This is a genomic window from Mycobacterium sp. 1245801.1 (assembly GCF_001673055.1).
In the GTDB taxonomy this organism is placed as follows: domain Bacteria; phylum Actinomycetota; class Actinomycetes; order Mycobacteriales; family Mycobacteriaceae; genus Mycobacterium; species Mycobacterium europaeum_A.
In genome coordinates, this window is sequence record NZ_LZKY01000417.1 from 1 (window position 1) to 41,673 (window position 41,673).

Genomic DNA, 41,673 nt, shown 5'->3' on the forward strand with positions numbered 1-41,673 from the left:
CTGCACGAAATGCATTGCGGCCACTCGACACCCGTGCCCTATCTGCAGGCGTACTGGACATTCGGGTCGCGCGGCGAACCGCACGGCGTGACCGGCACGCGGGACCCTGGGTTGCGCGGTAGGGCCCGCCGCGAGTCGGCGTTGTTGCGATGGGGATTCACGGCGAAGCCGTTCTGAGGTGCTGTGGCGCCGATGGTGCTCGCCGCGCGACGGCGGCGGATCAGAGGCCTTGAGTGCGGACCCGGCTCGGGCTGCGGCGACTGGACACCGAGGGTGGCGGCGCGGTGGTCAAGCGCAAGGCCAGCACGATGGATTCTTCGGGAGCGGTCGCGGTGAGGCGCACGAAATCGTCTTGTAATCGTGCCAATTCGCCGGCGAAACCGGCCGACAACTCGTGCAGATCGGCAGCATTTCGCGCGTGCAGGAAGACCGGTGACAACGGCCGGACGGCGAGGCCTTCCCGCTGGGCAACGATCCATACCGCCTCGACGGCCGACCCGCCGCGGACGTAGTCACCAAGGCGACTTCCGGTCACGGTCAGCACCGCCAGCGCCGAGCTGCCGAGGACTTCGTCGCGCATGCCGTCGCCCAAGGCGCTGCCGGCGTTCCATTCGGCAAGGTAAGCCATGACGTCGGGGCGGCGCACGATATCCATCAGCGCCAGGTCGCTGGCTTCGAGTTCGAGGGAGCGTACGTCGATACCGGTGTCGGGGTCGGGATCCCCAGGCCAGCGCAGCTCCGAGACCATCTCGGTGTGCAGTTGCCGCGTCAGGTACCGGATGCGGTCGGCCGCACCGAAAATCGTTGCGGCCCGCGCCAGGTCGTCTCGCTCGGTGAGTAGGTGCAGACGCGCGCCCTCGCCCTCGGCGGTGACGGTGAGCAATTTGGCCGTCTGATCGTCGAGCGGTTGTGGGATTCCGCGATGACGATTGGTCTCGCGCGCGAGCATCGGTTCGTACAGATCGGCCAGGGCGGGGTCGTTACCGTTTCCGAAGTGCATCGTGGCCCGTACCGGAGACCCGGCTGCGTCTTCGGAAACGCTCACCGGTCCGAGCATCCCACGGGCGGCGGCGGCGATCCTGACGTTGTACAACGCGGCCCCCACCGCGACAGCGCTGCCGCGGAAGCCCACGTCCATCGTCGAAGTATGTTCCGGGGCAACGCTTATGGTGAGGCTGGTCGGTTGCGCGTCGATGCACCACGGCTGGCTGTTTCCCCCCGAGGGGGCGCGCATCGCGGCGGCGACAATTGTGTCGTCGAATGCGGATGCGGCCGGGTCGCTTCCCGGTTCGGTGTCTCGCGCGGGGTGAAGCTGGGCCGTCTCGACTTCGTCGAGTTCGTCGAGCGCCGCGCCGGTGTCGATGCGGCACCGGCCGGATCTCAGGTTCTCACCCAATCCGATTCTGCGCACAGCCTCGGCCATCGCCGCAGCGCCGACGATGACATCGGATGCCAACTGCGGCCACGTCGACAGCGATCGGTCGATCTCGATGAGCGACGCGGCGGTGCGGGGCGAGATGTGCTCGGCTTCGTCGTAACGCAGCATGTGCGGGAGCTTCTCGCGGGTGCTCATGCCGGCCACTTGCTCGATATCGAGCTGATCCAGCAGCCCGTGCATGACCGGGCGCCCAGGGTTTTGATCGAAGCGTTCGACGTCGACCCGCCCCCGGTCGCTGGTCGCCATCAACACGGGGATTCGCCTGTCACGGGCCGCCATCCGCAGGGCGATCTTCATGTCGAGCGAATCGCACTCCTCGATGACGATGTCCAGTCCGTCCAGAAAGGCATCGATGGTGTCCGCGGTGATCCCGGCATCGAACACGTCCACCGCCAGGTAGGGATCGAGCTCGGCGATCCTGCGCGCCGCGACCTGAGCTTTGTTCAATCCGAGGTCGAATACGGTGGCCGGCACCCGATTCAGATTCGACAGTTCCAAGTGATCGAAATCCGCCAGCCGCAGGCGGCCACACAAGCCCTGAACCGCCAAGGTATGCGCGATGACATGGCCGACGCTCAGACCGGCGACGCCGATCGTCAGTGAGCTGAGTTTGGTCTGTTCCGCCGCGGTGATGTTGTTTCTGTTGCGATCAAGTCGTAGCGCCCGAAACCCGCGCGGCCCCAGCACCGCAACGGCGGCGCGCCGCCACGGGTAGTACGCCCACCGGGCCCCTTCGTCGAGCAGCGTCGAATCCGGCGGTGGGCGCAGGCCGCGCAGATTGGCCAGTTGCGCGTCGAGCCGGTCGACGATCTCGACGGTGGGATCGGCTCGCAGCCGCTCCAGTATCAGACGGTCGCCGGGTTCATCGATGTCGAGAATCTGCGCGCTGTACGCGGTTACCGTGCGCTCGTCCATGGTGTTTCGTGTATAGCACCTGACCGGCGCGTCGGCCGCGGTAACGCGGCGGTTGGCCGCTCGTCAAGCGGTCACGCCCTCGTCCCGCGACTCCGTGTCCTCGAGGAACTGCCCGCGCCGAATCAGGCTCGTGACCGCGGCGTCCCAGCGTCGCAGCTGTGGCTCGCTGAAGAACGCCTCACCCAGATAGAGCTCGATATAGGGATGCAGAATGATCGCGCCGATGCGCAGGATGAGCGGATTGAGCGCCCCCCAGTCGGGATCGAGGTCTCCTCGCAGCTTGCCCTGCTGCCCGAATTGTTCGCCCTGGCCCGCGCTGATACCCACCAGCCCGGTGAAGATGACCGAACCCAGTGCGCCGCCCTCGGCGAGCGCACGCCCGAGATAGGTCATCACATCGGGACGTTCGACCATCAGTGCGGTCAGCCGGCGCCCCGCCTCGTTGAGGCTGTCGGCGGCCGGCTCGGACGGCGTATCGGCTGCCAATGCCTCGCTCACCGTCTGCAGGACGTACTGATCGACGGCGGCGCTCAGCGCGGCCTTGGTGCGAAAGTGGTGCTGTATCAGCCCAATCGACACGTCCGCGGTTTCGGCGACCGCGCGCAGCGTCGTGGCGGCGATGCCGCGAACGGCAAAGCAGCTCAGCGCGGCGTCGCGAATGCGCTCCTTGAGCGACGGCTCCGCTGGCGGGGGCGGGTCATAAGGAAACAGCCGGGTGGGTCCCACGGCCGGACAATACACCCGTATCGCATCCCGGTACGAAGGTATCGGACCACCATATCCGCGCATCGTCACCGCGCCTGCGTTCCGCCCGACCATGGGCGCGGCCACCCGCCTGCCCTCGTCGACGAACGGCGTTCCCGCGCACCAGGTCCCGCGACCCTACTGCGACCGCCGCTCGAGGTAGCGAACCATCTGTTCCCAGTACACCAGCGTCAACGTCATCTGCAGGGCCACGGCGATCAGCGCCGGTCGCAGCCGACGCCGGCGTGCGGCCAGCGCCGCGCCCACCGCGGCCGCCGACGACGCCACGCTGACCACCATCGCCGCGTCGCGGGGCCGGCGGGTGATCCACAGCTCCTCGCCCAGCATCGCCCGCGTCGACCAGGCGTGCTGTTGCGCCGGCTTGCCGAACACCACCGGATTCACCGCCAGCCACAACGTAATCCAGGCCGCATGGCGCCATCGTCGCGTCCATATCGGGACCAGGATCAGCGGCGTGCTCGCCCACCGGGTCCATGCGCTCAGCGGATGGCAGTGCCGCGCGAACACCGCACGCCGCACGCGCGCAACCGGATACACCGGCGCTATCGCTTGGAATGTTCGGCCGGAACGACCACCGGGGCGCCGGCGCCCGGCGCGGATGCGGCGGGCAACGGGGTGCGCGGAATTCCCGGCGTGCCCAGCTCCCCGGCCAGCCAGGGCAGCGAGGCCGCGAACACCCGGTCCGCGAACGGCCAGTCGTGCTTGCCGGGCTGCGGAACCACCGCACAGTCGATTCCGTTGGAGCGGCCGATCGCGCACAGCGAATAGGCGGCCGCCGTCTGATTGCCGGGATTGGCGGCCGCCTCGCGTCCGGCGAGGCGGATGGCGCCGCTGTCGGCCAGCTGCAGGTCGCGGCGCGGCGGCGGGCCGTCGGACGAGATCGCGAACCAGCCGGCCACGTCGCGGTATGGCCCATGCCGGGTGATCACCGTGGTCGGGTCGAAAGCCGCCCAGGCGTCGGCGTTTCCGCCGAACAGCCTGGCGATGGTCTGGGCCTTGCTGCCGGCGTTGGGGAAGAAGTCACCGGCGACGTCGACGAACGCGCTGAACAGCTCGGGGTGCATGACGGTCAGGTCGACGGCGCAGGTGCCGCCCATCGACCAGCCCGCGACGCCCCAGTTGGACCGGTGCTGGCTGACCCCGAAGGTCGAAATCATGAACGGCACAACGTCTTTCGTTAGGTGATCGGCGGCGTTGCCCCGAACCCCGTTGACGCATTCGGTGTCGTTGTTGAACGCGCCGCCGGAATCGACGAACACCAGCACCGGCGCCTTGCCGTCGTGTGCGGCCGCGAAGTCGTCGATCGTCTTGACCGCGTTGCCCGCCCTGGTCCAGTCGGCGGGTGTGTTGAATTGCCCGCCGATCATCATCACCGCCGGCAACGCCGGCGGCGGGGTGGTCGCGAACCATTCGGGCGGCAGGTAGACCAGCTCGCCGCGGTGTTTGAAGTGCGACCCGTCGGACGGGATCGCCACCGGCACCACGGTGCCGTGCGGCGGCCGGATTCGGCTGGCGGCCATCGCGGTAACGGTGGCCTGATCGGTCTGATCGGGCAGCGGCCCCGAGGTCAGCTGGCTCCACGCCGACTGCACGGTGGGGAAGTAGCCGACCCACAGGTTGAGCACCAGCGCCGCGCTGAGCAAGCACAACGGTACGGCCAGCACCGCGGCGCCGCGCCGCCAGCGGCGCGCGGTGCGCCAGCCCAGCACCAGCACGGCCGCCGCCATGCCGGTCAGGGCGATCCACAGCCACAGCGCCGCCGGTGCGGGGTCGTCGGAGAGCCCGCGGTCGACGATGTACCAGTGCGTCAGGTAGGCGGCGACCCCGCCGGCCAGCGCGGCGGCCGGCAGCCACACGGTGCGCCAGCGGCGCGACCGCCAGCCGACCGCCAGGAGCAGCACAATCGCGGCGAGCACCTGGATCGTCGCCGGCACCCAGCCATGCATCAGCGAGGTGTGGCTACTTGCCAGGACCTGCGCCGCGGCGCTGTCCGTCGGGCCTGTCACGTGAGTCATTGTGATCTAAAGTTAATCGGCCTGGAACAAATTCACCGAATGTTCGCGCTGGGCTCTACGGACGTTCGGGGCCGCCGCTAATGCGGCTTGGCCAGCGGAAATGGCAAGGTCTCCCGGATGCTGCGGCCCGTTATGAGCATGACGAGCCGATCGATGCCCATCCCGAGTCCGCCGGTGGGCGGCATCGCGTACTCCATCGCCTGCAGGAAGTCTTCGTCGAGCTCCATCGCCTCGGGATCCCCGCCGGCAGCTAACAACGACTGCTCCTGCAGGCGGCGGCGCTGTTCCACCGGGTCGGTGAGCTCGCTGTAGGCGGTGGCCAGCTCGACCCCCCAGGCCACCAGGTCCCACCGCTCGGCCACGCCCGGTTCGCTGCGGTGCGGCCGGGTCAGCGGCGACACCGACGTCGGGAAGTCGATATAGAACGTCGGCTCCTCGGTCCGGTCCTCGACCAGATGCTCGTACAGCTCCAGCACCACCGCGCCGGCATCCCAGTGCGCCCGATAGGGGATGTGCGCGGCGTCGGACAGCTTGCGCAGGGCGGACAGCGACGTGGCGGGGTCGACGCGCTCGCCGAGCGCTTCGGACACCGCGTCATAGACGGTCTTGACCGCCCACACCCCGGAGACGTCGACGGGCTCGAGCCGGCCGTCCCCCCCGTCGGTGCGGGGTCGCAGCACCACCTGCTCGCCGTGCGCGGCCTCGGCGGCGTTCTGGATGAGCTCGCGGCAGCCATCGATCCACACCGTGTAGTCGGCGTGGGCCTGGTAGGCCTCCAGCAGGGTGAACTCCGGGTTGTGGCTGAAGTCGACGCCCTCGTTGCGGAAGGCGCGGCCCAATTCGAAGACACGCTCCACGCCGCCGACGCACAACCGCTTCAGGTAGAGCTCGGGGGCGATGCGCAGGAACAGGTCCAGGTCGTAGGTGTTGATGTGCGTGACGAAGGGCCGCGCGGTCGCTCCACCGTGGATCTGCTGCAGGATCGGGGTCTCGACCTCGATGAAATCCTTGGCGAACAGCGTCTGCCGGACCGAACGCAACACGTCGCTGCGGGCCTTGATCAGCTCGCGCGAATCGGGATTGACGGCCAGGTCGACGTAGCGGGTCCGCACCCGCGCCTCCGGGTCGGTCAGCCCCTTCCACTTGTTCGGCAGGGGCCGCAGGCACTTGCCGATCATCCGCCAGTCGGTGACGATCAGCGAGCGGCTTCCCTTCTTGGAAAAGCCCATCTGCCCGGACACCTCGACCAGATCGCCCAGGTCGATGGCCGCGGTGAAGTCCGCGGTCCGCCCCCGCTGCAGCTGCGAATTGTCCAGCAGCACTTGCATTTCCCCCGACCAGTCGCGCAGGTCGGCGAACAGCACGCCGCCGTAGTCGCGGATCCGCAGGATCCGTCCCGCCACCGTCACACTTTCCTGGTCGTCGGCGACCAGGGCCCGGGCGATGGTGTGGGTGGGCGGGGTCCCCACCGGGTAAGCGTCAACGCCGTTGTGCTTCAGGGCTTTCAGCTTGGCCAGGCGCACTCGAACTTGTTCGGGCAGCCGTGACCTGGACTCCTCCTCGTCGGCGGACTCCCGGCGTTCCCGCAGCCCGCTGACGTCCGGGGCGCTGCCGTCGTGATGCAGCAGCCCGGACTCCGCCAACCGTGGCGGGACGGCGGGGTAGTGGCCGGTGTGCGTCTTGCGCCGCCCGAACGGCAACACCAAAAAGCCCTCGGCGAGTGCCGAAGCGACGCCGACCCGCGGGATCAGCCGGGCGTCCTCGTAGCAGGCGTAACGCGGCACCCAATCGGGTTGGTACTTCATGTTCGAGCGGTACAGGGTTTCCAGCTGCCACCACCGCGAGAAGAACAGCAACAGTCCTCGCCACAGCCGGGCGACCGGACCCGCGCCGAGCTGGGCGCCCTGTTCGAACGCCGAGCGGAACATCGCGAAGTTCAGCGAGATGCGGGTGATGCCAAGGGTTTCGCCATTGAGCGCCAGCTCGCTGACCATCAGCTCGATGGTGCCGTTGGGGGACTGCGGCGACCGGCGCATCAGGTCCAGGGAGACACCGGTGGTCCCCCAGGGAACCAGCGACAGCATCGCGACGACGCTGCCGTCGCGGTCCAGCGCCTCGACCAGCAGGCAGTCCCCGTCGGCGGGGTCGCCGAGTCGGCCCAGCGCCATCGAGAAGCCGCGCTCGGTCTGGGTGTCGCGCCAGGCGTCGGCGCGGGCGATGGTGTCGGCCATGGCCTCGGCGCTGATGTCGCGGTGGCGCCGGATCCGCACGGTCAGGCCAGCCCGACGGGCCCGGGTCACGGCCTGGCGGACGCCGCGCATGTCGGGGCCGGACAGCTTGAAATCGGCGGTCCGCAGGATGGCTTCGTCGCCGAGCTCGAGCGCGTTCAGACCGCCTTCGCGGTAGGCCCGCGCGCCCTGGGTGCTGGCGCCCATCACCCCGGGCGCCCAGCCGTAGGTCTGGCACAACCCCAGCCAGGCGTCCACGGCCTGCGGCCACGCCCGCGGATCGCCGATCGGGTCACCGCTGGCCAGGCAGACGCCGATCTCGACGCGATACGTGACCGCGGCGCGTCCGCTTTGGGCGAAGACCACCGACTTGTCGCGGCGGGTGGCGAAGTAGCCCAGGGAGTCGTTCTTGCCGTACAGCTCGAGCAGGCCGCGGATGGCCGATTCGTCCTCGCCGGTCAGCGCGTTCTCCGCGCGCTGGGACTGAAAGAGCACGATCGTCGCCAAGATCAGCGCCAGCGCGCCGAACAACCCGAAGATCGCGTTCAGGAAGACGTGCGGCCGGCCGGTGAACAGGTCGGGATCGGCGAGCGCGAATCCGACCACCCGGTTGGCCACGTACGGCAGCCGGTCCTGGCGGGCCAGCGTTCCCGGGAACAACTCGACCAGGCCCCAGGACACCAGGATGCCCACCACGTCGCCGGCGATGAGCACCGCGGCCGCCTTGACCAGCGCACCCTTGCGGACCTTGGCCCAGAACTCCCGGTAGGCCAGCACCAGCAGGACGATCGCCACGATGTGGACGGCGAAGCCGAGGTTCTCGCCGAAGATCTCCGCGGCGGTGTTGTCGCCCGCGGCGATGTCGGCGGCGTTCAGCGCGGCGGCCAGGATCATGTTGGCCAGCAACAGCAGCCAGGCGATGCGCTTGCGCGCGGTCAGGGCCGCGGCCAGCAGCGCCAGGATGAACGACCACGCGATGCTGGTGTCCGGGAAGTTGAACAGGTAGTCGTTGATGAACTCGCGCGGGACCTTGATCAGGTACCGGATCAGCGGGGACACGCTGCCGAGCAGCGACACGGTCGCGATGACGCCCACGGTCCATCCGGCCGCCGCCGGCACCCAGCGGTACCGCGAGTTCGACCGGCCGCGCGGCCCCGAACGCAGGCCTGAACGAGGGCCCGAACCGGGCCTCGAACTAGGAGATGCGAGTGTCACAGACCGCGAGGATATGCCCTCAATCCGTGAAAAGCTTGTCGAAGCGCTGAGACTGGCGGCCGCCAGTTTGGGCGTGGTTTCGGGCCGGCCGCCGGCCCGTTGCGGCGCGGTCGACCGGCCGAAGTGCTAAAAGCCACCTCAAGGCTGCTAAACTAGCGGCTGCGACCATCCCGGCGAATGCCAGGAACAGTTAAGTGGAGTCCCACTCCCACCGCGAGCCGATGAAATCCCGTTGCGGATCTTCGAAAGGTTCAGCGGTCCGGTCACAGGCATCGCGGATGCCTGTTCCGCGGGTGACGCGGGCGGCTCGAGCAGTTTGCAGCCGCGATCGGTCGGCATTGGGCCCTGCTTGTGCAGGGCTTTTTTGCTAGTGGTGTGATGTCTCCGCCGCTGATTCCCGGACCGACCCAGGCGGTCGTCACCGCAGGACCTACAGAAGCCCAACAAGGGAGGCCCCATCAGCACTGAGACCCGCGTCAACGAGCGCATTCGCGTACCTGAAGTCCGATTGATCGGCCCAGGGGGAGAGCAGGTAGGCATAGTGCGCATCGAAGACGCACTGCGCGTCGCTGCGGACGCCGATCTTGACCTTGTCGAAGTTGCCCCGAACGCCAGACCGCCGGTCTGCAAGATCATGGACTACGGCAAGTTCAAATACGAAGCGGCGCAAAAGGCGCGCGAATCCCGCCGGAACCAGCAGCAGACCGTCGTCAAAGAACAGAAGCTGCGACCCAAGATCGACGATCACGACTACGAGACCAAAAAGGGTCACGTCATCCGCTTCCTGGAGGCGGGGTCGAAGGTGAAGGTCACCATCATGTTCCGCGGACGTGAGCAGTCGCGGCCCGAGCTGGGCTATCGGCTGCTTCAGCGCCTGGGAGCGGACGTCGCCGAATACGGCTTCGTCGAAACGTCCGCCAAGCAGGACGGCCGCAACATGACGATGGTGCTGGCACCGCACCGCGGCGCGAAGACTCGCGCCAAGGCGCGCCATCCGGAAGGACCGGGGGGCGGCGCGGCATCGGAGACCGATGCGGCCGCCGAAGCCGAACCTTCGTCGAACTGACCCAGCGCGAGACTTTTCAAGCGCCCGAGTGCCCCGCACTCGAGCACTTCATAGAACAGAGGAAACATGCCCAAAGCCAAGACCCACAGCGGGGCGTCGAAGCGGTTCCGGCGCACCGGAACCGGCAAGATCGTTCGCCAGCAGGCCAACCGCCGGCATCTGCTCGAGCACAAGCCGACCAAGCGGACCCGGCGGCTCGACGGCCGCACCACGGTGTCGGCCAACGACACCAAGCGCGTCAACAGCCTGCTGAACGGCTGACCACCGCGCCGGCCAGACCCGCAGCGCGAGCTGGCACGGCGATCCGACCAACCAATTGTGAACGAGAGTAGGAACATCCAATGGCACGCGTGAAGCGGGCGGTCAACGCCCACAAGAAGAGGCGCAGCATCCTGAAGGCCTCGAAGGGCTATCGCGGCCAGCGATCCCGGCTCTACCGCAAGGCCAAAGAGCAGCAGCTTCATTCGCTGAACTACGCCTACCGCGACCGTCGTGCGCGCAAGGGCGAGTTCCGCAAGTTGTGGATCTCGCGGATCAACGCGGCGGCGCGCGCCAACGACATCACCTACAACCGGCTGATCCAGGGCCTCAAGGCCGCCGGTGTGGAAGTGGACCGAAAGAACCTGTCCGACATCGCGATTGCCGACCCGGCCGCCTTCACGGCGCTGGTCGACATCGCGCGGGCGGCCCTGCCCGAGGATGTCAACGCTCCCTCGGATTCGGGAGAAGCGGCCTAACAAGCGCAGGTGCTGACCGAACGTTCGGCCAGGGTCGCCGCGGCGGTCAAGTTGCACCGCCACGTCGGCCGCCGGCGGGCGGGCCGATTCCTCGCCGAGGGCCCCAACCTCGTCGAGGCCGCCGCCCGCCGCGGCCTGGTCCGCGACGTCTTCGTCACCGAAGTCGCCCAGCAGCGGCATGAGTCGCTGCTGGCGACGTTGGCTTCCGCGGGTTGCCCGGTGCACCCGGTCAGCGAGCGCGCGGCGAAAGCGTTGTCCGACACCGTCACTCCGGCCGGCCTGGTCGCCGTGTGCGAAACGCCGGCGACCCGACTTTCCGACGTGCTGGCCGGCCCGCCCGCACTGGTCGCGGTCGCCGTCGAGATCAGCGAACCGGGCAACGCCGGCACCCTCATCCGCCTCGCCGACGCCCTGGGCGCGGCGGGCGTCATCCTGGGCGGCCACAGCGTCGACCCGTACAACGGCAAGTGCCTGCGCGCGTCGGCCGGCAGCATCTTCTCGGTCCCGGTCGTCGTCGCGCCGGACCCGCTCGCCGCGGTCGACGCGTTGCGCGCCGCGGGCCTGCAGCTGCTCGCCACCACCGTCGACGCCCAGACGCGGCTCGACGAGGCCGGCGAACTGCTCGGCGTGCCGACGGCGTGGCTGTTCGGCCCCGAATCACACGGTCTGCCAAGCGAAATCGCCGCGGCGGCCGACCACCGGCTGCGGATCCCGATGGCCGGTGGGGCGGAGAGCCTGAACGTGGCGTCCGCGGCGGCCATCTGCCTGTATCAGAGCGCGCGGGCGCTGAACCTGCCTACGCGGCCTTAGCGGCGCGTTTGGGCCGGCTCCGCCCGGCGCGCAGGCCGGCCAGCGACAGCGTCGTGTGCACCAGCGAACCGGCGCGTTCCATCAGCGCCCGGGCGGGCTGCAGCGCCGGGTCCAACGGCGACTTCGCCGACGGGGGGAAGTAATGCATCGGCAGCCCGCGCCGGTCGCGCGGCGGCGCCATGAACGGCGGGGCCTCCACCAGCGGCGCGTCGGTGGGCAGTCGCCCCTCGGCGCGGCGGTAGGCGGCCAGCGCGCGCGGGTGCAGCCGGATCTCGTCGGGCACCGCCAGGAAGGCCAGTTCGACGAGCTTGCCGAACAGGCGCAGCAACACCTCGTCGCCCGGGGTCCAGTGCAGTCCGGCCTTCTCGCGCACCGCGGGCTCGAACAGCCCCGCCGCGATCCAGCGCTGGCCGGCGACCAGCGGCTTGAAGATCTGGTCCCAGATCGGTGTGGGCATCAGCACGAATTTCGGCTTGGGGATGCGGATCCGGAAGATGTCCAGCGTCGCTTGGTTGATCTCCAGCTCCTCGCGGCAAACCCGGTCCCAGTACTCCTGGAACTCCTCCCAGGTTTCGGGCACCGGCCGCATGCTCATGCCGTACATCCGGTACCACTGGACGTGCTCGGCGAACAGCTGCCGCTTCTCGGCCTCGGTCAGGCCGCCGCAGAAGTACTCGGCCACCTTGACGATCAGCATGAAAAACGTGGCGTGCGCCCAGTAGAAGGTCTCCGGGTTCAGCGCGTGATAGCGCCGCCCGGCCGCGTCGGTGCCCTTGATGGTGTGGTGGTAGCTGGTGATCTGCCGGCCGGTCTGCGACGCCCGGTCGCCGTCGTAGACCACCCCCATGATCGGGTAGACCGACCGGGCCACCCGCTGCAGCGGCTCGCGCAGCAGGATCGAATGCTCCTCGACGGCCGCGCCGAGCTCGGGGTACATGTTCTGGATCGCCCCGATCCACACGCCCATCATTCCGGTGCGCAGGTCGCCAAAATACTTCCAGGTCAAAGAATCTGGTCCGAGCGGATCGGCGGGCGCAGTCCCGCCCGCATGCACAGTGCCAGTCATCGCGGCCTCCTGCTCCGGTTGGGCTCACGATAACTTTGACAACGGGCGTTGTCTACGATTTCGGCGAGGTGTCCGCCGGGTGTTATCGAGCTTGGACACCGGTGTGGCACCAGTGTGATCAGGCGGTTTGGTGCGACGTGTGACACATCGGGCGCGGCCGTCATTGCCTGCCTCGAAGAAAACCAAATAACCTGGCCGGGTGGAACTCGCGCGTCGCGATCTGGACCCGGGCGAGGCCGAAGAATCCCAGGCGCACTCGGCTCCGCCGCGCTCTCCACTGTCGGTGCACAGCGCGACGCAATGGCTGCACAGCCGCAACCGCAGCCCCGCGGCGGTCGCCTTCATCCGGCGCGCCCGCCGGCTGCTGCCCGGCGACCCCGAGTTCGGCGATCCGCTGTCCACGGCGGGCGAGGGTGGCCCGCGCGCCGCGGCGCGCGCTGCCGACCGGCTGCTGGGCGACCGCGACGCGGTGTCGCGCGAGGTCAGCCTCGGGGTGCTGCAGGTGTGGCAGGCGCTGACCGAAGGGGTGTCGCGCCGGCCGGCCAACCCGGAGGTGACGCTGGTCTTCACCGACCTGGTCGGCTTCTCGACGTGGTCCCTGCAAGCCGGCGACGACGCGGCGCTGGTGCTGCTGCGGCAGGTGGCGCGGGCCCTCGAGCCGCCCCTGCTCGACGCCGGCGGACACATCGTCAAACGGATGGGCGACGGCATCATGGCCGTGTTCGGTGATCCGACGGTCGCCGTGCGCGCCGTGCTGGCCGCCAAGGACGCGCTGAAATCGGTCGAGGTGGACGGCTATACGCCCAGGATGCGGGTCGGAATCCACACGGGACGCCCGCAGCGGTTGGCCGCCGACTGGCTCGGCGTCGATGTGAACATCGCCGCACGAGTTATGGAAAGGGCCACCAAGGGTGGAATCATGGTGTCGAGTTCAACGTTAGATCTCATACCGCAAAGCGAGTTGGACGCGTTGGGCGTCGAGGCCAAACGCACGAGGAAGCCGGTTTTCGGGCCGAAGCCCGCCGGCATTCCCGACGATTTGGCGATATATCGCCTCAAGACTCTTAAGGAGTTGTCAGGCCCTGATGACACAGCCGAGACAAAACCGCAGCCATAATGGATGCCAATGTTAGGGGGCATCGCGTCCCGGCTCGCCCGGGTCCAGTTCACTGTGGGGTATGCGGCGGTGCTGCTCGCCATCAGCTGCGCCATCCTGGCCCTCGGCCCGCACGCGCATGACGTCATCGTTGCGCGCGCCAGCACCAACGTGCACAACCTGGCCCACGGCCACCTGGGCACGCTGCTGGGCAGCGCTCTGGTGGTCGACGCCGGCCCGCTCTACTTCTGGCTGCCCTTCCTGACCTGCCTGCTGGCGCTGGCCGAGCTGCATCTGCGCACCATCCGGCTGGTGGTGGCCTTCCTCGTCGGCCACATCGGCGCGACCCTGCTGGTGGCGGCCGCATTGGCCGCGTCGGTCGAGTTCGGCTGGCTGCCCGTGTCGATCACCCGGGCCAGCGACGTCGGCATGAGCTACGGTGCGCTGGCGGTGCTCGGCGCGATGACCGCGGTGATCCCGTCGCGCTGGCGGGCCGGCTGGGTCGGCTGGTGGGTGTCGGCGGGCATCGCCTCGGCGATCATCGGCGGCGACTTCACCGACGCCGGCCACACGGTCGCCGTGATCCTGGGCGTGCTGGTGTCCGCCCGGTTCAGGCAGCCGATCCACTGGACGCCCGCGCGCTACCTGATGCTGGCGGCGTCCGCGGGCTTCGGCTTCCTGATGCTGGCCCACCACTGGGGGACCATGGCGGCGACGCCGGTCTTCGGTGTCATCGGCGCGTTCGTCGCCTACAAGGTGACCAAGGTCGCCGGCGGTCGGGGCGTCGCCCCGCTGGAGGCCCCCGTGCTGGGCGACGACACGCTGGGCGGGCCGCAGCCGGCCGTCGCCGGCTAAGCCACACCGCCGTCGGTGGCCCGCGGCGGCCACCCGCCGGCTCGACCGCCAAGCGCCCGGCGGGTGCCGCGCGCCGAATCACTATGATCAGCACTCGACCCGTGCCGCGCGGAAGCACATCGATGCGGGCAGCCCGAACAGCCTCGTCAGCAAGGAGAGTGTCGCCGCGTGGGTGATCAACCCGTCGATCTGTCGCCGCAAGCCCTGGCCGCAGCGGTCAGCGCCGCCCGGGAGGCCTTCGCGCGGGCCGGCGATCTCGACACGCTGGCGCGCGCCAAGACCGAGCACCTCGGTGACCGCGCACCCCTGGCGCTGGCGCGCCAGGCGCTCGGCGGCGTCCCCAAGGACGAGCGCGCCGATGCCGGCAAGCGGGTCAACGCCGCCCGGACCGAAGCCCAACGCGGCTACGACGAGCGGCTCGCGGTCCTGCGGGCAGAGCGCGACGCCGCGGTGCTGGTCGCCGAGGGCATCGACGTCACGTTGCCGTCGACCCGGCAGCCGCCCGGCGCCCGGCACCCGATCACGATCCTGGCCGAGCACATCGCCGACACCTTCATCGCGATGGGCTGGGAACTGGCGGAGGGCCCGGAGGTCGAGACCGAGCAGTTCAACTTCGACGCGCTGAACTTCCCGGCCGACCACCCCGCGCGCAGCGAACAGGACACCTTCTACATCGCGCCCGACGATTCCCGGCAGCTGTTGCGCACCCACACGTCGCCGGTGCAGGTGCGCACCCTGCTCGCCCGCGAGCTGCCCGTCTACATCGTCTCGGTCGGCCGCACGTTCCGCACCGACGAGCTCGACGCCACCCACACCCCGGTGTTCCACCAGGTCGAGGGTCTGGCGGTGGACCGCGGCCTGACGATGGCGCACCTGCGGGGAACGCTGGATGCGTTCGCGCGCGCCGAGTTCGGCCCCGAGGCGCGCACCCGGATCCGGCCACACTTCTTCCCGTTCACCGAGCCGTCCGCCGAGGTCGACGTCTGGTTCGTCGGCAAGAAGGGCGGCCCCGGCTGGGTGGAGTGGGGCGGTTGCGGGATGGTGCATCCAAACGTGTTGCGCGCCGCCGGGATTGATCCGGGCGCGTACTCCGGCTTCGCGTTCGGCATGGGGCTGGAACGAACCCTGCAGTTCCGCAACGGGATTCCGGACATGCGCGACATGGTCGAGGGCGACGTGCGGTTCTCGCTTCCGTTCGGGGTGGGTGCCTGATGCGCGTTCCCTACAGCTGGCTACGTGAGATCGTGGCGGCCGGCGCGCCGGATTGGAACGTCGAGGCCGCCGAGCTGGAGCAGACGCTGGTGCGCATCGGCCATGAGGTCGAGGAGGTCGCCACCCTGGGACCGGTCGACGGCCCGCTGACCGTGGGCCGGGTCACCGACATCGAAGAGCTCACCGGTTTCAAGAAGCCGATCCGGTTCTGCCACGTCGACGTCGGTGAAAACAAGGACCGTGAGATTGTTTGCGGCGCAAGCAACTTCGTTGCTGGTGACCTCATCGTGGCGGCGCTGCCGGGCACCACGCTGCCCGGCGACTTCATCATCGCCGCCCGCAAGACCTACGGCCGCACCTCCGACGGAATGATCTGCTCGGCGGCCGAACTCGGGCTGGGCGCCGACCATTCCGGGATCCTGGTGCTGCCGCCGGGCACCGCCGACCCCGGAGCCGACGCCGCCGCCGTGCTCGGCCTGGACGACGTGATCTTTCACCTGGCGATCACGCCCGACCGCGGCTACGGCCTGTCGTTGCGTGGGCTTGCCCGCGAGGTCGCCTGCGCCTACGACCTGGACTTCGTCGACCCCGCGGGCAGCCAGGTGATCAAGCCGCTGCCGGCCAACGGCGAGGCCTGGCCGCTGACCTTGCAGCCCGGCACCGGGGTTCGGCGGTTCGCGCTGCGCCCGGTCACCGGCATCGACCCGGCCGCCGTGTCGCCGTGGTGGCTGCAGCGCCGGCTGCTGTTGTCCGGCATCCGGGCGACGTCCCCGGCCGTCGACGTGACGAACTACGTGATGCTCGAGCTGGGTCACCCGATGCACGCCCACGACCGCAACCGCATCACCGGCGGCTTCGGCGTGCGATTCGCCCGGCCCGGCGAGACCGTGGTGACCCTCGACGACATCGAGCGCAAACTCGAACCGGCCGACGTGCTCATCGTCGATGACACGGCGACCACCGCGATCGGCGGCGTGATGGGCGCGGCGAGCACCGAGGTGCGCGCCGATTCGACCGACGTGCTGCTCGAGGCCGCGGTCTGGGACCCGGCCGCCGTGTCGCGCACCCAGCGCCGGCTGCACCTGCCCAGCGAAGCCGCCCGCCGCTACGAGCGCGGGGTGGATCCGGCCATCTCGGTGGCCGCGCTGGACCGCTGCGCCACCCTGCTCGCCGACATCGCCGGCGGCGTGGTCGGGGAGGGTTTGACCGATTGGCGCGGCGACCCACCGCGCGACGACTGGTCGCTCCCGCCGATCGACATCGCCGCCGACCTGCCGGATCGCCTCGCCGGGGTGGTTTATGCGCCGGGCACCACCGCCAGGCGGCTCGCCCAGATCGGCGCCGAGGTCGTGGCGAACGGCGACACGCTGACGGTGACGCCACCCAGCTGGCGTCCCGACCTGCTGCAGCCCGCCGATCTCGTCGAGGAGGTGCTGCGGCTGGAGGGGCTCGAGGTCATTCCGTCGGTGTTGCCGTCGGCGCCGGCCGGCCGCGGCCTGTCCGCCGTGCAGAAGCGCCGCCGCGCGATCGGCAGGTCGCTGGCCGAGTCCGGCTATGTGGAGATCCTGCCCACCCCGTTCTTGCCCGCCGGCGTGTTCGACCTGTGGGGCCTGCCGGCCGACGACCCGCGGCGCATCACGACCGACGTGCTCAACCCGCTGGAGGCCGACCGCCCGCACCTGGCCACCACGCTGCTGCCGGCGCTGCTGGAAGCGTTGGTGCGCAACGTCTCGCGCGGCCTGGTCGACGTCTCCCTCTATGCCCTCGCGCAGGTGGTCCAGCCGACGGCGGACACCCGCGCCGTGAACGTGATCCCCGTCGGCCGCCGGCCCACCGACGCCGAGATCGCCGCGCTCGACGCGTCGTTGCCGCGGCAACCCGAGCACGTCGCCGCGGTGCTGAGCGGCCTGCGGGAACACCGCGGACCCTGGGGCCCGGGCCGGCGCGCCGAAGCCGCCGACGCGTTCGAGGCGGTGCGCATCATCGCCCGCGCCGGCGGAATCGACGTGCGATTGCGCGCGGCGCAATACCTGCCGTGGCATCCGGGGCGGTGCGCCGAGGTGCTCGTCGGGGACGTTGCGGTGGGGCACGCGGGTCAGCTGCATCCGGCGGTGATCGAGCGCTCCGGGCTGCCGAAGGGCACCTGCGCCCTCGAGCTCAACCTCGACGCGATACCCATCCCGCTGACGCTGCCGGCGCCGCGGGTGTCGCCGTTCCCGGCCGTCTTCCAGGACCTCAGCCTAGTGGTGCCCGCGCAGGTGCCGGCCCAGGCGGTGGCCGACGCCGTCCGCGAAGGCGCTGGGGAGCTGCTCGAAGACCTGCAGCTGTTCGACGTGTTCACCGGCCCGCAGATCGGCGAGGACCGCAAATCGCTGACCTTCGCGCTGCGCTTCCGCGCGCCCGACCGCACCCTCACCGACGACGACGCCACCGCCGCTCGCGACGCCGCGGTGCGCCGCGCCGCCGAGGCGGTCGGCGCGGAGCTACGGGCCTAGTGGAATGGATTTGCAAAGCACTGCATAACCATGCAGAATCGGCGGAATGGCCGACGGAATGAAGGTGGCGGTTGCCGGTGCCAGCGGCTACGCGGGCGGTGAAATCCTGCGCCTGCTGCTCGGGCACCCGGCCTACGCGAACGGACGCCTGACGATCGGCGCGGTGACCGCCGCCGCCAGCGCCGGCAGCACGCTCGGCGAGCACCACCCGCACCTGACCCCGCTGGCCCAGCGGGTGGTCGAGCCGACCGAGCTCGACGTGCTCGCCGGCCACGACGTGGTGTTCCTGGCCCTGCCGCACGGCCATTCGGCCGCGCTGGCCTCTCAGCTCGGGCCCGACACCCTGATCATCGACTGCGGCGCCGACTTCCGGCTCACCGACGCCGACGCGTGGGAGCGCTACTACGGGTCCGCGCACGCCGGCAGCTGGCCCTACGGTCTGCCGGAGCTGCCCGGCGCCCGGGAGCGGCTGCGCGGCGCCCGCCGCATCGCGGTGCCGGGCTGCTACCCGACCGCGGCGTTGCTGGCCTTGCTGCCCGCGGTGGCCGCGGATCTCATCGAGCCCGCCGTCACCGTGGTGGCGGTCAGCGGCACGTCCGGGGCCGGGCGCGCCGCCAAGACCGACCTGCTGGGCGCGGAGGTCATCGGGTCGGCGCGGGCCTACAACATCGGCGGGGCGCACCGGCACACCCCGGAGATCGCCCAGGGGCTCGGGGCGGTTACCGGCCGCGACGTCACGGTGTCGTTCACCCCGGTGCTCATCCCGACCTCCCGCGGCATCCTGGCCACCTGCACCGCGCGCACCCGCGCGCCGCTGGCACAACTGCGCGAAGCCTACGAAAAGGCTTACCACGCAGAGCCTTTCATCTACCTGATGCCCGAGGGGCAGCTGCCCCGCACCGGAGCGGTGATCGGCAGCAACGCGGCGCACATCGCGGTCGCGGTGGACGAGGCGGCGCAGACCTTCGTCGCGATCGCCGCGATCGACAACCTCGTCAAGGGAACCGCCGGCGCCGCCGTGCAGTCGATGAACCTGGCGCTGGGTTGGCCGGAGACCGAAGGGCTTTCGGTGATCGGGGTGGCGCCGTGACGCGCGCCGGCGACGATGACGCCGGCGTAGCCGGGGTCGAAGGAGCGGCGCCATCTGTCGTAGCGACGCAAGCGCGGCTGCTGCGCGGACAGGGCGTCACCGCGCCGGCCGGATTCCGGGCCGCCGGCATCGCCGCCGGCATCAAGGCCTCGGGCAACCGCGATCTGGCCCTGGTGTTCAACGAAGGGCCGGACTACGCCGCCGCCGGGGTGTTCACCCGCAACAAGGTCAAAGCGGCACCGGTGCTGTGGAGCCAGCAGGTGCTGAGCACCGGCGCGCTGCGCGCGGTGATCCTCAACTCCGGCGGCGCCAACGCCTGCACCGGACCCGGCGGATTTCAGGACACCCACGCCACCGCCGAGGCCGTCGCCGCCGCGCTGTCGGACTGGGGGACCGAGACCGGGGCCATCGAGGTCGCGGTGTGCTCCACCGGGCTGATCGGCGACCGGTTGCCGATGGACAAGGTGCTCACCGGCGTGCGCACGATCGTGCAGGACATGGCCGGCGGCCTGTCCGGCGGTGACGAGGCGGCCCAGGCGATCATGACCACCGACACCGTGCCCAAACAGGTTGCGCTGCACCACCCGGACAACTGGACGGTCGGCGGGATGGCCAAGGGCGCCGGCATGCTCGCGCCGTCGCTGGCGACGATGCTCTGCGTGCTCACCACCGACGCGGCCGTCGACGCGGCGGCCCTGGACCGCGCGCTGCGCCACGCCACCGCGGCCACCTTCGACCGGCTCGACGTCGACGGCGCGTGCTCGACGAACGACACCGTGCTGCTGCTGACGTCGGGAGCCAGCGGGATCGCGCCCAGTCAGGCCGAACTCGACGACGCCGTGCTGCGGGCGTGCGACGACCTGTGCGCGCAGCTGCAAGCCGACGCCGAGGGCGTCACCAAGCGGGTCAACGTCACCGTGGCGGGGGCGGCCTCCGAGGACGACGCCGTGGTCGCCGCCCGCACGATCGCCCGCGACAGCCTGGTCAAGACGGCGGTGTTCGGCTCGGACCCCAACTGGGGCCGGGTGCTGGCGGCCGTCGGGATGGCGCCCATCGATCTGGACCCCGACCGGATCACGGTGGCGTTCAACGGCTTTGCGGTCTTCGCCGACGGGATTCCGATGCCGGGCGCCCGCGAGGTGGACCTGTCGGAAGCCGACATCGACATCACGGTCGATCTGCGGCTCGGCGAGCACCAGGCCACCATCCGGACCACCGACCTGTCGCACGGGTACGTCGAGGAGAATTCGGCCTACAGCTCATGAGCTCGACAGAAGCGTTGTCCACCGTGGTCAAGGCGCAGGTGCTGGCCGAAGCCCTGCCCTGGCTCAAGCAGCTGCACGGCAAGATCGTGGTCATCAAGTACGGCGGCAACGCCATGACCGACGACACGCTGCGGCACGCCTTCGCCGCCGACATGGCGTTCCTGCGTAACTGCGGCGTTCATCCCGTCGTCGTGCACGGCGGCGGCCCGCAGATCACCGCGATGCTGCGCCGGCTCGGCATCCCGGGCGACTTCAAGGGCGGATTCCGGGTCACCACACCGGAAGTGCTCGACGTGGCCCGGATGGTGTTGTTCGGCCAGGTCGGGCGCGAACTGGTCAACCTGATCAACGCGCACGGACCGTACGCCGTCGGCATCACCGGCGAGGACGCCCAGTTGTTCACCGCTGTGCGGCGCAGCGTCACCGTCGACGGCGTGGCCACCGACATCGGCCTGGTGGGCGATGTCGAGATGGTCAACACCGCCGCCGTGCTGGATCTGATTGCGGCGCGGCGCATTCCGGTGGTGTCGACGCTGGCGCCGGACGCCGAGGGCGTGGTGCACAACATCAACGCCGACACCGCCGCGGCGGCGCTGGCCGAGGCGCTGCGCGCCGAGAAGCTGCTGATGCTCACCGATGTCGAAGGCCTGTACACCAGCTGGCCGGACCGCGGTTCGCTGGTCAGCGAAATCGACACGGCCACATTGTCACAACTGCTACCCACGCTGGAGGCGGGCATGATTCCCAAAGTCGAAGCGTGCCTGCGCGCCGTCACCGCGGGCGTGCCCAGCGCGCACGTCATCGACGGGCGGGTCGAACACTGTGTGCTGGTGGAGCTTTTCACCGACGCGGGCACCGGCACCAAGGTGGTGCGCCCGTGAGCCACACCGATGACGTCCGGCGGCGCTGGGAAGCCGTGATGATGAACAACTACGGCACCCCGGCGATGGCCCTGGCCAGCGGCGACGGCGCCGTGGTTACCGACGTGGACGGGAAGACCTACCTCGACCTGCTCGGCGGCATCGCGGTCAACGTCCTGGGCCATCGCCACCCCGCGATCATCGAGGCCGTCACCCACCAGATGTCCACGCTGGGCCACACCTCCAACCTGTATGCCACCGGACCGGGTCTGGCGCTGGCCGAAGAACTGGTAAGCCTGCTCGGCACCGATTCCCCGGCGCGGGTGTTCTTCTGCAACTCCGGGACGGAGGCCAACGAGGTGGCGTTCAAGCTGTCGCGGCTCACCGGGCGCACCAAACTGGTTGCCGCGCAGGAGGCTTTCCACGGCCGCACCATGGGATCGCTGGCGCTGACCGGTCAGCCCAGCAAGCAGGCGCCGTTCGCGCCGCTGCCCGGCGCCGTCACGCACGTGCCCTACGGCGACACCGACGCGCTGGCGGGCGCCGTCGACGACGCCACCGCCGCGGTGTTCCTGGAACCGATCATGGGGGAGAGCGGCGTCGTCGTGCCGCCCGAGGGCTACCTCGCCGCCGCCCGCGACATCACCGCGCGGCACGGGGCGCTGCTGGTGCTCGACGAGGTGCAGACCGGGATGGGCCGCACCGGAACGTTTTTCGCCCACCAGCACGACGGCATCACCCCGGACGTGGTGACGCTGGCCAAGGGGCTCGGCGGCGGCCTGCCGATCGGCGCCTGCCTGGCCGTCGGGCCGGCCGCCGACCTGATGACGCCGGGCCTGCACGGCAGCACCTTCGGCGGCAACCCGATCTGCGCGGCGGCCGCGCTCGCGGTGCTGCGGGTGCTGGCGGAGGAGAACCTGATCCGCCATGCCGAGGTGCTGGGCAAGTCGTTGCGCCACGGCATCGAGGCGCTGGCCCACCCGCTGGTCGACCACGTGCGCGGCCGCGGGCTGCTCTGCGGGGTCGCGCTCACCGCGCCGCGCGCCAAGGACGCCGAGGCGGCCGCGCGCCGGGCCGGGTTCCTGGTCAACGCGGCCGCACCCGACGTCATCCGGCTGGCGCCGCCACTGATCATCACCGACGCCCAGATCGACGGCTTCCTCGGCGCCCTGCCGAGCATTCTCGACGAGGCGGCCGCAGCATGACGCGCCACGTGACTAGGCACTTCCTGCGCGACGACGACCTGTCGCCCGCCGAGCAGGCCGAGGTGCTGGCGCTGGCCGCCGAACTGAAGAAGGACCCGTTTAGCGCCCGCCCGCTGGAGGGCCCCCGCGGGGTCGCGGTCCTGTTCGACAAGAACTCCACCCGCACCCGGTTCTCGTTCGAGGTCGGCATCGCCCAACTGGGCGGGCACGCCGTCGTCGTCGACGCCCGCAGCACCCAGCTGGGGCGCGACGAAACCCTGGAAGACACCGCGCGGGTGCTGTCGCGCTACGTCGATGCCATCGTCTGGCGGACGTTCGGGCAGGAGCGCCTCGAGGCGATGGCCTCGACCGCGACCGTGCCGGTGGTCAACGCGCTCTCCGACGAATTCCATCCCTGCCAGGTGCTCGCCGACCTGCAGACCATCGCCGAGCGCAAGGGGTCACTGCGCGGTCTGAAGATGACCTACCTGGGCGACGGCGCCAACAACATGGCGCACTCGCTGATGCTCGGCGGGGTCACGGCCGGCATCCACGTCACGATCGCCGCCCCGGACGGCTTCACCCCCGACCCGGCGTTCGTCGCCTCGGCCCGCCGGCGCGCCGAGGACACCGGCGCCTCGGTCACGCTCACCGCCGACGCCGGCGCGGCCGCGCGCGGTGCCGACGTCCTGGTCACCGACACCTGGACGTCGATGGGCCAGGAGGACGACGGGCTGGACCGCCTCACACCGTTTCGGCCCTACCAGATCAACGCCGACCTGCTGTCTCTGGCCGACCCGGAAGCCATTGTGCTGCACTGCCTTCCGGCACACCGCGGGGAGGAGATCACCGACGAGGTGATGGACGGGCCGGCCAGCGTGGTCTTCGACGAGGCCGAAAACCGGTTGCACGCCCAAAAGGCGCTGCTGGCCTGGCTTGTGGAGCGGCGGTCATGACCCGCTCGAAGAGCGCTCCCGAAACCACCCGGGCCGGCCGGCAGGACCGCATCGTGGCGATCCTGTCCTCGGCGTCGATCAGCAGCCAAAGCGAGCTGGCGGCCCGGCTGGCCGACGAGGGCATCGAGGTCACCCAGGCCACCCTGTCGCGGGACCTGGAGGAACTGGGCGCGGTCAAGCTGCGCGGCGCCGACGGCGGCGTCGGGGTTTACGTCGTCCCCGAGGACGGCAGCCCGGTGCGGGGCGTGTCCGGCGGCACCGCGCGACTGTCCCGGCTGCTGGGCGAACTGCTGGTGTCCGCCGACGCCAGCGCCAACCTCGCGGTGCTGCGCACGCCGCCGGGCGGCGCCAACTATCTGGCCAGCGCGATCGACCGCGCGGCGCTACCGTACGTCGTCGGCACCATCGCCGGCGACGACACCGTCTTCGTGGCCGCCCGAGAGCCGATGACCGGCGCCGAGCTGGCCACCACCTTGGAAAAACTCACGTAAGCGCTTCAAGTATAAGGAGATTGGTTCATGTCAGAACGCGTCATCCTGGCGTATTCCGGCGGTCTGGACACCTCGGTGGCCATCAGCTGGATCGGCAAGGAGACCGGCCGTGAGGTCGTAGCGGTGGCGATCGACCTCGGCCAGGGCGGCGAGGACATGGAGGTCATTCGCCAGCGGGCCCTGGACTGCGGCGCGGTCGAAGCCGTCGTCGTCGATGCCCGCGACGAGTTCGCCGAGGGCTACTGCCTGCCCACCATCCTGTCCAACGCCCTCTACATGGATCGCTACCCGCTGGTGTCGGCGATCAGCCGGCCGCTGATCGTCAAGCACCTGGTGGCGGCCGCCCGCGAGCACGGCGGCAGCATCGTCGCGCATGGCTGTACCGGCAAGGGCAACGACCAGGTCCGGTTCGAGGTCGGATTCGGGTCGCTGGCACCCGATCTCGAGGTGCTGGCGCCGGTCCGCGATTACGCCTGGACGCGCGAGAAGGCCATCGCGTTCGCCGAGGAGAACGCCATCCCCATCAACGTCACCAAGCGCTCACCGTTCTCCATCGACCAGAACGTGTGGGGCCGGGCGGTGGAAACCGGCTTCCTGGAACACCTTTGGAACGCCCCCACCAAGGACGTCTACGCCTACACCGAAGACCCCACGCTGAACTGGAGCACGCCCGACGAGGTGATCGTCGGATTCGAGCGCGGCGTGCCGGTGACGATCGACGGCAAGAAAGTGTCGGTACTGCAGGCCATCGAGGAACTCAACGCCCGCGCCGGCGCGCCGGGCGTCGGCCGGCTCGACGTCGTCGAGGACCGGCTGGTGGGCATCAAGAGCCGTGAGATCTACGAGGCACCCGGCGCCATGGTGCTCATCACCGCCCACACCGAGCTCGAGCACGTCACGCTGGAACGCGAGCTGGGCCGGTTCAAGCGGCACACCGATCAGCGCTGGGCCGAGCTGGTTTACGACGGGCTGTGGTACTCACCGCTGAAGGAGGCGCTGGAGAGCTTCGTCGCCAAGACCCAGGAACACGTGACGGGCGAAGTGCGAATGGTGTTGCACGGCGGCCATATTGCGGTCAACGGCCGGCGCAGCGCCGAATCCCTGTACGACTTCAACCTGGCCACCTACGACGAGGGCGACAGCTTCGACCAGTCGGCCGCAAAGGGTTTCGTCTACGTGCACGGGCTGTCGTCGAAGATCGCCTCGCGCCGGGACCGGACGTTGCAGGGCCCGGCCGACGCGTGAGCACTCGCGAAGGGTCGTTGTGGGGCGGGCGGTTCGCCGACGGCCCGTCGGATGCGCTGACCGCGCTGAGCAAGTCCACCCACTTCGACTGGGTGCTGGCCCCCTACGACATCGTCGCCTCGCGGGCCCACACCGTGATCCTGTTTCGCGCCGGGCTGCTGACCGAGGAGCAGCGCGACGGACTGCTGGCCGGCCTCGACCAGCTCGCCTCCGACGTCGCCGACGGCAGCTTCTCGCCGCTGGTCACCGACGAGGACGTGCACGGGGCGCTGGAACGCGGACTGATCGACCGGGTCGGGCCCGACCTGGGCGGGCGGCTGCGGGCCGGCCGGTCGCGCAACGACCAGGTGGCCACCCTGTTCCGGATGTGGCTGCGCGACGCGGTGCGCCGGGTCGCCGCCGGGGCGCTCGACGTCGTCGCCGCGCTGGCCGCCCAGGCCGCCGCCCACCCCGGCGCCATCATGCCGGGCAAGACCCACCTGCAGTCCGCCCAACCGGTGCTGCTGGCCCACCACCTGCTGGCCCACGCCCACCCGCTGCTGCGCGACGTCGACCGGATCGTCGACTTCGACCGGCGCGCCGGGGTGTCGCCGTACGGCTCGGGCGCGCTGGCCGGATCGTCGCTGGGCCTGGACCCCGACGCGATCGCCGCGGAACTGGGCTTCGCCGCCGCCGCCGACAACTCCATCGACGCCACCGCATCCCGGGATTTCGCCGCGGAGGCCGCCTTCGTGTTCGCCATGATCGGGGTCGACCTGTCCCGGCTGGCGGAGGACATCATCCTGTGGAGCTCGACGGAATTCGGCTACGTCAAGCTGCACGATTCGTGGTCGACCGGCAGCTCGATCATGCCGCAGAAGAAGAACCCCGACATCGCCGAGCTGGCGCGCGGCAAGTCCGGCCGGCTGATCGGCAACCTGACCGGCCTGCTGGCCACGCTGAAGGCCCAGCCGCTCGCGTACAACCGTGACCTGCAGGAAGACAAGGAGCCGGTGTTCGACTCGGTCGCCCAGCTGGAGCTGGTACTGCCGGCGATGGCCGGGCTGGTGGCCAGCCTGACCTTCGACGTCGAGCGGATGGCCGCCCTGGCTCCGGCCGGCTACACGCTGGCCACCGACATCGCCGAATGGCTGGTGCGCCAGGGCGTGCCGTTCCGGTCGGCGCACGAGGCCGCCGGGGCCGCGGTGCGCGCCGCCGAGCAGCGGTCCGTCGGACTCGACGAGCTGACCGATGACGAATTGGCCGCCATCAGCCCCGATCTCACGCCGCGGGTGCGGGAGGTCTTGACGATCGAGGGGTCGGTGTCCTCGCGTGACGCGCGCGGCGGCACCGCGCCGGCGCGGGTCGCCGAGCAGATCGAAACCGTCCTGGCCAGCGCCGATCGGCTCAAAAGCCGGCTGGGTGGCGGCGCCTGAGATGAGCTTGTTTTCCCTGACGGCCGGGGACATGCAGACTAGACTTCGGGCTCAAAGCGATCCGGTTGAACGCCACGGGCCGGGTCCTCGTCACCAAGGGGTGGGAGAAAAATGAGCGTCGTCGCCGGCGTCTTCGGTGCGTTACCGCCGCACCGATACTCCCAGCGCGAGCTCACCGATTTCTTCGTCAGCATCCCGGAGTTCGAAGGCTACGAGGACATCGTCCGGCAGCTACACGCCAGCGCCAAAGTCGGCAGCCGTCATCTGGTGCTGCCGCTCGAGCAGTACCCCGCGCTGACCGACTTCGGCCTGGCCAACCGGATCTTCACCGAACACGCCGTGAAGCTGGGCTGCGAGGCGCTGTCCGGGGCGCTCGACGAGGCGGGGCTGCGGCCCGAGGACGTCGACGTGCTCATCACCACGACGGTCACCGGCCTGGCGGTGCCCTCCGTGGACGCCCGGATCGCCGCGAAGCTCGGCCTGCGCGACGACGTGCGACGGGTGCCGCTGTTCGGGCTGGGCTGCGTGGCCGGCGCCGCGGGGGTGGCCCGCGTGCACGACTACCTGCGCGGCGCGCCCGACGCCGTCGCCGCCCTGATCTCGGTCGAGCTCTGCTCGCTGACCTATCCCGGATACACGCCGTCGCTGGCCGGCATGGTCGGCAGCGCGTTGTTCGCCGACGGGGCCGCGGCGGTGGTGGCCGTCGGCGAGCGTCGTGCCGAACGGTTGGCCGCCAGCGGGCCCAGCATCCTCGACTCGCGCAGCCACCTGTATCCCGATTCCCTGCGCACCATGGGCTTCGACGTGCGAACCACCGGCTTCGAACTGGTGCTGTCCAAGGACGTCGCCGCCGTCGTGGAGCAATACCTCGAAGACGACGTCACCGGGTTCCTCGGAGCACACGGGTTGACCACCGCCGACATCGGCGCGTTCGTCAGCCACCCCGGCGGCCCCAAGGTGATCGAGGCGATCAACGCCGCGCTCGACCTGCCGCCCGAGGCCCTCGAACTGACCTGGCGCTCGCTCGGCGAGATCGGCAACCTGTCGTCGGCGTCGGTGCTGCACGTGCTGCGCGACACCATGGCCAAGCCGCCGCCGAGCGACAGCCCCGGGTTGATGCTGGCGATGGGGCCTGGATTCTGTTCCGAGCTGGTGCTATTGCGTTGGCACTGATCCTCGTCCGCGTTTTTGCGGTGCGACGGCAGGAAGTATCGCCATGAGTGACACGAGAGGCCGCCTGCCATGAACGGCAACACCGAAGAGCTCGTCCGGGCCCTTCGCCAGTCGCTGAAGGAAAACGAGCGGCTCAAGCGCGAAAACCGCCAATACCTGGGCGCGGCAACCGAACCGGTGGCGGTGGTGGGCATGGGCTGCCGGTATCCGGGCGGAGTGAATTCGCCAGAGGCTTTGTGGCAGATGGTCGTCGAGGGGCGCGACGTGGTCTCGGAGTTCCCCGCCGACCGCGGCTGGAACCTGACGGGCCTGTTCGACGACGACCCCGACGCCGTCGGCAAGTCGTACGCCCGATGCGGCGGATTCCTCTCGGACGTCGGCGATTTCGATGCCGCGTTCTTCGGCATCGCGCCCAGCGAGGCGCTGGCGATGGACCCGCAACAGCGCTTGCTGCTCGAGGTGTCCTGGGAGGCGTTGGAGCGGGCCGGAATTGACCCGGCCACCCTGCGCGGCTCGGCGACCGGCGTGTTCGCCGGGATATTCCACGGCTCCTACGGGGGCCAGGGACGGGTGCCGGGCCACCTGGAGCGATACGGCCTGCGCGGCTCGACGCTGAGCGTGGCCTCGGGCCGGGTGGCCTATTCGCTGGGGTTCGAGGGCCCGGCCGTCTCGGTGGACACGGCGTGTTCGTCGTCGTTGGTGGCTTTGCACCTGGCGGCGCAGTCGTTGCGTTCCGGCGAGTGCGATCTGGCGCTGGCCGGCGGCGTGACGGTGATGGCCACCCCGGCGATGTTCATCGAGTTCAGCCGCCAGCGGGCGCTGGCCGCCGACGGCCGGTGCAAGGCGTACGCGGGCGCCGCCGACGGCACCGGGTTCTCCGAAGGCGTCGGGGTGCTGGTGCTGGAACGGCTGGCCGACGCCCGCCGGCACGGGCATCCGGTGCTGGCCGTGGTCCGCGGATCGGCGGTCAATCAGGACGGCGCGTCCAACGGCCTGGCGACACCCAACGGGCCATCGCAGCAACGGGTGATCCGGGCGGCGCTGGCCAACGCGCGGCTGGACACCGCCGACGTCGATCTGGTCGAGGGCCACGGGACGGGCACCACGCTCGGCGATCCCATTGAGGCCCAGGCGGTTCTGGCCACCTACGGCCAGGACCGGCCGGCCGATCGGCCGCTGTGGCTGGGCTCGATCAAATCGAACATGGGTCACACCTCGGCCGCGGCGGGGGCCGGCGGGGTGATCAAGATGGTGCAGGCGATCCGCCACGGGGTGATGCCCAAGACGCTGCACGTGGATGAGCCGACGCCGCACGTGGATTGGACGGCCGGGGCGGTGTCGCTGCTGACCGAACGGCGGCCCTGGCCGGCCGTGGACCGGCCGCGGCGCGCGGGCGTCTCGTCCTTCGGCATCAGCGGCACCAACGCGCACGTCATCGTCGAGCAGTACGCCGCGGAGCTCGAAAACGCCGCGCCCCCAGGCGATGACGTCATCGTCCCGTGGGTGCTTTCGGCCCGTTCGGGTGAGGCGCTGGCGAATCAGGCCGCGCGGCTGCTGGCCCGCGTGAAGGCCGATCCCCGGGTGCGGGTGCTGGACGTGGGCTGGTCGCTGATCGCGACGCGGTCGCGCTTCGAGCACCGCGCGGTGGTCGTGGGCGCCGACGGCGCGCAGTTGCTGCGCGGGTTGGCGGCCCTGGCGGCCGGCGAGCAGGGCGCGGGCCTGGTAGTGGGCCGGGCCCAGCCGATGGGCAAGACGGTGTTCGTGTTTCCCGGCCAGGGCTCGCAATGGGCCGGCATGGGTGCCCAATTGCTGGACAGTTCACCGACATTCGCCGAACACCTGCAGCTGTGCGACAAGGCGCTCGCCGAGCACGTCGACTGGTCGCTGATCGACGTCATCCGCGGGGTGCCGGGCGCACCCGGATTGGACCGCGTGGACGTGGTGCAGCCGGCGCTGTGGGCGGTGATGGTGTCGCTGGCCGAACTGTGGCGCTCGGTGGGCGTCACACCCGACGCGGTGATCGGCCATTCGCAGGGCGAGATCGCGGCGGCCTACGTGGCGGGCGCCCTGTCGCTGGAAGACGCCGCCCGGGTGGTCGCGCTGCGCAGCCGCTTGCTGGTGCGGTTGTCGGGCCGGGGCGGCATGGTCTCGCTGGCCTGCAGCCTGCCGCGCGCCGAGCAGCTCATCGCCGCCTGGGGCGACCGGCTCAACATCGCCACCGTCAACGGCGTTGCGGCGGTGGTGGTCTCGGGCGAGGTGGACGCTCTGGCGGAGCTGATGCAACGGTGCGAGGCCGACGACATCCGGGCCCGCAAGATCGACGTCGACTACGCGTCCCACTCGGCGCAGGTGGAGGCGATTCGGGACCCCCTCGCCGCCGCGCTGGACGGGCTGGCGCCGCGGCCGTCCGCCGTGACCTTCTTCTCCACGGTCACCGGCGAACCGCTGGACACCGCGGGGCTGAACGCCGACTACTGGTTCCAAAGCATCCGCAGCACCGTGCAATTCGAGAAGGCGGTGCGCAGCGCGTGCGATGCGGGCTATCAGGCGTTCATCGAATCCAGTCCGCATCCGGTGCTGATGGCCGCCATCGAAGAGACGATGCCCGACGGCGAGCGGGGGTGCGTCATCCCGTCGCTGGGCCGCGATGACGGCGGCCTGGACCGCTTCTGGCTCTCGGCCGCCGCGGCCCACGTCGCCGGCGTGGCGGTGGACTGGCGGGCCGCGCTGTCCGGTCTCGATGGCCGCCGCGTCGACCTCCCGACGTATGGCTTTGTCCGGCAACATTTTTGGCTTCCTGGCGGGTCGACCGGGTCGCAGGACGTCGCCACCCTGGGCCTGGCCGCGGCCGAGCACGCCCTGCTGGGCGCGGTGGTGCCGCGGCCCGATTCCGGCGGCGTGGTGCTGACCGGCCGGTTGTCCACGGCGGCCCACCCGTGGCTGGCTGATCACGCGGTCGGCGACACGGTGTTGTTCCCGGGTGCGGGGTTCGTCGAGTTGGCCATCCGCGCGGGCGACGAGGTCGGTTGCGGGGTGCTCGACGAGCTGACCATCTCGGCGCCCTTGCTGCTGCCCGCGGCCGGGGGCGTGCGGGTGCAGCTGGTGGTCGGCGCCCCCGACGAGTCGGGCCGGCGGCGGCTGGCAGGGTATTCGATTGACGCGCAGCCGGATTCGGAGTGGGTGCTGCATGCCGAGGGGTTGCTGCGGCCGGGCGCCGTTACACCGGCCGCGGACCTCTCGAGCTGGCCGCCCGCCGGGGCGACCGCGGTGGACGTCACCGACGCCTATGAGCGGCTGGCGCGGCGCGGCTACGACTACGGCGGCGCCTTCAAGGGCCTGCGAGCGATGTGGCAGCGCGGCGACGAGATCTTCGCCGAGGTCGCCGTGCCCGACGATGCCGCCGCCCCCGACGGCGGCTTCGGAATACATCCGGTGCTGTTGGATGCCGCGCTGCACGCGCTCGGCCTCGCCGCCGGGAACGACGACACCGTGCTGCCGTTCTCTTGGCAGGGCGTGTCGCTACACGCGTCGGGTGCGTCGCGGGCGCGGGTCCGGATCGCACCGGCCGGCGCCGGCGCCGTCTCGGTGGAATTTGCCGACGGGGCGGGGCTGCCGGTGCTCTCGGTGCGGTCGTTGGCGATGCGGCCGGTCGCGCCGGGGCAGCTGACGGCGGCGGCCCCCGCCCGCCGACCGCTCGGCGGGGGCCTGCTCGACGTCACCTGGTCGCCGGTCGCGTTGGGCTCCGGTGGCGTCGCCGTGACGCTGTGGGAGCCGGGCGATCACGGCGGCGACGTGGTGAAGTCCGTGCACGCCGCGACCGCCGAGATCTTGGCGGTGCTGCAGTCGGAGTTGCGCGACGAGAACGCCGGGGTGCTGGCCGTGCAGACCCGCGGCGCGGTCGCCCTTGCCGGCGAGGACGTTTCGGACCTGGCCGGGGCGGCGGTGTGGGGCCTGGTGCGCTCGGCGCAGGCGGAGCAGCCGGGCCGGGTGGTCCTGATCGACTCCGACGGCTCGGTCGATGTCAGCGCGGTGATCGGTTGCGGCGAGCCGCAAGTGGTGGTTCGCCAGGGCGTCGCCTATGCGGCGCGATTGCGGCCGGTGCGCGCCGGTTCCGCGGTCGAGTTGCCCTCCGCGGGCTGGCGATTGGACGCCGGCGGCGAGGGTACCCTCGAGGACCTGGTCGTAAGCCGTTGCCCGCACCCGGAATTGACCGCCGGGCAGGTGCGGGTCGCGGTGGCCGCGGTCGGGGTCAACTTCCGCGACGTCCTGGTGGCCCTGGGAATGTATCCGGGCGGAGGCCGGCTGGGTGCCGAGGGCTCCGGCGTCGTCGTCGAGGTGGGCCCCGACGTGACCGGCCTGGCCGTCGGAGACGCGGTGATGGGGTTGCTCGGGGTCGTCGGTTCGGAAGCGGTGGTGGATCAGCGCGTGGTGACGCCGGTGCCGCCGGGGCTGTCGCTGGTCGAGGCCGCGGGCGTGCCGGTGGTGTTCCTGACCGCGCTGTACGGGCTGTCGGTGCTGGGCGGGCTGCGCGCCGGTGAGCGGGTGCTGGTGCACACCGCCACCGGCGGGGTGGGCATGGCCGCGGTGCAGCTGGCGCGGCATTGGGGCGCCGAGGTGTTCGTCACCGCCAGCCGCGGCAAGTGGGACACCCTGCGCGCGATGGGATTTGACGACGACCACATCGGCGATTCGCGCACGACGGAGTTCGAGAAGACGTTCGCGTCCTCGACCGACGGTGCCGGCTTCGACGTCGTGCTCAACTCCCTGGCCGGCGAGTTCACCGACGCGTCGTTGCGGCTGCTGGCTCCCGGCGGTCGTTTCATCGAGATGGGCAAGACCGACGTGCGGGATCCGCGCGTCGTCGCCGATCAGCACCGGGGTGCGGTGTACCGGGCGTTCGACCTGATGGAGGCCGGTCCCGACCGCACCGCGGCCATGCTGGCCGAGATCACCGAACTGCTGGCGGACGGAATCGTGACACCGTTGCCGCTCAAGACGTTTGATGTCCGCTGCGCCGCGACGGCCTATCGGTACCTCAGCCAGGCGCGCCACATCGGCAAGGTCGCGCTGACCGTCCCGTCGGGTCCCGGTGAGGTGCTCAGCGGCTGCGGCGGTGGCCTGGCCGGGGCCAGCGTGGTGATCACCGGCGGCACCGGCATGGCCGGTTCCGCGCTGGCCCGCCACCTCGTCGAGCGCTACCGGGTGGCCCACGTGGTGCTGGTCAGCCGGACCGGCGACCGGGGGCCCGGGGTCGCCGAGCTGGTGTCCGACCTGCAGCGCTGCGGCGCGCGGGTATCGGTGGTGGCCTGCGACGTCGCCGACCCGGAGGCCGCCGCACGGATGCTGGCCGGGATACCGGCGCAGTATCCGCTGCGCGGAATCGTCCATGCCGCAGGGATTCTCGACGACGGGCTGATCTCATCGCTGACCCCGGATCGGGTGGACGCGGTGCTGCGCGCCAAGGTGGACGGGGCGTGGAACCTGCACGAGCTCACCCGGCACCTGGATCTCTCGGCGTTCGTGGTGTTCTCGTCGATGGCCGGGATCGTGGGGACCCCGGGTCAGGCGAACTACGCGGCGGCCAACAGCTTCCTCGACGGGCTGGCCGCCTACCGGCGGGCCCACGGATTGCCCGGCCTGTCGCTGGCCTGGGGCCTGTGGGAGCAGGCGTCGGCGATGACCGCGCACCTCGGCGAGCGCGACAAGGCGCGGATGAGCAGGATCGGGCTGGCGCCGCTGTCCACCGAGCAGGCGCTGGCCGCGTTCGACGCCGCGATGCTGGTGGACGCTGCGGTGCTGGTGGCCGCGCGGGTGGACCGCGCCGCGCTGTCCGACAACATCGCCGCGCTGCCCCCGCTGCTGTCCGAGCTCGTCGCCGGCCCGACCCGGCGCGTCATCGACGACACCGACGTCACCGCGTCGACGGCGGGGCTTTCGGCGCGCCTGCACGGGCTGAGCCCCGAGGCGCGCCACCGCGAGCTGGTCGACTTGGTCTGCGCCAACGCGGCGATGGTGCTCGGGGTGCCCAATCCGGCGGACATCAACTCCAGCAGCGCCTTCGGCGAGCTCGGCTTCGATTCGCTGACCGCCGTCGAACTGCGGAACCGCCTCAAAAATGCCACCGGCCTTACCCTTTCGCCGACGCTGATCTTCGACTACCCGACACCCGTCGCGCTGGCCGCGCATCTCGACACTCAACTGGCCGGTGACGCCGGTGATGGTGAACCGCCGAACCTGATGGGTCGCTTCAACGACATCACCCGCGAACTGCAGGCGCTGCTCGGCGCGCCCAACTGGAACGCCGACGACAAGTCGGTGCTGCGGGCCCGCATTCACAACCTGCTGGCCGCGGTTGCGCCGAGCCGGCCTTCCGACGCCGAACACCTCGACGACGACCTCGACGCCGCCACCGAAAGCCAACTCTTTGCGATCCTCGATGAAGAACTCGGCCGCTGACCCCCCGCCGCAAGGAGCAACGATGCCGGGCACCTCGCAGCACGTCGACTACCTGAAACGCGTCACCGCGGATCTCAGGCGGACCCGGCGGCGCGTCGCGGAACTGGAGGGCCGGCTCTCCGAGCCCGTTGCGGTGGTGGGCATGGCGTGTCGTTACGCCGGTGGAGTCGAATCGCCGGAAGACCTGTGGGAGTTGGTGATTCAGGCCCGCGACACGGTGTCGGACTTCCCGGCCGACCGCGGCTGGGACGTCGAGGGGTTGTACGACCCCGACCCCGACACCAAGGGAAAGATGTACACCCGGCAGGGCAGTTTCCTGGCGGACGCGGGCGATTTCGACGCCGGTTTCTTCGGCATCGGGCCCAGCGAGGCGCTGGCCATGGACCCCCAGCAGCGGATGATGCTCGAGATCTGCTGGGAGGCGTTGGAGCGGGCCGGGATTGATCCCGTCACGCTGCGCGGCTCGGCGACCGGCGTCTTCGCGGGCGTCATCCACGCCGGCTATGGCGGGGAGGTCAAGGGCGAGCTGGAGGGCTACGGGCTCACCGGCTCGACGCTGAGCGTGACCTCGGGCCGGGTGTCCTACGTGTTGGGCCTGGAGGGCCCCGCGGTGTCGGTGGATACCGCGTGCTCGTCGTCGTTGGTCTCGATGCATCTGGCCGCGCAGTCACTGCGGTCCGGGGAGTGCGATCTGGCGCTGGCCGGTGGCGTGACCGTGATGGCCACCCCCGCGGCCTTTGTCGAGTTCAGCCGCCAGCGTGCGCTGGCCCCCGACGGTCGCTGCAAGGTGTATGCCGGTGCGGCGGACGGGACTTCGTGGTCGGAAGGCGCCGGCGTCCTGGTGCTGGAGCGGTTGGCTGACGCCCGGCGGCTGGGGCATCCGGTGCTGGCGGTGCTGCGCGGTACCGCGGTCAATCAGGACGGTGCGTCCAACGGTCTGACCGCCCCCAACGGGCCGTCGCAACAGCGCGTCATCCGGGCGGCGCTGGCCAACGCCGGGTTGACGGCCGCGGACGTGGATGTGGTTGAGGGCCATGGGACCGGGACGGTGCTCGGCGACCCCATCGAGGCCCAGGCGCTGCTGGCGACGTACGGTCAAGATCGCGCCGCGGACCGCCCGCTGTGGCTGGGGTCGATCAAATCCAACATCGGCCACACCTCGGCCGCGGCCGGGGTGGCCGGGGTGATCAAGATGATTCAGGCGATCCGGCACGGGGTGCTGCCCAAGACGCTGCACGTGGACATCCCGTCGCCGCACGTGGATTGGTCCGCCGGCGCGGTCTCGCTGCTGACCGATCCGCGGCCGTGGCCCGACCACGGCGGGATACGGCGGGCGGGCGTCTCGTCGTTCGGGATCAGCGGCACCAACGCGCACGTCATCGTGGAGCAGCCCCCCGCGGCCCTCGACGAGGATACCGAGCCGGTTCTGGGGACGCCCGATTCGGTTGTGCCATGGGTGCTTTCGGCCCGATCGCCCGAGGCGCTGACGGGTCAGGCGCAACGCTTGCTGGACCGGCTGAACGTCGAGGCGGGCCCGCGTGCGGTGGACGTGGGCTGGTCGCTGGCGACCACCCGGGCGGCCTTCGAGCATCGCGCGGTGCTGATCGGCGCCGACCGGGCCGCCCTGACCGCGGGGTTGGCGGGTTTGGCGGCCGGGCGCCCCGATCCGGCCGTGCTGGTCGGCCGGACCCGGTCGGTGGGCAAGCGAGTGTTCGTGTTTCCGGGGCAGGGCTCCCAGTCGCTTGGCATGGGCGCCGAACTATACCAACGCTTTCCGGTGTTCGCGCAGGCCTTCGACGAGGCCATCGCGGCGGTGGACGCGCACACGCGGCTGCCGCTGCGCGAGGTGATCTGGGGCACCGACCCGCAGTTGTTGCAGAGCACCGAATTCGCCCAGCCGGCACTGTTCGTGGTGGAGATCGCGTTGGCCGCGCTGTGGCAGTCGTTCGGCGTCACACCGGATGTGGTGATCGGCCACTCGGTGGGCGAGATCGCCGCGGCGTGCGTGGCCGGGGCGATCTCGCTGCCCGACGCGGCCCGGCTGGTGGCGGCGCGCGGTCGCCTGATGGCCGCGCTGCCGGCCGGCGGGGTGATGATCGCCGTGGCCGCGACCGAGGACGAGGTGGCCCCCCTGCTGAACGGCGCAGTGAGCATCGCGGCGGTCAACGGCCCGCGTTCGCTGGTGCTCTCCGGTGAGCAGGCCGCGGTGGGGGCGGTCGCCGACCGGTTGGCCGCCGGTGGCGCGCGGGTGCACCGGCTGGCGGTCTCGCACGCGTTTCACTCGCCGTTGATGAAACCCATGTTGGACGACTTCGCGGCGGTGGCGGCCGGGGTCTCGGCGACCGAGCCACGAATCGCCCTGGTGTCCAACCTGACCGGGCAACTGGCCGGCCCCGGCTATGGCTCGGTCGCGTACTGGGTGGACCACGTGCGCCGGCCGGTGCGGTTCGTCGACGGCGTGCGGCTGGCGGAATCCCTGGCTGCCGGGGTGTTCCTGGAGGTGGGGCCGGGCGCGGCGTTGACGTCCGCGGTGGAACAGTCCCTGACCGCCGACCGGGCGTCCACGGTGGTCACGATGGCCAAAGGCCGCCCGGAGATCGACTCGCTGTTGCGGGCGGCGGGGGAGCTGTTCACGGCCGGCGCCGACGTGCAATGGGCGGCGGCGTTTGCCGATCTGCATCCCCGGCGTGTCGAGCTGCCCACCTATGCCTTTGTGCGCCGCCGGTTTTGGCTGTCCGGCGATTCGGTGGGGTCGGCCAACATCGCCAGCCTCGGTCTCACCGAGGCCGAGCACGCGTTGCTGGGCGCGGTGGTCGATCGCCCGGACTCCGGTGGTGTGGTGTTGACGGGCCGGCTTTCGGTAGCCGCCCAGCCATGGCTGGCCGACCACGCGGTCGCCGGCACGGTGCTGTTTCCCGGGGCCGGCTTCGTGGAGTTGGCGTTGCGGGCCGGCGACGAGGTCGGCTGCTCGCTGGTCCAAGAACTCACTCTGTCGGCGCCACTGGTGGTTCCGTCGCTGCCGGCGGCCGGCGTGGTACACCTGCAGGTCGTGGTGACCGCGGCCGCCGAGGCGGGCACCCGCTCGGTCGCAGTGTATTCCCGCGCCGCGCAAGGTGATTGGGTGCTGCACGCCGAAGGCGTGCTCAGCGACGGCGCGACGCGGGAACCGGCCGCCGACCTGTCAATGTGGCCGCCGCCGGGCGCGGACGGCGTGGACGTGACCGGCGCCTACGAGGGCCTGGCGGCCCGCGGTTATGGCTACGGACCGGCGTTTCAGGGGCTGCGCGCCGTCTGGCGAAGGGGCGCCGAGATTTTCGCCGAGGTCGAGCTCCCGCAGCAGGCCGGCGTCTCGACCGCCGGCCTCGGCATCCATCCGGTGGTCCTGGATGCGGCGCTGCACGCACTGGGGGTGGCCGACGAACGGATCGAGACCGTCTTACCGTTCTCGTGGGAGGGCGTGAGCCTGTACGCGGCCGGCGCGTCGCGGGTGCGGGTCAGGCTGGCGCCGGCCGGTCCCGGTGCCGTCTCGATCGATCTGGCCGATTCGTCCGGCCTACCGGTCCTGTCGGTGCGCGAGCTGGTCACGCGCGCCGTCTCGGCCGACCAGTTGACGGCGGCGGTGGCCGCCCGTTCGGGAAGCGGTGAGCTGCTCGACGTGGTGTGGTCGCCGATGTCGTTGCCGGGCAACGGGCTCGGCGCGGACTTCACCGTCTGGGAGCCACCGGCGGCGGATGCCGGCGCGGTGGCGTCGGTGTATGCGGCGACGCACGAGGCCCTGGGTGCGCTGCAAAGTCGGCTGGCCGGTGAGGCGGCCGGGGTCCTGGTGGTGCAGACTCGCGGCGCGGTCGGACTGGCGGCCGAGGACGTGACGGACCTGGCCGGTGCGGCGGTGTGGGGGTTGACGCGTTCGGCGCAGGCCGAACACCCCGGTCGCGTGGTGCTGGTCGACACCGACGGAACGCTCGATGTCGCCGCCGTGATCGGTTGCGGCGAGCCACAAGTCGTGGTGCGCGACGGGGTGGCCTACAGCGCCCGGCTGAAACCGGCCGACCGGCGGCCCCTGCTGCAGCTGCCCGACCCGCCGGCGGTGTGGCGGCTGGCCGCCGGCGACGCCGGGACGCTCGAAGATCTCGCCGTCCAGGAGTATCCGCCCGCGCGACTGGAGCCCGGCCAGGTGCGGGTGGCGGTGGCCGCGGCCGGGGTGAACTTCCGCGACGTGCTGGTGGCACTGGGCATGTACCCGGGTGCGGCCCAACTGGGCGCGGAGGGCGCCGGGATCGTCACCGAACTCGGCGCCGGCGTCACCGATTTGGCCGTCGGGGACGCGGTCATGGGGATCTTCGGGCTGGCCGGTTCGGAGGCGGCCGTCGACCGCCGATTGGTGACCCGGGTGCCGCGCGGCTGGTCGATGGCCCAGGCCGCGGCCGTGCCGGTGGTGTTCCTGACGGCCTATTACGGGCTGTCGGTGCTGGCCGGCCTGCGCGCCGGGCAGCGGGTGCTGGTGCACGCCGCCACCGGCGGGGTGGGCATGGCCGCGGTGCAACTGGCCCGGCACTGGGGGGCGGAGGTCTACGCGACCGCCAGCCGCGGTAAGTGGGACACCCTGCGCGCCATGGGATTCGACGATGCGCACATCGCGGATTCGCGCACGCTGGACTTCGAGCAGCAGTTCGCCGGGGGCGTCGACGTGGTGCTCAACTCGCTGGCGGGGGAGTTCAACGATGCGTCGCTGCGGCTGCTGGGCGCCGGCGGTCGCTTCATCGAAATGGGCAAGACCGATCTGCGCGACCCGGACGACATCGCCCGGGCCCATCCCGGCGTGACGTACCGCGCGTTCGATTTGATGGAGGCCGGCCCCGACCGCATCGCCGAGATGCTGGCGGAATTGCTGAGGTTGTTCGCGGCCGGCGTCCTGGTGCCGTTGCCCGTCAAGGCGTTTGATGCGCGCGGCGCCGCCGACGCCTACCGGTTCGTCAGCCAGGCCCGCCACATCGGCAAGGTCGTGCTCACCATGCCGGGCGGGCCCGCCGGGCTGGCCGGCGGCACCGCGCTGATCACCGGCGGGACCGGCATGGCCGGTTCGGCGGTGGCACGGCATCTGGTCGAGCGGCACCGGGTGCCCCACGTGATGCTGGTCAGCCGCAGCGGTGACCGCGCCGACGGCATGACCGCGCTGGCCGCCGAACTGCGCGACGCGGGAGCGTCGGTGTCGGTGGTCGCCTGTGACGTCGGCGACCGGGCGGCCGTCGCGGCCCTGCTGGCCCGGGTGCCGGCGCGGTACCCGTTGCGGTCGGTGTTCCACGCCGCGGGCGTGCTCGACGACGCGGTGATCGCCTCCCTGACGGCGGCGCGCATGGACACCGTGCTGCGGGCCAAGGTCGACGGGGCCTGGCACCTGCACGAGCTGACCCGGGACCTGGATCTGTCGGCGTTCGTGGCGTTTTCGTCGATGGCGGGCATCGTGGGCGCCCCTGGCCAAGGGAACTACGCGGCGGCCAACAGCTTCCTCGACGCGCTGGCGGCGCATCGCCACGCTCACGGGCTGGCGGGACTCTCGGTCGCCTGGGGAATGTGGGAAGAATCCTCCGCGATGACCCAACACCTCGGCGAGCGCGACAAGGCCAGGATGAGCCGCGCCGGGCTGAGCGCGTTGACCACCCGGCAAGCGCTGGAACTGCTGGACGCCGCGTTGCTCGCCGAACACCCCATGGTGGTGGGCACAAGACTCGATCGGGGCGCGCTGGGGCAGCACAGCGCCACGTTGCCGCCGCTGCTCAGCCAGCTGGCCGCTCGCCCGGCTCGCCGGATGCTGGAGCACACCGACATGGTGTCCCTGACCGGCCTGCGGGCGCGGCTGGGCGGCATGTCGCCCGAGCAGCGGCACAGCGAACTGGTGGAACTGGTCTGCAGCAACGCGGCCACGGTATTGGGTCACAGCACCGCGGACGTCCACGCCGACGACGCGTTCGGCGATCTCGGGTTCGATTCGCTGACCGCCGTCGAGCTGCGCAACCGGCTCAAAATCGCTACCGGCCTTGCCCTTTCGCCCACGTTGATCTTCGATCACCCCACGCCGGCCGCGCTTGCCGAACACCTCGGCACCCAGCTCGCCACCGGCGGCCCCGGCGCGGCGGCCGCCACCCCGCCCGACCGGACGGCCCGCTTCGAGGAGATCACCCGCGAACTGCAGGCGCTGCTCAATCAGCCCGACCTCAGTCCCGGCGACAAGAAGCAACTGGTCGCCCGGCTGGAAGGCCTGCTGGACACGGTGCCGGGCTCGGCACCGGCACCGCTGCTGGAACACCCCGAGCACGCGTTCGACGACGACATCTCCACCGCCACCGACAGTCAGCTGTTCGCCATTCTCGACGACGAAGTCGGCCCCTGACTTGCCTCCGACAGACGTCGCGATCATCGGGCTGGCATGCAGGTTTCCGGGCGCGCCCGACCCGTCCGCGTTCTGGCGCCTGATCCGTGACGGGCGTGAGGCCGCCCAATTGGGCGGGGACGCCGGGGAATTCGACGCGGACTTCTTCAACCTGTCGCCGCGTGAGGCGGCCGCGATGGATCCGCGGCAGCGCCTGGCCCTCGAATTGACCTGGGAGCTGCTCGAGGACGCGTTCGTGGTGCCGGAAAAGATACGGGGACAAGAGGTCTCGGTGTTCCTCGGGGCGATGACGGACGACTACGCGGCCCTGACGCTGCGCGATCTCGCCGACAACCTGGACCACCACACCTTCACCGGCATCAGCCGGGCGATGATCGCCAACCGGGTGTCGTACGCCTTCGGGTTGCGCGGACCCAGCATGACCGTCGACTCCGGTCAGTCGTCCTCGTTGGTGGCGGTGCACCTCGGCTGCGACAGCGTGCGCACCGGGCGGGCGACGATGGCCGTCGCGGGCGGCGTCCACCTCAACCTGTCCGACGAAATCGCCATGCTGGAACGGGAATTCGGTGCGGTATCGGTGTCGGGCCACACCTACGCCTTCGATCGTCGCGCCGACGGCTACGTGCGCGGTGAAGGCGGCGGACTGGTGCTGCTCAAGCCGTTGGCGGCCGCCCTGGACGACGGCGACCGCATTCACGCCGTCATTCGCGGCGGTGCCGTCGGCAACGCCGGGCACAGCGGAGCCGCCCAGACCGTCCCGTCGGCGCGCAGTGAAGCGGACGTGATCCGGCGCGCGCTCGCCGACGCCGGCCTCGACATCGGCGACATCGACTACGTCGAGGCGCACGGCACCGGGACCAAGGTCGGCGACGCGATCGAAGCCCGGGCGCTGGGCGAGGTCTTCGCCGGGCGCGCGCACGATCCGGTGCGGGTCGGTTCGGTGAAGACCAACATCGGTCACGCCGGCAGCGCCGCGGGAATCGCGGGCCTGCTCAAGGCCGCCCTGGCGGTCGAACATGCCGCGATCCCGCCCAGCCTCAACTACACCGACCCCGAGGCCGGGCTGAATCATCTTGGGCTGCAAGTCAACACCGCCCTGGCGGCGTGGCCGTCGGGGGATCGGCCGCGGCGGGCCGGGGTGTCCTCGTTCGGCATGGGCGGCACCAACGCCCACCTGATTGTCGAGCAGCCCCCGGCCCAGCGGGACACCGCGCCATCGGATTCGCGGGCGGCCACG

25 protein-coding genes and 1 pseudogene are annotated in these 41,673 nt (G+C 70.8%); 20 read left to right on the plus strand and 6 right to left on the minus strand.

Translation table 11 applies throughout. The features are described 5' to 3' along the window. Positions 1-220 precede the first annotated feature (220 nt). The 5 genes from A5622_RS26645 to lysX form a co-directional block, all read right to left on the minus strand. Positions 221-2,353: an Rv1355c family protein gene (locus tag A5622_RS26645; RefSeq protein ID WP_066882276.1), complete on the minus strand. Its 2,133-nt coding sequence runs from the start codon at positions 2,351-2,353 to the stop codon at positions 221-223. A gap of 63 nt (positions 2,354-2,416) precedes the next feature. Next, positions 2,417-3,079 (minus strand): TetR/AcrR family transcriptional regulator, encoded by a 663-nt coding sequence (locus A5622_RS26650; RefSeq protein ID WP_066882277.1) that lies wholly within the window; start codon positions 3,077-3,079, stop codon positions 2,417-2,419. 156 nt (positions 3,080-3,235) lie between these two features. Further along, positions 3,236-3,637: a DUF6653 family protein gene (locus A5622_RS26655; RefSeq protein WP_066882300.1), complete on the minus strand. Its 402-nt coding sequence runs from the start codon at positions 3,635-3,637 to the stop codon at positions 3,236-3,238. 23 nt (positions 3,638-3,660) lie between these two features. Then, positions 3,661-5,133: an alpha/beta hydrolase family protein gene (locus A5622_RS26660; RefSeq protein WP_197508105.1), complete on the minus strand. Its 1,473-nt coding sequence runs from the start codon at positions 5,131-5,133 to the stop codon at positions 3,661-3,663. 77 nt (positions 5,134-5,210) lie between these two features. Continuing rightward, entirely contained in the window at positions 5,211-8,480 is a 3,270-nt protein-coding gene (gene lysX / locus A5622_RS26665; protein ID WP_066882279.1) for a bifunctional lysylphosphatidylglycerol synthetase/lysine--tRNA ligase LysX, read from the minus strand. A gap of 553 nt (positions 8,481-9,033) precedes the next feature. Between lysX and infC the strand changes: the two genes are divergently transcribed. From infC to A5622_RS26685, 4 genes are all read left to right on the plus strand, one after another. Further along, on the plus strand, positions 9,034-9,642 hold the full coding sequence (infC, locus tag A5622_RS26670) for a translation initiation factor IF-3 (RefSeq protein ID WP_082971986.1): 609 nt from the start codon (positions 9,034-9,036) through the stop codon (positions 9,640-9,642). 66 nt (positions 9,643-9,708) lie between these two features. Beyond that, on the plus strand, positions 9,709-9,903 hold the full coding sequence (gene rpmI / locus A5622_RS26675; RefSeq protein ID WP_066882282.1) for a 50S ribosomal protein L35: 195 nt from the start codon (positions 9,709-9,711) through the stop codon (positions 9,901-9,903). An 80-nt stretch (positions 9,904-9,983) separates the two neighbouring features. Next, positions 9,984-10,379 (plus strand): 50S ribosomal protein L20, encoded by a 396-nt coding sequence (rplT, locus tag A5622_RS26680; protein WP_007776071.1) that lies wholly within the window; start codon positions 9,984-9,986, stop codon positions 10,377-10,379. Positions 10,380-10,388: 9 nt separating this feature from the next. After that, positions 10,389-11,189: an RNA methyltransferase gene (locus A5622_RS26685; protein ID WP_066867154.1), complete on the plus strand. Its 801-nt coding sequence runs from the start codon at positions 10,389-10,391 to the stop codon at positions 11,187-11,189. Here A5622_RS26685 and A5622_RS26690 read toward each other — a convergent pair. Further along, positions 11,176-12,243, minus strand: coding sequence for an oxygenase MpaB family protein (locus A5622_RS26690; RefSeq protein ID WP_369806925.1), 1,068 nt, complete (start codon positions 12,241-12,243; stop codon positions 11,176-11,178). The genes A5622_RS26685 and A5622_RS26690 overlap by 14 nt on opposite strands. A 211-nt stretch (positions 12,244-12,454) precedes the next feature. Here A5622_RS26690 and A5622_RS26695 point away from each other — a divergent pair, with 211 nt between their 5' ends. The 16 genes and pseudogenes from A5622_RS26695 to A5622_RS26770 all read left to right on the plus strand — a co-directional run. Continuing rightward, positions 12,455-13,372, plus strand: a complete 918-nt coding sequence (locus tag A5622_RS26695) for an adenylate/guanylate cyclase domain-containing protein (RefSeq protein ID WP_066882285.1) — start codon at positions 12,455-12,457, stop codon at positions 13,370-13,372. 9 nt (positions 13,373-13,381) lie between these two features. Continuing rightward, positions 13,382-14,206, plus strand: coding sequence for a rhomboid-like protein (locus A5622_RS26700; RefSeq protein ID WP_066867160.1), 825 nt, complete (start codon positions 13,382-13,384; stop codon positions 14,204-14,206). Positions 14,207-14,374: 168 nt separating this feature from the next. Then, positions 14,375-15,418 carry a phenylalanine--tRNA ligase subunit alpha gene (gene pheS / locus A5622_RS26705; RefSeq protein ID WP_066882288.1) on the plus strand — a complete coding sequence of 348 codons (1,044 nt, stop codon included), beginning with the start codon at positions 14,375-14,377 and terminating at the stop codon, positions 15,416-15,418. Next, the gene (gene pheT, locus A5622_RS26710; protein ID WP_066882290.1) at positions 15,418-17,913 is read left to right on the plus strand and encodes a phenylalanine--tRNA ligase subunit beta; all 2,496 of its coding nucleotides are present in this window, start codon (positions 15,418-15,420) and stop codon (positions 17,911-17,913) included. The genes pheS and pheT overlap by 1 nt, the downstream gene beginning before the upstream one ends. A 30-nt stretch (positions 17,914-17,943) precedes the next feature. Next, a pseudogene (gene argC, locus A5622_RS26715) lies at positions 17,944-19,003 on the plus strand (N-acetyl-gamma-glutamyl-phosphate reductase). A 77-nt stretch (positions 19,004-19,080) separates the two neighbouring features. Then, positions 19,081-20,268: a bifunctional glutamate N-acetyltransferase/amino-acid acetyltransferase ArgJ gene (argJ, locus tag A5622_RS26720; RefSeq protein WP_066882304.1), complete on the plus strand. Its 1,188-nt coding sequence runs from the start codon at positions 19,081-19,083 to the stop codon at positions 20,266-20,268. Continuing rightward, positions 20,265-21,149, plus strand: a complete 885-nt coding sequence (gene argB, locus A5622_RS26725) for an acetylglutamate kinase (RefSeq protein WP_066867165.1) — start codon at positions 20,265-20,267, stop codon at positions 21,147-21,149. The genes argJ and argB overlap by 4 nt, the downstream gene beginning before the upstream one ends. Beyond that, positions 21,146-22,333 carry an acetylornithine transaminase gene (locus A5622_RS26730; protein WP_082984707.1) on the plus strand — a complete coding sequence of 396 codons (1,188 nt, stop codon included), beginning with the start codon at positions 21,146-21,148 and terminating at the stop codon, positions 22,331-22,333. The genes argB and A5622_RS26730 overlap by 4 nt, the downstream gene beginning before the upstream one ends. An 8-nt stretch (positions 22,334-22,341) precedes the next feature. Continuing rightward, positions 22,342-23,268, plus strand: coding sequence for an ornithine carbamoyltransferase (gene argF, locus A5622_RS26735; protein ID WP_066882306.1), 927 nt, complete (start codon positions 22,342-22,344; stop codon positions 23,266-23,268). After that, positions 23,265-23,759, plus strand: a complete 495-nt coding sequence (locus A5622_RS26740) for an arginine repressor (RefSeq protein WP_066870470.1) — start codon at positions 23,265-23,267, stop codon at positions 23,757-23,759. Before argF ends, A5622_RS26740 begins: the two co-directional genes overlap by 4 nt. Before the next feature lie 27 nt (positions 23,760-23,786). Further along, a complete protein-coding gene (locus A5622_RS26745) occupies positions 23,787-25,004 on the plus strand; it encodes an argininosuccinate synthase (protein WP_066882292.1) in 1,218 nt (405 codons plus the stop codon). Further along, positions 25,001-26,419, plus strand: coding sequence for an argininosuccinate lyase (gene argH / locus A5622_RS26750; RefSeq protein ID WP_066882294.1), 1,419 nt, complete (start codon positions 25,001-25,003; stop codon positions 26,417-26,419). Before A5622_RS26745 ends, argH begins: the two co-directional genes overlap by 4 nt. Before the next feature lie 111 nt (positions 26,420-26,530). Next, positions 26,531-27,592, plus strand: a complete 1,062-nt coding sequence (locus A5622_RS26755) for a type III polyketide synthase (protein WP_066870480.1) — start codon at positions 26,531-26,533, stop codon at positions 27,590-27,592. A gap of 69 nt (positions 27,593-27,661) precedes the next feature. Further along, on the plus strand, positions 27,662-34,048 hold the full coding sequence (locus A5622_RS26760; protein ID WP_066882296.1) for a type I polyketide synthase: 6,387 nt from the start codon (positions 27,662-27,664) through the stop codon (positions 34,046-34,048). A 22-nt stretch (positions 34,049-34,070) separates the two neighbouring features. Next, positions 34,071-40,436 carry an SDR family NAD(P)-dependent oxidoreductase gene (locus A5622_RS26765; protein ID WP_369829258.1) on the plus strand — a complete coding sequence of 2,122 codons (6,366 nt, stop codon included), beginning with the start codon at positions 34,071-34,073 and terminating at the stop codon, positions 40,434-40,436. A gap of 1 nt (position 40,437) precedes the next feature. Then, positions 40,438-41,673: polyketide synthase (locus tag A5622_RS26770; RefSeq protein ID WP_197508106.1), on the plus strand; the 1,236-nt coding region annotated here is incomplete at its 3' end.

Bases quoted from the DNA above. Each gene is read 5' to 3' on its own strand.
- A5622_RS26745 (WP_066882292.1), top strand. From the start codon at position 23,787: ATGTCAGAACGCGTCATCCTGGCGTATTCCGGCGGTCTGGACACCTCG.
- rplT (WP_007776071.1), top strand. From the start codon at position 9,984: ATGGCACGCGTGAAGCGGGCGGTCAACGCCCACAAGAAGAGGCGCAGC.
- A5622_RS26765 (WP_369829258.1), top strand. From the start codon at position 34,071: ATGCCGGGCACCTCGCAGCACGTCGACTACCTGAAACGCGTCACCGCG.
- pheT (WP_066882290.1), top strand. From the start codon at position 15,418: ATGCGCGTTCCCTACAGCTGGCTACGTGAGATCGTGGCGGCCGGCGCG.
- argB (WP_066867165.1), top strand. From the start codon at position 20,265: ATGAGCTCGACAGAAGCGTTGTCCACCGTGGTCAAGGCGCAGGTGCTG.
- A5622_RS26760 (WP_066882296.1), top strand. From the start codon at position 27,662: ATGAACGGCAACACCGAAGAGCTCGTCCGGGCCCTTCGCCAGTCGCTG.
- A5622_RS26660 (WP_197508105.1), bottom strand. From the start codon at position 5,133: ATGACTCACGTGACAGGCCCGACGGACAGCGCCGCGGCGCAGGTCCTG.
- A5622_RS26755 (WP_066870480.1), top strand. From the start codon at position 26,531: ATGAGCGTCGTCGCCGGCGTCTTCGGTGCGTTACCGCCGCACCGATAC.
- A5622_RS26645 (WP_066882276.1), bottom strand. From the start codon at position 2,353: ATGGACGAGCGCACGGTAACCGCGTACAGCGCGCAGATTCTCGACATC.
- rpmI (WP_066882282.1), top strand. From the start codon at position 9,709: ATGCCCAAAGCCAAGACCCACAGCGGGGCGTCGAAGCGGTTCCGGCGC.
- A5622_RS26700 (WP_066867160.1), top strand. From the start codon at position 13,382: ATGTTAGGGGGCATCGCGTCCCGGCTCGCCCGGGTCCAGTTCACTGTG.
- A5622_RS26740 (WP_066870470.1), top strand. From the start codon at position 23,265: ATGACCCGCTCGAAGAGCGCTCCCGAAACCACCCGGGCCGGCCGGCAG.